The following is a 45,816-nucleotide window of genomic DNA, read 5'->3' as shown; positions in this document are numbered from 1 at the left end:
CTAGGGAGTAGGGTTTCATTTTTCTCTTTCTTATCACCTCTACTATTGTACCTAATCGTTAAGCAAAGTGCTGTATTCAGAAGTGCTACCTTTTAAAAGACATCGACCTGTAGGCAAAGAATCGGGAAAAACCAGTCATATTGAAAGACTTAATAATACTTTACGGCAGCGAATTTCTCGTTTGATTCGTACAACCTTGTCTTTCTCAAAAAAACTGCTTGCACCATATGGGGGCTATTTTTAACTTTGTACATCACTATAATTATTGCATAAGAAAACGATAAGCTGTTCTACATTTAAACTGTGTGTCAAAAATAAATAAAACTCTTGTGGGACGGGCTTCTAGCCTGTCCCTAATTTCCAATTTAAATGCGTAACAGCTTATCATTACTGTGTATGACTCCCAAAAAACTATCATCGCAATACCATACCAACATTTTCCTAACCTTAATACTACAAAGTTTTTATTTTTCCCCGCAATTTTAATCCGTATTACATCTAAAGTAAATCGGCAATCGAAATTTTCAATAATCTTAAAATCTCCCTTGAGATAAGACGCATCTAATCAAATATTTCCGCTAATTTCAAAGCATTAACTTGAGCTTGAGCTTTATGCAGCGACTCCTGCCATTCCCTTTCTGGATCGCTATCAGCAACAATCCCCGCACCCACTTGTCCCCAAACAACTCCCCCGGTCGTACCGTCACTTTTTGGTGCATATAAAAGGGTGCGAATCAAAATATTTAAATCCAGGTTGCCGCGCCAGTCCAAATAACCGCAGGAACCGTAAAATAAATTGCGCTTCACGGGTTCCAATTCTTCGATGATTTCCAGACAGCGCACTTTCGGACAACCTGTAATCGTACCGCCCGGAAATACCCCTCGAATTAAGTCGATCGCGTCGCAATCTCCTCTTAATGTACCGATAACATTACTGACAAGGTGCATCACGTGACTGTAGCGTTCAATGGTCAGAAATTCGTTAACTTTTACTGACCCCCATTCACACACTCTCCCGATATCGTTGCGTTCTAAGTCAACTAACATAATATGTTCGGCTCTTTCTTTGATATTCTCTATTAATTCCTGTGCTAACTTCTCATCTTGAATGCAGGTTAAAGCTCGCGGTCTCGTTCCCGCGATCGGTCTAGTATCCACTTTTTTTCCTAATAATTGAACCAGTCTTTCCGGCGAACAACTAACTATCGCCCCCCACGGAGTTTGCCAATAACTTGCAAAAGGCGAAGGATTGATACGTTGCAAAGCGCGGTAAATTGACCAACTACTGCAATCTGTACGGGCTTCAAACCGCAGAGATAAATTAGCCTGAAAAATATCGCCCGCATGAATATACTTCTGAGCTTTTCGCACTATTTCTTTATACTCACTCTGAGAGAGTTGAAAAATAGGAGTAGCGGAATTTTGTTGATAAGTTTCCGGTAAATTATTCTCGATTATTTCTCGATCGGTTTGCTCTACTTGATGCTGCATAACGTCGAGGTGAGAAGGTTGACTCGCAGCCAACCAGAGAATTTGCGTTTGACGGTCTAAAACCGCAAAAGATTCTGGTTCGTACCAACAGCTAACCGGGAAAGGAAGCGGATCGGTATTGAGTTGGGGCAGGTGTTCGATTTCCCATGCTAAATCATAACCCAGCCATCCCAACCAACCCCCACTAAAAGGAATTTCCGGCGGTACATTCACTGGTAAATTTTGCTTTTGAGAGTCCAAGAGAGCGCGCAAAAAAGGTAAAATTTCACCGACTGGCGGTGTCCATAGCTGAGATTGACCATCAATTATCCGGGGAGAACCTGCACAAATAGAATATCGTGCCAAGTTAGTAGAAGATGTAACTGGACTTTCTAGCAGAACCGCCATATCGCGGGGAAAACAATCCGATATTGAGCTTGCACTGTCGGGGGTTTTACCTAGAAATAAAGTTTGAAAAATCTCAGATCCGCTGCGCTGATTTAGGGGAAGCTTTCGCCAATGCCAAGGTTGTATTTGTTTCATAATAGATTGCACTAGGGTTAACACTTTCAGGATTTACGCAACGAGTCACTTGTGGCACTATCTGTAGTAGTAAGGTACACAGTTCGCACCCTACTAAAATCCATTAAAAGCGTTATATCAGCCATTACTTACAACTTTCCAAACATCTCGGTTTGCCTCTTTTTTGAGGCGTATCCAACCCCTAACGGAGTTAATGAGAAATAGAGTTTGGGTACTGTGCAAATCATCTAAAGTAATTAATTCTTCTCTAATTTTTCCCTCCTCTAAAAGTTTAGAACGAAACGTCCCCGGTAATAAACCGCACTTGAGGGGAGGTGTGATTAGACCTGCGGGTGTATCGATCGCGATATTGGCGATCGTGGATTCGGTGATAACTCCATCTTGATTCCACAGAAAGACATCCTGATATTCGGGCTGCGACTCCAAAGCCATTGTATAAGGCAATCGGTAAGTTGTCTTGTGGTAAAGAAATGGGTTTTGAGAATCGATCGGTTTGCGGGCAATTCCCACAGATGCACCGATTTTTAAGATACCGCTATCTAGTGTCTGAGCTTGTAATGTTATGTTTCCCTCACAAGATATTGTTAACCGTATTTTTTGTTTGACTGACCCGCAAGTCATACTTAATGCTTGTAAAGCTTTGCTTGCTTCTGTTAGTGATAGGGGAAAATTAAAATAATCAGCCGATCGCTCTAATCTTTGAAGATGTCTGTCTAGCAAAAAATAGCCGTTTTTGGGTTCCCATAAAAATGATTCCAGCAATTCAAAGTTGGGCTGTTGTTGAATCATATTTTTTTTAATATAATGTAAATTCGGTAACTAGACAATTTTTAGACCCGCGAAGATGCCTGTTCGTGTAATTATATAGGAAGATAACTTGAATTTATGTTGCCTAAATCCTTTATATTTCAATGGCGTCTTGCCATCGGGCTGTTAATATTAACCTCAGCGATCGCACCCCTAGCCCTCAACTACTACGTCAGGCTTGTTACCAGCAACTACCGCTACAGCGATATAGCTAACGTGCCGGCAGAACCCATCGCTATAGTTTTTGGGGCCGGAGTTTGGGAAGATGGCACTCCAAGCCCAATGTTAGCCGATCGAGTGCAAGCAGCCGTCGATTTGTACAAAGCGGGGCGAGTGGACCAACTTTTGATGACAGGAGACAATAGCAGCGTCGATTACAACGAAGTCCAAGCAATGCAGGAGTACGCGGAAGCACAGGGCGTACCGACTAATAATATCATTCTCGATTATGCCGGATTTAGCACCTATGAAAGTTGCTACCGGGCTAAAGAGATTTTTGGCATAACCCAGGCTGTTTTAGTTACCCAAAACTTTCACTTACCCCGCGCTGTTTATACCTGCCGCCAGTTGGGCGTAGAGGCGATCGGTTTAGGAACTCCGGATTGGGGCAAATTTCGCCAAAAGGGCATGATTCGCTACAGGTTCCGCGAATTTTTGGCCGTCCTCAAAGCGCTTTGGGAAGTGCGCGTTACCCGTCCAGAACCGACTTTTTTGGGACCGTTTGAAGGAATCAAAGAAAAGTTATGAGTGCTTTGTTGAAAACTTTAGTCCTTGCTTTAAGGACTAAAGTCTTCACTAAAAACGGGTTTTCTTACAACTAACCGGACATCATGTAAGTCCGGGAGTTGTAAGTTTTGAGTTAAACAAAACTTACAACACAACTCACAAATTATAACTCGCTCGTTGCGGTAGTGTTCCATAACTTACTCGCGTTTGGAAAGCCCCGCCAGGGACCAAGTTAGGCTCACCATCATTAAGCGACCTAGAGCCTTCAAACGTTCTTCGGCGTTATTTTCAACCGTTTGAGACAGAGTTTCAGACTTAAGATTTATCGAGAATTCTTCAGCGGTTTGTGCTGACTTTTCAAACTGAGGTTGTTCAGAAGATGTCTCAAGGCTGACTTGTGGCTGCTGATTTTTTTCTTCGGTCATTTTCTGAGTCACCTCCTGGAGTTATTGCATACATAACCCTTACTACAAATGTAATTTCTTTGTATCCGGGATTTGGGGAGTCAAGTTTTTCTTACCCGACAATCGCAGGTACCAACTGACTTAAAAGTTTTGATTTCAGTTATGAGCTATCTTAAATAGCACTTAGCCAATTTTCCTCAGAAAGGCGATTTATTCACCGATAGGTCGTCCTCCACCAATTTTTGGTAATAAACGGGATTTCTGAGCCTAAGTCCTGTTAAACTCAAAACTGATGCACTACTAGCGATGATGCACATCACTGAAGTGTTATATTTACTTAACAGTAATATTTCCGAGATTCTGATATTGTTAAAGATTAACAATTAATTTCGCTCGGATTTATATCAATCTGCAAGCAACCGTCTGGAAATTATTAACAAACTGAAGGTGTAGAGCCGATGGCAATTTATGTTGATACTGCAATTGTAGCGGAAGCCGCACGGGCCAGCAAGTTCGGATGGATAGCGGGAATTACTACTAATCCGACACTTTTGGCAAAAAGCGAGTTATCTCCTGAGCAAACCCTTAAACAACTGGCACAACTGATTCCTGGGGAAGTGTATTATCAGCTAATGGCATCTGATGTTGATGGCATGGTAGCAGAAGGAAAAGCTGCTTTTGAATTAATTGGACAGCAAACAGTGTTGAAAGTTCCAGCAACGGCTGCGGGTTTCCAAGCAGTAGCGCATTTGTCACCGTCCATTCCTTGCGCGGTGACGGCGATATACAGCGCATCACAAGCAGTTGTCTCAGCAGAAGCGGGGGCTAAATATGCGATCGCCTATGTGAATCGCGCCACCCGACTCCTAGGAGACGGTTTTGCCTTAGTGCGGGATATGGCAAATGTGTTGCACAGAACTAATACTGAGATTTTGGCAGCTAGCATTAAATCGCCGGAAGAAGCGGTAAAGACTTTGTTAGCTGGCGCCCATCATTTGACATTGCCTTTTGATGTATTGCAAGCGATGGCTGTTCATGAATTATCGCAGCAAACTGTTGATGAATTTGCCAAAAACGGGCGGGGAATTAGTTATTAGATTTTGCAATACAGAAAAATTCATGAATTCTGGAGGAAGTATCATTCGCTCGCTCAATTTATATGAGTTTGGCTATTTTGTCTACTCTTGGTAACATTTGTTGATAAATATGACTTTTATAAAGTCAAGGTTATGAATTTTATGAATTGACTTTGAAAGCTGCTTATTGAATGATATCAATCAACCGCACGGGAGATCCAAACTTGTACTCTTAAATGTCAGGGTTTATGACGATTACTCGCGTCTGAGTTGACTCAGCAGGCAATCAGGCGTTCGGCCTATCCGCCGATCCCTCCATCTCCGCCGACGGGCGGCTTGTGGCGTTTAATTCTTCTGACCCCAACCTCGCGCCTGGAGACACTAATAATACCATCGACACCTTTGTACACGACTTGTTAACCAACACCACCACCCGCGTCTCTGTTGGCTCAGCAGGCAATCCTGGGAACGGTTTTTCCTTCTACCCCTCCATCTCCGGTGACGGGCGGTTTGTGGCTTTTCAATCTGAGGCCTCCAACCTTGTGCCTGGAGACAGTAACGATAGCACCGACATCTTCGTGCGCGACTTATTAACCAATACCAGCACTCGCGTCTCTGTTGACTCTGCAGGCAATCAGGGGAACGACTGCTCCGGTCGTCTGTAGGACGGGCAATGCCCAGACTTCCACGTCGGAGTCGGGATGGGATTTCTCGATCGCCTCGACTCTTCAATCTAAAATCTAAAATCTAAAATAGTAGGACTATGGCATTCGCCAAATCTTAATAGTGCGATCGGGACTGCCGGTCACAAAAGTCTTGCTATCTCTGGCAATAGCAACAGAACTCACAAACTGACTGTGACCAGAAAGAGTGTTTCTTTCTTTTCCGGTCTTCAAATCCCAAACTATAATATCTCCGCCGCCGCTGATCAAAGTGCGACTGTCCGGGCTAAAGGCGATCGTCCTCACCGAGCTCGAATTCCCTTTAAAAGTGCGGGTGCGCTTCCCGTCTTGCACGTTCGACAAACGGATCGTATTGTCGGTGCTAGCGCTAGCCACAATTTTCCCGTTCGGGCTAAAAGCCACAGCATTAACCGGGCCCCCGTGACCTGTGATAATTCTTCTGACTTCTCCGGTACCGAGATTCCACAAACGCAGAGTCTTGTCCTGGCTGCCGCTAGCCAGAGTTTTACCGTCCCTGCTCAAAGCGATGGCGTTTACTCCTCCGGCGTGGCCGCTCAAAGTCCGCAACCTGCTGCCGGTTCTGACATTCCACAAGCGAATAGTTTTGTCATCGCTGCCGCTAGCCAGAGTTTGACCGTCCCTGCTAAAAGCGATCGCTTTGACGGCGGCTGTGTGAGCGGGAATCGTCCGCATCCGTCGCCCCCTCTTCAAATCCCAGAGGATCACATTCTTGTCGCCGCCGCCGCTGGCCAAAATCGAGCTGTCCGGGCTCACCGCCAGCGTGTTGACCGATTTTTGAGAATGCACCGAATTGAGAGTCCGCAACAGGCGTCCCGTCCTCACATTCCAAATTTTAATCGTCCCAAAGCTTGAGCTCACCAAAGTTTGACCGTCAGGGGACAGGGCGATCGCATTTACACTCCCGACATTATCCAAACTTCTTTGCAAAAAATGAGTGCTAGGTAAAGTAGAAAGGAGCCACACCGGGTTTGCCGGAAACACCCCGTAACGCAGCGAACCGTAAATTTGAGACGCGCCAATACTCACCATCAAAACAGCCGTGCCCGCCAGCAACTTCTTTTTCCAATCAAAAACATCTTTCTCGGTTTTGTTCAATCCCGAATTCAGAGGTCTGAGGCGGTTTACAGAAGTCTGCTTCTTGGCATCAGACGGCCCGGAAGTTGCGCGAAGTTTAGTTTGCCCCGTCGTCGGCAACTGAGTCGGCAACTGACTTTCCGCGCCATCTAGATTAATTTCCTCCAAGCACTGCAAAACCATCTGCGGACTTTGAGGTCGATTTCCCGGAAAAGGCGCCATCAGATAATCGATTACATTAGCCACTGCGTCGGAAACCTGAGGAGCTCCTTTGCGCCACATTAATCTGCCCGTGCGCGGGTTCTCTGGAAAGGCAGTCGGCGGCTTTCCAGTCAGCAAATAAACAAAAGTGCGCCCCAGAGCAAAAAAATCTGACTGCGGAACAGCCTTGCCATTAGTTTGTTCCGGCGGCGTGTAGCCCGGGGAAACAATACCAGTCACATTTTGCCCCTGGCCCACCTTAGCGAAATAAGTCGCCGACACTTCCCGAGCCGTCCCGAAGTCAATCAGCACTAACTGCCCGTTCGGCTTGCACATAATATTGTGCGGCTTGATATCGCGATGGAAATAGTTGAGGCGGTGAACTTGGTCTAAAATTTCCGACAGTTGTTTGAGCCAGTTTACAGCTTGTTCTTGACTAATCGGGCGGCCCCGGTGTTTCAGCCAATCTTGCAAATTGGCCCCAGCAATTTTCTCCATCACCAGACAGTGAAAAGACTCTGTGCTGTGAGCTGGCGTAAATGTAAAATAACCGTCGCGATCGACTTTTGGAATACCTGGATGTCTGAGCCTGACCAATACGTCGGCTTCTTGCTTAAACAGTTCTACAGCTTTGGGATGTTCTTTGAGCAGGACTTTGAGCACTCTTCGGGAGCCGTTGTCGTCCACTTCAAATGTTCTGCCAAAGCCGCCGCCTCCGAGAGGCGCGACTAACCGATATCGACCTTGCAACAAAAGTTCAGACCCGCAGTGGATACACACGGATTTGCCAGAGTTGGCTGGATCGGAGGGATTCGGGCATTTGGGATTGAGGCAATAACTCACAGAAGCCACATAACCCTGATTGAGGTTGCTCTATCAAGTTTTACTTTGACACTGCTATACAAAACTTGGCTAAACTTATCTAAGCTTCACCATTCAACTAGAAGTATTTTCTAGAGGGTCTGATTCCTGCTTCTGCCAAGAGAGTCGGCTCTTACTTGTCCACAGGCGTAAATTCGGGTGGAGCAGCACCCTATTTTTGAAGTTTGTACAACTATTTATTATTGTGGAAGCTTTTAGCCATTGTTTAACCATTATTTTCAACCAATTTAACGAATCGTGGTATCCCGCTCGACCTTTTTATAGGCTGGTCAGTTTTAAATCGACCGTCGTTTACTCTTCCAGAAAATTTTTCCTGCCTATTTTGGGCATTATTCTGAGAATTTTGCACAAAACTGCGCCTCTGTCAATATGCTTGTCATCAGCAGCTCGGAGGAAGTTTAATCAAGTATTAAGCGATTAGATTAACCTCTGTGCACTCTTGGTGAGTGAGATTTTTGATTCAGCTTGCGTTACTTGCCTTGACAAGATTACTCAAGCCGCATTAGAGGTCTCTTCTCTAAAATCGTTAATTCCGGTATGGCATACCGTATTTGATTAGTCCTCTTTATCTAGTTCGGTTTTTGTTCAAATACGAGTTTTCCTAGACGGCAACACCGTGTTTGTAGAACGACGTACTCAAAAATAAGAGTACGAGGTTTTACTTTGTCTAGTTAGACTCAATTTTCAACTTATGACGATCGTAGCACACCTAGTAAAAGACTCATGAGCACCCTTGATTGAAATCTTGCAGCGTCTCTGAAGTCAAGGGAGGCTTTATCTCGCTTGACTTCAGCATCCCGTGTTTTTGTATAACCGGGGGCACTGGGAGCTAACGATCGGGTTGAGGCCAAAGGTTTTGTTGTTTGTCACAGCCGATCGAGGTCACAAATCCCTGATCGCAGCACATAATGTACAAACAGAACAGAACTAATAACGAGAGAGCACCCACATTTCAATTGTACGATCGCAACCACCACTCTCGAAGAAAGAAGTGAGAGTAGGGGAGTGGGGGAATGGGGTTGTGAAAAAATCTGCCTTCAGCCTTCTTCCCTCTACCCTCTACCTTCAGCAGAAGAAAGCCTTTTAAACAAGTCCCTCAATTACCGGATGGAAGTAGAACGCCAGCGCCAAAACCGTATAAGCTGCCAACAGCAAAGTACCTTCTAGCCAGTTAGAATTGCCGTCAGAACTGATAGAATTGGCGATCAGCACCGACACCGCAACCGCTACAAGTTCAAACGGGTTAAAATTCAAATCCATCGGTTTGCCCAAGACAAAACCTGCCAAAACCAACACCGGGGCCACAAACAAAGCAATTTGCAAACTCGAACCCACGGCCACAGAAACCGACAAATCCATTTTATTTTTCATCGCCACCGTCACCGCCGTCGTATGTTCGGCAGCATTGCCAATAATCGGCACTAAAATCACCCCGGTAAACAGTGATGTCAGCCCCAAACGCGCCGTCGCTTCTTCCAGAGTACCCACCAACAGTTCCGACTCGACAGCTACCATCAGGGTACAGGCCAACAGCACCCCAATCCACAGCGGCAGATTGACTTTGTGGTCAGGACTGTCTGGTGCTAAGTTACTTTCGGCTAATTCTTCAAGCATTTCTATTTCTGCTACCCCTGCATCGTACAGATAACTGTGGGTTTTCATCGAAAACAGCAGCGTCAGCACGTAGACGACAATCAGCACTACAGCAACAGCGCTAGAGAGGTTCTGCATAGTTGCTGGAGGGATGCCAATAGAGGTGGCATTAACTGCAGTTGGCACCAAAATGGCAATCACGGCTAAGTTCATCGCTGAAGCATTCAACCGCGCGACTGTCGGCTGAAAATCTTGTTCTTTGTAGCGCAAGCCGCCCAGCAGCATCGCCAATCCCATCACCAGCAGCAGGTTGCTCATAATTGAACCGGTGATGCTGGCCTTGACAACATCTATTAGTCCGGCGTTGAGGGCGACAATGCCGATAATTAGTTCCGTGGCATTTCCGAAGGTAGCGTTCAGCAAACCCCCCAAATTGGCACCGAGGACGACGGCGATTTCTTCGGTGGCCGTCCCCATCCAGGCGGCTAGGGGGATGATGGCTAAAGCCGAAGTGATGAAGATTGTGGAGGATTCCCAGCCGAGAAAGTGTCCGGCGATGGAAACCGGGATAAATAACAGCAGACTGGAAATTATTGTATTTGTGTTTAGCATTTAGATTCTCAAAAGCTGCCAACCGTCAATCATAGCCTGCCACAATGTTTAACAAAGGGGGAGGGTTCGATATTTGGATGTGGGCTTAAAGCTGGGGGTGGGCGATCTTCTTCGAGGGCTTCGCCACTTACGGGCGATCGCTGCATTGCGGCTTTCACGGATGTGACAAACTAAGAGAGGGATTTCTTTAGCCGATCGGTTCAATGGATTTTTGTATTCGATTAGCTTCCTTAGAAGACATTCCTAAGCTGACAACTTTAATTCCTGGTTCTGCCAGAGCTTTGCAAGCAGGCTACTATAGTTCAGAGCAGATTGAAGGCGCACTGGGCACAGTTTTTGGGGTTGATACTCAACTGATTCTAGACCAAACATACTTTGTTGCTGAGAACAATCACCAAATTGTTGGTTGCGGTGGTTGGAGTAAGCGTAAAACGCTTTATGGAGGTGATTCAGGCAAAAATAATCCAGAAGACAGCCTGCTCAACCCAGACAGCGACTCGGCAAAGATTCGTGCATTCTTTGTTCATCCAGCATGGGCGCGTCGAGGAATTGGAAACCAGATTATGCGAGTATGCGAACAGGCTGCTGAGCGTGCTGGATTTAAGGAAGTTGAGATGATTGCGACGCTGGCGGGAGAGCCATTTTACACAAAATTTGACTATCAGGTGATTGAGCGGTTTGAAATTTCTCTCCCAAACAGTCAGTTCCTCCCCGTTGTCCGTATGTTTAAGAGCTTTGGGCGCAACCCGTAAAAAATGATGCCTAATAAAATCTGTTTCAGTTAAATGCGATCGTAAATCAATGAGATGACAAAGAAAGCAAATAATTATCAGCCATGTCAATAAAAGTAGGTTTTTTCAAAGTAGAAGTCGTCCCGCACGATCCAAATTGGCACAGCGCCTTTGAAACTGAGTCAAAACTGATTGCACTTGCACTTAGGGACAATGTGGTTGCTATACATCACATTGGTAGCACAGCCATTGCACAAATTCATGCAAAGCCGATAATCGATATGTTAGTTGAGGTTAAAGATATTATAAAAATCGATACACAGAGTTCAGAAATAGAGGCATTAGGTTATCAAGCAATGGGTGAGTTTGGGATATCCGGTCGTCGTTTTTTTCGCAAGGGTAATGAAGCAGGGATTAGAACACACCACATTCACACATTTGAAGTGGCTTCACCGCAAATAGAGCGCCACTTAGCGTTTCGAGATTATATGATTTCCCATCCTGAAAACGCGCAGCAATACAGCGAACTAAAGAGAAAACTTGCCCAAAAATACCCTGATAATATTCAAGGGTACATGGACGGAAAAGATGGTTTCATTAAAGCAATGGATCTGAATGCGGCTAATACCAATTTTTTATGAGGCCCCGTAGAATCCGATCCCCCCTAGCCCTCCGTGTCCGGGGGGGACAAGAGTCCGATCTTTCGTCCCCCGACTATCAGGGAGATGCGAGGGGGATCGAGATATGTGCCACTTCACATTAAATTGGTATTAGAGACTACTAAATAATTATAAAAAATGCAAATGTCCTGACAAAGAATTAGCACAACATTTTTCTTTAAATAAAAAGATAATTAAATCTAGATTGTCTGATTTGGCAGAGTCGGGTTTTCCTATCCATTTGACTAATACTGCTGTGAGTCAGGTGGAAGAAGTGACACGGAACTAGACAATGGGCTCAACTACTTATGATTCTAAGGGTAGAGAAAGGGTGAATACAGCCCCTTGACCGGGTTTACTATTGGCTGTAATACTGCCTCCATGCGCTTCAATAATGCGTCTGGCAATCGCTAGACCCAGACCAACCCCATTCTTACTAGAGCGGCTCGTGGTGTAAAACTGTTCAAAAATGCGAGGTAAATCGGTTTCAGGAATGCCGCTTCCCTGGTCTCGAATTGAAATCAGAGCCTGTTGCTTGTTGCCAGAGGCAGCAATGAAAATACAAGCATTGGGGGTAGAATACTTAATCGCATTGTCTAAGAGATTCAAAAAAGCCTGTAATAAGCGTTCCGAATCGCCCATAATCCGAAGGTCAGCAACATCAACTTCTACAGTCACGTTTTTAGCCTGCATACGAACTTCCATTGCTCTAATCGCACGGCTGATGACACTTTCTAAGGCAATGGCTTGGATTTCTAATAGCGTGACACCTGCTTCTAAGCGTCCTAAATCGAGCAAATCGTGAATCAAGCCCGAAAGTCGCTTCGTCTCCTCTTTAATGGTTTGAAAAAAGCGATCGCGCAACTCCGGCTCATCCACAGCGCCACGCTCCAGCGCATCAATGGTGACCTGAACATTACTCACAGGGGTCCGCAGTTCATGGGAAACATTCGCTAGGAAGGCTCTGCGTTCGTTGTCCAATGATTTCAACCGTTCACTCATACGATTCAGTTCCGTTGCGAGTTGGTCTAGTTCATTGCTTTGACGAATCACGAGTTTGTCATCAAACTGTCCTCTACCCACACGAATCGCAAAGTTTCGCATCACCTCAATGGGTTTAGAGAGACTCCGGGCTAATCGATCGCTGACCAAGGTACAGAGAAGAATGGTAATGCCAAGGGCGGCTAAAATTGTCCAGATCACCCTTACAAACTGTTTCTGAAACTGTTCTAAAGTAATCGAGATGCGTAATATCCCCAACATCTGACCGTTGCGAGTCATCGGTTTGACAATATAGAGGCGATCGTCCGTTGATAAAACCCCTTTAGCCATGCCCTGCACCGAATGACCGTGTAGTGCTTCTGAAACGCCAGGTATGAGCAGCCAATTGGTGATTTGTCGATCTGTTTGAGGGTTAGAGGTGGCTAGCAGCGAACCTTGGGCATCAAAGACACGGAGTGTGATATTGGCGGGTGCCCCATAGCGCCGAACAGTGGTCTGCACCCGTTGCGTATCTTTTTCTTCGAGGGCATCTGCAACGCTCTCGCTCAGTGCTGTTGCCCAGTTTTCTAAATCTGTCTGACGAGACTGCATGAAATAGGCATAAAACGTCCATAGGATGTAACCAGACATAAGCGAGGTTCCTAAGACGATCAGGAGTAGATAGGTAAACAAGAGCTTCGTGTGGATTGAATTCCACCGAAAAGATGCTAACCATCTGCTCGTGAAGGAGTCTTGGGCAAAAAGTTTCATCCGCTCAAACATGGCTGGTATAAATGGTGTATCCGTTGCAAGTGATCCTAACCTAGCGCCATTGGTCACGGATTGAGCCAACCGAGCTATCAAACCCTTGAAGGATGCCTTAACCGCTTTTAAGCAGTTTCTGGATGATGGCGACGCAGCAAAGCTTTAATCCGTGCGAGCAATTCCTGCGTATTGAAGGGTTTGGTCACATAATCATCTGCCCCTGCCTCTAAGCCCAACACTTTATCCATATCTTGGTCTTTAGCCGTTAGCATCAGTATAGGCACATTAGAAAAAGCCCGGATACGCCAACACACTTCCATCCCATCAACTTCTGGCATCATCAGATCGAGCAGAATGATATCGGGTACTTGCTTGTGGAATTGTTTGATCGCGCTGTGTCCATCTGGTGCTGTAGTGACCTCATAGCCTTCCTTTCTCAGTGAGTAAGCAAGGCTTTCACAGAGTGGGGCTTCGTCGTCTACCAACAAAAGATGCGGCATGAGTATAAATAGTTACATTTCATAGGGAGTATCTCAAAGGCAGGATTAACCGACATCTACCTTGAGAGGTAAATCGTCTTGGTTCCGCTCAGGTTTTGCTGCTTACAAATACTAGGCAGCAAAACGATGGACAGTTACGAGCGGTTATACCAATTTAATGTGAAGTTGCACATATCTCGATCCCCCTCGCATCTCCCTGATAGTCGGGGGACGAAAGATCGGACTCTTGTCCCCCCCCCGGACGCGGGGGGCTAGGGGGGATCGGATTCTACGGGGCCTCATAAAAAATTGGTATAAGTGGCGATAGTCTCATTAAATTTATGAGATTGGAAGTGGCAATTATTGATGTTAAGCCTAATATGACTGGAGCAACATAACCCATGAGTGATATCGGTCTCACACACATCGCACTGCCCGTTTCTGATGTCGATCGCACTATCGAATTCTACTCTAAGTATGCTGGAATGCAGGTCGTTCACCGCCGCATTGATGCAGAAACTGGTGTTGCTGTGGTCTGGCTTTCTGACCGCACTCGCCCTTTTGTAATTGTGCTAATTCAAACAGACTCCGTACATCCCGTTCTGTCTCCCTTTGCACACCTCGGAGTAGGTTGCAAAAGCCGCGAATACATGGATTCTCTCTGCGACAATGCACGTCAAGAAGGCGTACTGCTTGAAGAACCAAAAGATTCTGGATATCCGATCGGCTACTGGGCTTTTTTGCGAGACCCGGACGGTCATACGCTGGAACTATCATACGGGCAAGAAATCAGATTTACAGTGGAGAAAGCTACTTGATGAAGAGCTGCGGCAGTGCTTTATTTCTTAGGATGGAAATTAAGCGGGGAAATACATTAAAAAGCAATGGGGAAGGGCAATGACGCAAGTTGTAATTGTGGGATCGGGGCCAACTGGTGCGGCACTTGCCTTACTGCTGGTCAAACGAGGTATTGCCGTAACCTTGGTTGAGGCTGCAAAAGATTCCTACCGAGTGTTTCGCGGTGAAGCGTTAATGCCCAGCGGATTGGATGCGATCGCACAAATGGGCTTATCCACTATGCTAGAAGGCGTTCCACACCGACAAATTGATTCCTGGGAGTTCGTTGTGGGCGATCGGCAACTATTTCGAGTTGATGAGCCAATGGGGTCAAATCGGCCTTGTACGCTGGTATCGCAACCGCCTTTGCTAGAAACACTAATTTCAGAAGCTCAGTTGCATCCAGAGTTTGAATTTATCTCAGGTGTTCCCGTAAAAGATTTACTCTACAGCGACGATCGCATTGCGGGTGTAAAGCTAGGAGATGGGCGAGAGATTCCTGCTGCACTTGTGATTGGTACAGATGGTAGAAACTCGGTTGTACGACAACGTGCAGAATTAGAGTTAGTAAAACAGCAGAATAGTATAGATGTTCTGTGGTTTAAACTTGCCGCTCATCCTCGGTTTGTGGCGGATAATGTATTTTATTCAATCCTGAATGGCGGTAGCGGATTTAGTGTCTTTCATGGGGCAGAATCAGGAAAACTTCATCTGGCTTGGGTGCTATCTGCCGATGACAAAACCGATCGGAAACACACAGACTGGGCAGAAACTTTCGCATCGCTATCTCCTGCGTGGATGGCAGAACATTTCCGCAACTGTGCCGATACGATCGAATCTCCGATGCGATTATCTGTTGTGGTTGGTCGCTGTCCGCGTTGGCATCGACCAGGAATCATACTTTTGGGGGATGCTGCACATCCCATGTCTCCGGTTCGCGCTCAAGGAATTAACATGGCTTTGCGCGATGTAATTGTTGCCGCCAATCACCTTGTACCTTTACTGAAAGCAGGGGCTAATTCCCAGGATATTGACTTAGCATTATCGCGGATTCAGGCAGAACGCGAACCCGAAATTATTCGCGCCCAACAACTTCAAGCACAAGAAGCGTGGAAAGGCGAACAACTGCGAAAAAATGGATTATTGCGTTTATTAATGATGCAAACGGCTCCGTTTTTGGGTGAAAAAATTAAACAATTTTGGGTAAAAGGACAGTATGAATTGCGCCAAGGAGTAACAGAGGTAAAATTGGTTGTGTGAAAAGAGGAAATTCACAATTAGGAGAAAATTGTATGCGATCGACAACTATCAAAGGACCGATCGGCACTATTCACATCATCGAAGCCAGCCCCCCTGTCACCGCTGGGGAGTCGGAACTGCTGCCGGTGGTGTTCGTGCACGGTATGGCGGTTTCTGCGAACATCTGGGAGGCGCAGCTTGCCCGTGTCGCCCGTACCCGACGCGCGATCGCCCTTGATATGCGGGGACACGGTGATTCTGCACCGCCGGAGGACGGCAACTATGCGCCCGCCTCCTGTGCAGCGGATGTTTTGGCGGTACTGGATGGGCTGGGACTCGATCGAGTGGCGATCGTCGGGCACAGTTTCGGTGCTTGTATTGCCCTCGCCACAGCAGCCAGCGCACCGCACCGCATCGCGCAGTTGATTCTGGCAGATCCACCTGGAGATTTTACCAAGGTGCCTGCAGATGTGCGCGAGGAACGCATCGTTCCCTACCAGAGGGCTCTGGAGACGGAGGATTGGCGGGCTGCTGTCGAAACCAGCTTCAACGAGGCGCTGACAGGAAGCAGGGCCCAGACGCGCGATCGGATACTCGCTTGGTTGGCGGCGACTCCACGGGATTGTCTGCGTGGAATGTACCGCGGGATGTTTGCCTTTGAAGCTGTTGATGCTCTCGATCGCTACCTAGCAGCCCCCGGAACGCGGGCCCACGCCATTATTGCTCCCTCAAACACTTTTCCGTTCAGCCTCCACATCCTCCGTCCCACACTGACGACAAGTACGCTACCCGATACTGGACACTGGCTGATGCTGGATGCGCCGGAGGCCTTTGCTAGGGCGATCGATATCTGTTTGGAAGGTGTTTAATATAGATGAAAAAATCTGTTAGCTTTACCACAATTCATCGAGGGTGAAGTTGTGGGGGTTTTTGAGGATGAAGGCGTTGTTGTCTTTGATTAAGTCACCGCTACAGAGAATCGGTAAGCGTTCTTGATAAGCTTTAATCGCCAGGATATAATCTTTGTCGGCGAGTGAAGTTTGAATTTTCCGCAATTTGTCAGCTACCAGGCCGAGTAGAGTAATTTCGCCACTTAATTTGTCGGTGTTGGGGGTGTGAACTTGCATGACAATTCCCTGAATAATCGTGTTGGGAATGCTGGTAAGCAGTTCGCTTAAAATTTCAATTTGAGGGCGATTTTCTTCGTTTTCTAGCGTTTGGATTGCCTCGCGGATGCGGGCTGCATAATCTCCCAGGTTTTCCCGGTTAGGTAGCAAAATTTCAAATTCTTCTGCATCGGCTGTTGGTTTGTGCCAAAGTGTGGCATTATCTAAGAAAGGTTGGTCTTCATGCCAGCCGTGAGTTTGTAAGTAATTTCTCAGTTGATTGAGTTCGATTGTTTCGAGAGTTTGGCTATCTTTTACGGTGACTTTCATGGTTGAACTCCTTGGCTAATTCCCTCCATAATTGACTGAAGGGCGGCGACTGTAAATTGGTTGGTTCTGGGGATGGCGACGGTGACAGCGTTTGTGTTTTGTGTTTGTGGCTTTCCCCGCAGCGAGATCCAATATCCGCAGTTTCTGATGCAGAGTTCTGTTTCCGACTGGGTTAACCAGTCTTCGGGTGTTTCGGGGATTAAAACGACAACTAAAATTCGGGGAATGGCGAAGTTATCCATTCTTAAGTCGTCGTAGTTTTTGAGCTTGAGGGGGTAGCGGATGGAGTTATCATCTTGGATATCTCTTGATGTAGATTTTAACTGCAATTGTCAGCGAGGTGCTCTAATCGGGCCTGTCCCGCCTTTCGCAGCTACTCCCCAGTCTACGCTGTCATCGTCTACGAAGGGTTTGTAGAGGGAATAGTCGGCAACTGTGGTGACGGATTGCAGGTAGATGTTGCTGAATTGTTCTTTTTGTTGGTTGATGTCCACTTCAATAGTTTTCGATTATTAGAGTTGCTGACTTGCATTCCTGTTTCTTGATTAAAGGTTCCCAGATGCCTGCAAAATCTGCTTTATGTGTTCTCCTAAAACTTTTATTTCTTTTGCCTGAACAATGTATCCCAAGTGGATCATCAGCCTTGTCAGACTAATAGGTTGTTGACTCGTAGGTATTGTTTCAATTACGATTTCTCCCTGCGCGGTTATGCAAGGGCCACTAAAAAGTACACCAAGTAACACAACTCTAGACCCAACAACTGTCATTGATGACTTGGTGCTGTAAATTCCTTCATTTACAATCAACACAGGTGAGCCAGAAGAACCAGGGAAACAGGCTGCATCAATTACATTTGTGCTTCTTCCTTGAAAATCCACAGCCGGATGATTTGCAGTAGTTCCTCTTCTAATAAGCGGTAAATTGTTAACATCATCCCACAACCCGTTAGGATAGCCTATCATTAGCACTTCTTCCACTGCACTAAGTTCTTCAAGGTCAGCCTTAGATAAAATAGAACTATTGTCAATCGCGCAGTTAAATATAAATTTACCCTGTATTTCAGCTTTACTCCGTAGAGGTTGAAATAGCATTGCACATAAATCTACATCCTTGTCAGGATGAGGAATCCATTGGTTTTCAAAATCATCTAAATCCACAGGAAAGAAGTTGCCAGATGGCTTTGGTTCTTCTATAGTTTTATCTAACTCATGCAGTTGAAAACTCCCTGTTACAGCGCCAGCCACAACGTGCTTATTAGTTATTATTGCAGGTATATGTGTCTGCTCATCGACTAGAAAGTTGAAGAAAAAGCCAGTACCCGTGGCTTCCTCACCTGAAGACAATTGGACTGCTATCCGAACGGTACTGAAAAGGAGCTGTTCACTTATTGTTGTTGGTTTAATCATGTTAAAATTTTGACTGATTTTTCAGTGGCGTTCAGCTATCTTCATACTCTCCCATCTTATCATTACTCTTCAATTTCCACATCCACCGCTTCTAACTCAGCTTCCAACTGCTCAATCGTCGGCAAACATCCTTTCAGACCAAGCTGTTTCTAAGTCAACAACTAAATTGTCTATAACTTTTGCTCCCCATCCTCGCTGCTGTTGCCTGTGTAAAATATTTCGTCCAATCGGCCAGTAAAGCAACACTAATTCGCAGTTTACAGAAAGTACGGCCCGCACTTGATATTGCACAATACGTTCCTTAAGTTCTCGCAAAAAATCATGATAATCTTCAGCAATTGACGAACTATCCGCCAGAACCCACCCTCTGCCGATTTTCCCGAATCATCGCCTCTAACTTGGCACTCTCGGCAAATTGCCTCTCCAACTTCGCCGTCAAATGCAGCATCTTCTCCTCCAAACCCTCCTCCTCCTCCGCCTCCGCCCTCACATACCTCTCAGGAGTTAAAACATAACACTTACCGTTTTGCTTTTTTGTTGCCTTTTGACTCCGCACCAGTGTTACAACTCTTCTGGAAAGTACATTTGCAGCAAATCTGCCTCGCCATAACCCAACTGGCATAACTTCTTCAGAACTTAGGTAAAAAGCACCTAAAGTATGATGCGAAACTCGGGCAGAACTCTTATTCTATAAATCCATCGGGCATTAAACCGATATCCACAACCGCCAAGATTTATTGCCAAAAATTAAATCTTTCCGGCGAAAAGTTGCTATTTAATGAATAAGACTTTACAATTCAGCAAGGTAAATGAAACTCTCAACGAGCAGACCTGCAAGCACGAACCCGAAATGGGTCGCAAGTGCCAAAAAGCAGCAAAAGCTACCTTTTTTAACTCTTTCAACAGCAAAGCATTGGCAAAAAACCCAGGGATCGACGGTTGGCATCTTGGAACGAATGCTTTGCTCGCAATACTACAAATGTATCAAAACTTGTCAGCCAAATTTAGTCCTAACAGATGCCTAGCTGTAACTCTTGCTGCGTAAGGTTTCAGTTTCTAATTAGGCTGGTTTTATTGTCTTTAACTACTTGAGTGAGGATTTGCTCGCATGGTTTCGATTTCTACAACTCAATCCGATCGGCTACCTTTGTCTTCGCCAACCGTAACGGCTGCAACCCAAAGCACCGTGGCTGCAGCAACTGGGGTCTGCGTGACGGTTCACGGTCACTTTTACCAGCCACCCCGGGAAAACCCTTACCTGGACGCGATCGAACGCCAAGCCAGCGCCTCTCCCGCCCACGACTGGAACGAACGCATTGACATTGAGTGTTACCGCCCGAACGCCTTTGCCCGCATACTCAACGATCGCGGCGAAGTCACGGGGATCGTCAACAACTACGAGTATATGAGCTTCAACATCGGGCCGACCCTGATGAGCTGGCTCGAACGCTACGACACGGAAGTCTACCAGCGGATTCTGGAGGCCGATCGCAAAAGCTGTCAGCGGCTCAACGGTCACGGCAACGCGATCGCCCAAGTATACAATCACATCATCATGCCGCTGGCTAACGAGCGAGACAAATACACCCAAATTAGGTGGGGGATCGCAGATTTTCGCTCCCGGTTCGGTCGCGAGCCCGAAGGAATGTGGCTCGCCGAAACCGCCGTAGACTACGCCACCCTCGAAGTTTTAGTCGCTGAAGGCATCCGCTTCATTGTCTTAGCCCCCTCCCAAGCCGAACGCTGCCGCCCGCTAATCGGGCAAAACCACGGAGGAGAACCAGCCGAAAATTCCGAATGGCACGAAGTCGGCGGCGGTCAAATCGATCCGACTCGCCCGTACCGCTGCTATTTGAAACCAGAAATGCGGTTGATGGCTGACCACCAACTCTCGCCACTGAGCTCTCACCATTTTGGCCGCAGGCACTTCCAAAATTCGGACGCCCCACCTGCCAACACTCCCTACATTGATATCTTTTTCTACGACGGCCCGATCTCGCGGGATATGGGCTTCAATGACGTTCTCAGCAGCAGCCACCACTTGGCAGGGCGGTTGGGTCAAGCAGTACGGGGAGACCACCGACCGGCTCAATTAATCTGCGTGGCGACGGACGGCGAAACTTTCGGCCACCACAAAAGCAGTACGGAAAAATGCCTCGCTTACGCATTCACAGAAGAGTTTCCCCGCCGCGGCTGGACGGTGACGAATTTTGCTCATTATTTAAGTCAAAATCCCAGCGCTTGGGAAGTGGAACTCAAACCCGTGACGGCCTGGAGTTGCTCTCACGGGGTCGATCGCTGGCAAGATGATTGCGGCTGCGGCGGCGGTGGCGAGTGGAACCAAAAATGGCGCCGCCCTTTGCGGGATACTCTCAATTGGCTGCGCGATCGACTGATTCCGATTTACGAAGAAGCGGGGCGCAAGCTGTTGTGCGATCCCTGGAAGGCCAGAGATGAATATATTGAGGTCATCCGGGATCGATCGCCCACTAATGTTGACAGTTTCCTCGAACGCCATCAAGTGCGCCCCCTCGATGCCTCCGAACAGGTGGACGCCCTGCGACTGCTGGAAATGCAGCGCCACACCCTGTTAATGTTCACTAGCTGCGGCTGGTTTTTTGAAGAAATCTCGCGGCCAGAAGGCGTGCAAATTCTGCGCTACGCGGCCCGGGCGCTGGAATTGGCGGGCGAAGTTACCGGTGTCCAGCTAGAAAAGGATTTTGTCGATCGACTAGCCCTCGTACCCAGCAACGTTTACTGTTTCACAACAGGGGCAGAAGTTTACCGCCAACTGGTGGTGACAGCCCAAATTAGTCTCCGACAAGTGGCCGCCCACTACGCGATCAGTTCTCTGTTTGCCAAATATCCCCGCGAACAGCGAGTTTACTGCTATCAGGCCGACCAGCAAGATTTCCAAATTCAGCGCATGGGATCGATGACTCTGGCTGTGGGTCAATTGCAGTTAACCTCGGAAATTACGCGGGAAACAGAGATTTTTGTGTTTGCTGCGCTGCACCTCGGCGGCTGGGACTTCCACTGCTGCATTCAGCCTTTTGGCAGCCGCCGGTCTTACACTATGCTCAAAGAGCGGTTGTTTGGAGTTATGCAAGAAGCTTCGGCGTCCCACGCGATTCTGGAAATGGTGCGGCTGTTTGGGGATCAGTCCTTTAGCTTGCGGGATTTATTCGCTGAGGAACGCCACCGGATCGTGCAGTTGCTGAGTCAGGAAAATTTGACTCGCTTGGATCAGCTTTACACTCAGGTTTACCGCGAAAATTACGGGGTGATGATGGCGTTCCACCGAGACGAGTTGCCGGTGCCGGTAGAGTTGCAGGTGGCTGCTGAGGTGGCTTTAGGACACCGCTGTTTGACGGCGGCCAAGGCCCTAGAAGTGGAAACGGAGGACGTGGAAACGCTGCTGGCCGAAATTGAGGCGATCGCCACTGAAAGCGGCCATCTCCGCTGTCGGTTGAACGTTCCCGAAGTCAAGGAAATTTTGGAAAAGATGGTTTGGCGATCGCTTGAGGCGCTGCTGCAAGCAGGATCGGGCATGGAGGATCGCTCGCCTGTCAACTTAGAAGCTGATATCCGCACCATCGAGCGTTTGATTGCGGTGGGCGATCGGCTGAGTCTGGGTTTGTGTCTGGATCGCTCGCAGGAACTGTATTTCGATTCTCTGTACAGTCAAATTGTGCCTCTGTGTTTGGGCTGGCTGCAACTGCAAGATGCCTCGGCGGGCGACAGTGTGGTCGCTGCCGTTGCCTTGGGGATTGCAGGTTCCGGCGCCGGCTGGGACTTGTCTTCGATCCGGCAGTTGCTGGAGTTGGGTCAAACCTTGGCCGTTGATGTTGAGTGTTGGTTAAATCAGTTAAATTGATTGTTTTTCGATTAAACCAAATCAATTCTCGCCCTTGAAAATCCGCCCGATCGAGCTTTAAAAGCCGAGCGGGCCTGCGGGTTCAACCGAGAATGGATCGACATTTCGGCTGACGTGGCTCGTGGCTGGGGATCGAAGCACCGACAGGGAACCGCCAACTTTGTTTAAGTTTTCGCTCTACTTGTGGGAAGATAAGAAAACTGTCGGCAAAGCCTACAAGTGTTAAGCACCCCTAGGCTTTGCAGAGTTTTGAAGAGAGAACACTAAATATAAGTCTATGAAAGTTGGCGATCGCGTTTGCATTAAAAACTCTGTTGTTGTCTACCACCACCCTGAAAATCGCAGTCAACCATTTGATATTAAGGGTATGGAGGGAGAAGTCGTGGCGATCGTTCACGAATGGCACGGCCGACCTGTCAGTGCTAATTGGCCGATTCTAGTACAATTTGACAAAAAATTTCGAGCTCACCTGAAAGAGGATGAGGTCGAATTGATATCTTCGGAAGTCTAGCTGTCTCCAAAGTAGAAGCCCGAGGTCAAAGACAATATCAAATCCGGTCAGTCGATTTTAGATTTTAGATTTTAGATTTACTCCACAGATGAATCTGGAATCTTGAACTAAGGTCTAAAATTTTGCGCTGGTCGCGACTCCTGTCGGAAAGCAAGTATTCGTTTTTGGGCGGGAGTCATATAGCTGTTGTACAGTTTGTAGTGAGGACTTCAGTTTTTTCTGTAGCTTTTAGTCGATCTGCCGGGCTAAACTCCTTACTACAAACCATCTTTTTTATTTAACCCTTAATTTTTCGACCGTCCGCGGCTAAACCAACCGAAGATATTCAAATCTCCCTGCATTTTCTGCAATTCCTGCTGATGTTGCTTGGCTGTAGCGTAATACCACTGACAGTGAAGTTCTAGTTCTTGACGGTACTTAATTTCATCGTAAAACTCGCGGACAATTTGGTGTCTCTGAAAAATTTCGGCCGCGGGAGTCGGTTCTGGGGCAATGTTTTGCAACTCGTGGGGCAGCATGATTGTTTGGGGGGCGAGTGTGGCTTAATATTTGCTGTATTGACTTTAAGCTAGCACACTGAATCAATTTTGGATTTAGGAAGTGACTTCACGGTTGAGACTACTTAAATTCTTCCACCCAAAATCCCAAATCTAAAATTCTGTTAAAGCCATCCCCGCAGGCGATAAACGATTAAGCCGATGTATTCTTTCAAAGCTTTAGTTGACTGGTTTAACTCATAGGTATCCGGCAATAAATTCAAGGCGACTGCTTGCCAATTTCTTTCGGATGCTGCGATATCCTGCTGCGTTATCTGGAAGTCTGTGGGTGCGGGAATTGCTTTTATTCCTTGACGCTGGAAAATTAATAGCGATCGAGTCATGTGCATCGCCGATGTCACTAGCAAAACCGGCCCTTTTATGCCTTTAGCATTTAAAATTTTCCCCACGTTGACAGCATTTTGATAAGTGTTGTGTGAATCAGGGTCTTGCAGAATTGCTGATGCCGGTACACCCATTGTTTGGGCAATTTCTGCCATGTCTGCCGATTCGGGAGCCCCGCCACCTTTCCAATCTACTCTACCGCCGCTGAGAATTAGCAAGGAAGCTTTGCCTTGCCGGTAAAGTCGGGAACCGTAGATTATTCGATCGCCCGCTTCCGCTAATTCTACCCAAGGACGGGGAGTTAAAGCTGCTTTGACACCGCCACCCAAGACGATAATCGCTTCAGCTTGGGGGAGTTCGGCGGTTGGTAAGTTTTGCCATTCGAGCGATCGAACTAACGATTTTGAAACCCAACCGCTACTTCCGAGGAGTAAAATAATTAGAGCCGCAGCAATTGGCGCTGCAGCCCATTTGGGACGCTTCCAAAGTGTGATTAAAGCCGCCATCATTAACAGGCAACTCAACCCCAAAGGATAAATAAACAGCGGCAGGAGTTTCGAGAGAAATACAAACATTAAGCAAATAATTCAAATTGCTTGTTAGCGGTAATGGGTAATTGGAAATGAACGATCGTTAGTCGCTAATCTGTAATTAGTAATTTAAGTGGCGGGAGAGGTTAATTTTTAGTATAGAGTGGTGAATTATGAACTCTTTAACTTAAAGCTTACAACTCAATACTCAAAACTATTTTCGGTGCTAGCGACGATCCTCTGGTCCAGATAACCAGCCAAAAAATGTAGCAGCATCACCCCTAGAGGTTTTGCTATATTTATGGGCGTCCCTTTGCACTACTTCTTTATTGACGATAGCATCCGAGGTTTTGTCCTTGGAATTCATATTCGGGTTGAGTAGTAATTCGTTGTGCCACCAAGCGACAATTAAACCTGCTGCCACGCCACCGATGACACCAAGGCCCAGACTCAGGGGCAGCGTACATCCTACTAAGCGAAACCCAACGGTAAACAACACAAACCATATCAGCGCGGGGCTAAACCCCTTGGAGTCTCCGGTAAATTTTGGCATGAGCTGTAAGTTTTGTTTTTAATAATACAGAAAGATATTGACAATATTAGCAGACAATCAAATTGCCAAGGGTGATCGCTCTGCAACTACTCCCCACAAATCACGTTTAATTGTACCTCTAACTCTTGCGCGGTATCTACAATCGTTACAGAAATTTGCTCTAATTCTGTAAAAGGTTCAAAAGCTGCTTGCTGCGAACTCAATAGTTCGGGTGTCGCGTCGGCAATATCGCCCCTGCGCTGTTGCAGTCGTTCTCGCAATACTTCAATTGGTGCGGTGCAGTAAATGATTTGCAGGGGCAACCCGTGGGATTGAGCCTGATTAATTGCATCGGTTCTCGATTTTTGGCGATCGAACTTTGCATCTAAAATTACATTCCAACCTCGGTCAGCCAGCACTATCCCCAACTCTAACAATCTACCATAAGTCTGTGCGGTCATTTTATCAGAATACAAATCTTGCCCGCCGCGTTCATTTAAAGGAATTTCGCCTAAATGTTTGCGAACCGCATCCGAGCGAATGTGAATTGCCCCAGTCTGGCGAGCCAAATATCGAGCTGCCGTACTTTTGCCAGAACCCGACAAACCCGACATCAAAGTTAACTTTCCCGGGTATGGTTTTGTGTATTGCCAAGCCAGTTTATAGTAATGAGCTGCTGTCTGTGAAATCTCTGCTTTTTGGGCAGTTGAAATAGCGGCATCGTCCAACATTAACGAAGTTACTTTCGCTCTAACATAAGCTTGACGGCTCAAATACAAAGGCAATAGTTGCAGTCCTTCCCAATCCCCTGTTTGTTCGGTGTAAGTATTGAGAAAAGCATTGCCTAAGTCTCTGCGCCCCCGCGATTCCAAATCCATTACTGTAAAAGCCACATCGTACATGACATCAACAAAGCGGAAAGGCTCGTTAAATTCAATGCAGTCGAACAGTAATATTTTATCTTTCCATAATGCTATATTCCGCAAGTGCAAATCTCCGTGGCACTCGCGAATTTTATTATCGGCAATCCGCAGATTAAATAACTCTTGATTTTCAGCAAAAAACGCATTAGTATAATTTTTTGTTTCCTCATATTGTGTCTGAGTCTGCGGCCCGCCGATATATTTTTGGGAAATCAGGTAATTGTTTTCTATTGCTGTACGAATCTGACTGACTTCGCCAAATGTGCGAATGTAGCTGTTACTAATTGCCGTGCTGTGAAACTTGGCAACTTCCCGCCCTAAGTCTGCCATAATTTGCTCTGTTAACAGTCCCCGCTCCAACAAACTAAGCAACAGCGAATCTTGAGGAAACTCCTGCATTCTCAGTGCGTATTCTACAGCAACTTCAGCCGGAGTTATAGCAGGTAAGTTGCTGCCAAATCGAAAAGAATCCCCAATTTGAATAATGGGCAAAACTTCTAGATAAATTTCCGGTGCAGTGCGTCGGTTCAGCAGCAATTCTTCGTTGCAGAAATGCTGCCGTTTCTCCAAGGTTGAATAGTCTAAAAAGCCAAAATTGACTTGTTTCTTGATTTTGTAAGTATAATCTCCTGTCAGCAAAACAAAGGAAGCGTGAGTCTGAATTAGCTGCACTGGTTCTGTCACCCCGTGCGGGTAAAACCCGGGCTGCAACATTTGCTGAATCAGAGGTGGGACACAAGTATCAGTCATATCGATTTTAGATTTGGGATTTTGGATTAGATCGATTTGGGCTTGAAGATTTAGATAAAGATAACTTAAAGAAAATAGATGTTGAGTTAAAGTCGATTTATTATAAAGTTGATAATTAGTGTAAACCAAAAATTACTGATGACAGAAAACAATCAAGATTCCCGTTCCGTGGATGTGTTTGGCGTAGGCAATGCCCTGGTAGACATCCTAGCATTGGTGGAAGATGAGTTTGTACTCGGCCACGGGCTGAATCGCGGCGGGATGACGCTGATGAATTCGGAAACGCAGGGGGGGATTTTGCACGCTTTAGAGCACAATTCGCTGCAAATGCGATCGGGAGGTTCGGCGGCAAATACGATGATTGGTTTGGCTCAAAGCGGCGGTAAAGCGTATTATTCGGGGAAGGTTGCTAAGGATACTAACGGGGAATTTTATCGGCAAGATTTGCTGGCGGCGGGGATTGATTTTAACGTGCATCCTGCTGCTGAGTCGAAGGATCCCACGGGTACTTGTGTTGTGCTGACTACGCCGGATGCGGAACGCACGATGTGTACTAATTTGGGTGTTTCTACTACTCTGGCGGCGACTGATATTGATGTCGATCGCCTGAGTCACTGCAAGTACAGTTATGTTGAGGGTTATCTTTGGGATGCTCCCGAGCCGAGAAAGGCTAGCATTGAGACGATGGAACAGTCTAAGCGTCTGGGTGTGAAGGTGGCTTTTACTTTTTCGGATGGCTTTTTAGTCGATCGCTTTGCTGATGATTTTCACAAGGTGGTTTCGGAATATTGCGATGTAATTTTTTGCAATGCTGATGAAGTTCGGAGCTTTTTTAAGGAAGAATCTTTGGAAGAGTGCGCTCGGAAAATGAGCGAGATTTCGGATTTGGCTTTTATCACTAATGGAGATAAAGGCTGCATGGTGGTGGAGAACAAACAGATTGTCGATGTGGCGGGATTTCCGGTAAAGGCGATCGATACTGTGGGTGCTGGGGATGCTTTTGCGGGCGGTGTTTTGTTTGGAATTACTAATGGTTTGAGCTCTACAAAAGCGGCTCGTTGGGGCAATTATTTGGCTTCTAGGGTAGTGCAGATTCACGGGCCGCGGCTTGAGGGTTCTCAGGCTCATCTGTTGAGTGAGGTGATTTCTGGTTAGCAATTGAAATGAAATGGGCGATCGCACTTTTTGTCATAAAGGGCGATCGCTCTTTTTTTAACCGCAGATAAAGGCAGATGAACGGGGATGAAGGCAGATGGAGCAAGGGCGATGGTGTTAAAATCTGTGAAAGCTTAATTAACCGCACTTGAAATGCTAACAACTACATCGTTCACGGAGATAGTAAATAGGGCTTGAATCACCAATCAATTGCTCTCCTGATTGCCCATAACTTATTCAGCCAGACCTATTTTAGCTGTTTTTTTTTGCGCCTGACAACCTTTTGTGGGTCAGACAATCCATAGAGTGTTTACTTTTCCAACTTATTAAACAAGCCCTAAGTAGGTGTAAGGTGTACCGTGCGCTTTCTACAGATAGAGTTAGCACGTAATTCCTAAACTTTATTTCATCAGATAGGGAGGTTCAGATGACCCAAATAAATCCCGATCGCACTACTGGTACAATTGCGATCGACGTTTGCGCTCAATCAAACGGGCAGTATGTTTGTCAGATTTCATCGTCTCTAAGCGATTGCCCTGATGATACCATGAATTTTTACGGAGAAACGAAAGAACACGCGATCGCGATCGCTCTAGAACATTTAGCCGAAGAGTATCGCGAGAAAGCAGAAGAGTCTCAGAATATAGATTCGCTCGCCGTGGAAATTTCCGATTCTGAAGAATCAACTAATAAATATTATCATGTGATTGTACACTACGAAGAAATTGCGGAAGCAGAATCTAAGTTTGAGGCAGTACACAATACAATGATGGGAAATACGATAGTTGAGAATGCCAGAATTGCAGCCATTAAGATTTCTCCAGATATTGAAATCCAGCCGTTAGAGCACTCGGGATATTGAGCGATCGGGACTTACGCGCAGAGACTATATGTAGGGTGCGTAGTGCGAACCTTACCCCTACGCATCAACGATCGAAACGTGAGTTTGAGGCAATCGACTAGAAGCGATCGCATAATTTCAAATACCCATTAATCCAGGTTTCGGAGGCAAATACGGACCGAATACCCCACCTACTACACCTATTGTTTGTGGTATCTTTCTGCTGTCTCCTTCCAAAAGAGTTTCTCCCTTCACATTTAATTTAGACGAACCCGAACCATCTAGCATCATTACTTTATTAGCTCCAAAATTTTTGAGAGTATCACCAGCATTATTTTGAGTGGATTTGTCAGAAGTAAACAGTAAAACACTCTCATTAATCCCATCAGAATCATGAAGATCGCCAACACCGATGAATGTTCTTCCCTGTTCCGTATTCCGTGATGCTCCATACTCTATAGGATCGTAGCTGACCAGAATATTTTTGGCTGAAGATGAATCGAAAGTGTTACTATTGTAGTCTTTGATAGTTGCCCGATCGGAGAACAACTCTAACATGAGTAGACTGTCTGCTTCCTCTTGAGTTTTAGCACCAGTGCTTGCTCTTTGCCCATCAATTTTTAGAGGGTGAATAACTTGAGCGCTGGTATCCCAGAACCAGCCTCCAAACCAAAAATTGTTCACAGTATCCAAAGGTCCTTGATCGAAGTATTGACCGTTGGTAACAGAGAAAGCCCGCGAATTTGCTCTTGAAAAATCCGACCATGCCTCATCAATAGTTTGAGTCTTAAACTCAGGACTGTTGCCCTGCTCAGTAATTTCTCCATGAAGGAACTTGACGGAGGCTCCTTTGCTTAGATCTACAACTTGTACGTAGTCAGAGCCTCTGCGATAAAAATCAATACCTATTGCACTAGGCAAAGTCTCGAAGCCATTGGGAATAGTTCGCGGTTTTTCAGGTTTTGTACCGCCTTCAGTGTTGCCGCTGTTGCTATTTTCTCCCGGCTTGCTGTCGCCAGGATTGGATGGTTTACCAGGCTCTTGGTAAGCAGTCGCCTTGTTGCCATTCCAGTAAATGTGACCGTTCTCAAAGTATTGAATCTTGTTACCGTTACCCCCATCGATCTCTCCGCTCTTGGGAACTCCCAACCTACCATCCAATCCGCCTGTTTTCAAGTATTCTTGGCGGATCGCACCGTAAATTGGAAAAGTTCCTTTGGAACTGCTGACGATCGAGCCACGCTCAAATAGTTGATAGCTGACATTACCTGAATAGTTGGTAACATCTGAAGTAGGTTTGCCGATCGTACTTTGATACTTGTCGTAAACCGGATAGAATTTGCCAGCAATATTGTGACCGTTGATAGAGGTTGAATTAGGTAACTGTTGCTCTGGCTTTTCGATCGAATTGTCACCGCCATCAGATGCCGCTACTTCTACAGGAACCTCTATTTTTTGACCTTCAGAAATTAGGTTGGGATTGGAAATGTTGTTGTGTTTGGCAATGAATTTGTAGTAATCGGGAGCAGCGCTGCCCATTGTTTCTCTGGCAATTTCGCTGAGACTATCTCCGGCTTGAATCGTGTAAGGTTGCCACTCATAAGATTTGCCGTTAAATCGATCGGCAGTAGCTCGTTCCATTGGCTTCACGAGCCCTTCGTAACCCCAAGTTTCAGGTGTTGCGAATTCTGCGCGAGTGCTCGATTGCGGTGCAGTTTCCTTCGCTAACTGCACGGCTTTATCTAAATTCAACAATCCAAAACCTGTTTTCCGATCCCAACCCGGTAAATTGACATCGATCGCACTTTGTTCGAGAATATTTATGATTTGGCGATCGCTCAATTTAGGATTGTTTTCCCAGACAACAGACGCCATCCCAGTCGCTTTCGCTGCTGCAAAAGAAGTTCCCGTCAGCGCATCTAAATCGTTCTCCCCCTCCGCAACTACAGCATCCAAACCATAGCCGTAACTGGAATAGGACGATCGGCGCACTCCTTCAAAAGCCCCAACTGTCATAATATTGTCAAACTCCTGAGAAGCTTGACCCAAAACCGACATCACACCGCCGTCGTTGCCAGCAGCAACCACCACCAGCACTCCATTCTGACGAGCATATTCTAAAGCCGCCCGTTCTCTGGGCGTCAACTCGTAGCGCGTTGTCACGCTGCCGTCGCCATTAACTTGAGTTAAGTCTAGGCTGAGGTTGACAATCGCATTCCGCTGCCCCTGTGCCTTGACTTCATGTACAAAATCTGTCAGCGACAAGTCCCACTGCCCGGAACCGCTGGCACGTCCCAGCCAAACAGGAGCGCGATGGTTAATACCGTCAATCCCAATATTATTACCCGCGCGAGCGCCAATCAAACTCCAAACAGCCGTGCCGTGTTCGTTGTCTGCCTCAGATGACACTAAAGGATTGTTGTCATTGTCAATGCGATCGCGCCCCAGTGTCGCTTTAGAATAATCGAGATCGGGATTGTTGACAGCAAACCCAGTATCGATAATCCCAATCAAAGGCAGGCTGGGCTTCTCTGGTGCCACAGGCGGTTCCGGCTCAGCGGGCGGTTGAGTGTCAGTCGGTAACTGGGTATCATCAACAGGCGTTGTTGGCTCTACAGGCGGTGTTGGCCCTACAGGTGGCGTTGGGGCTACAGGCGGTGTTGGCTCTACAGGTGGCGTTGGGGCTACAGGCGGTTTTTGCTCTACAGGGGGCGTTGGGGCTACAGGTGGCGGTGGAGCCACAGGCGGTGTTGGCTCTACAGGCGGTGTTGGCTCCGCAGGTGGCGGTGGAGCCACAGGCGGTGTTGGCTCTACAGGCGGTGTTGGCTCCGCAGGTGGCGGTGAGGCTACAGGCGGTGTTGGCTCCGCAGGTGGCGGTGAGGCTACAGGCGGTGTTGGCTCCGCAGGTGGCAGTGGGGCTACAGGCGGTGTTGGTGCAGGTGTTGGTGCAGGTGTTGGCGCAGGTGCAGGTGTTGGCGCAGGTGCGGGTGGAGGCGGTTCTGTATCCGCAGGCGGTTTGCGCTCATCAGGCAGTTTTGAGGTGACATAATCGATCAATTTCTTACCGCCTTCAGATTTAGTCCAATCCTTAGCCGGAGGGATAACTTCTTTCACCTCCACCGCTTTTCCAGTCGCACCCGTCAAACGGAAAATCACATCATCGTAGTCGTAATCTGATAGGGGAGTAATCGATCGATCCTCGATCGAAAATGCCTTACCATCGCCAGTAATATCTGCCACCTGACCCAACAGCCAAGCATCATCTTCGTCACTGCTAGATAGCGAAAATAGCGGACGCTTGTTGCCGCCAATCTCCGGTTTATCAAATACTTCCTTAACCGTCCCATCCGGCACCAGCATCACAGCAAATGCTTCTCCAGGATTCATCGCAAACTTTTTCACACCTTTGTAGGAGCCGGTGTTCAGATTTACCTTTCCTAAAGTGCCTCTAAATTGAGGATCAGTGCCTTCTGTAATATCAGAAATCACGACGTGACCCAACACCGATTTACTCAGAGCCCTTCTGGCAGCTTCCTTGATAAACTCCTCAGAGCCTGGAGTAAATTTCTCCATACCCTGCAAACTAAATATGGCTAATTGTCCTTTGAATCCGCCGCCATCATACAGGAAATCAAAGCCTACTTCACCAGTGCGATCGGGTGTAAAAAAACCGGAGTCAACCTTCAAACCCGTGAGCGGGTCAACTTTTTCACTTACGGGCAGACTAATCTGATAGTTTGTGTCGGAGGAGATGGGAGAAACTTTGAGTGTATAGTCTCCTGCGCCCAAATTCTCGGTACTGAGAGTTCCGGGATTTTTGCCGCTAGTTGAGATTGTTTCGATCGGCTTTCCTTGGCTGTCGAGCAGTTCCATTTTAATCCCGCCGCTAAAACCTTCAGCCAAGACTTGGAAACTGCCCGCAGCAGGACGATTGAAACGATAAATGTCTGTGGGATCGATCTTACCAACGAAGTCGATATGGAAATAGTTATCCTTGAGACTGCCGAGTTGAATGTTAGACATTTTGCACCCTGCCAACAAACTTACTTGTATTTTAATCAGTCGGCATAATTGAGCGATCGAGTTTCAATACATCTGGGCTGCTTCCCAGATCCGGTCTCTCCCCTCAACACAGATATCCGCCAATTCAAAAACCTACAATTGTAAGCTGCTACCTATCTCTCGGAAATTAAGTCTTACTTTTTTCGCTGCAAGCAAACTTTACAGACATTACTTTGTAGGCAGGATATAGTATTAGTTTTGGTTAAAGATTTTTTGAAAGAAAGCTCGTTACTACCTCCTATCCGTTGAGGGTACTTTATGTGTGCAAAATTGACAAGCAATCTGAACGATTACTAGCTTGGCGAATTTAGATGTCAGTCAATGAGACAGGACTTACGCACAGCCTCTAAATATAGTGTTTTGTAGGGCAATCCCCCCGCTGATGAAGAGTCCATACATCTGGATAAGGCGCGTAAGTCCTGCTTTATGTGTTGTGGAAAGGGGCGAAGATCCCGTTTTTTGAGTTTCTTAAAGAGGGGCTTTGTTTGTGTAGTAGTGCCTTCAAGCGCCGGCTTTTAACTGCCGAGTTTCAGCCGCCGATTTTATGGACTTCAACTACTAGAATAAATGCCTCTTTCTTGCAGTTGCTGCATAAAAAACTCTTCCAAAGTAGGCTTAGCCAAATTCATCCCAATTAGCTGCCCTCCCGTACCGCTCAGACTAGAAAGAAACTCCTTCGGATCGCCCTGCAAATGACCGTACCACAAATCATTATCAACTTCCATATCCGGTATCCATTTTTTCAGGATATTCAAGTGACCGCCCCTACCTTCAACCCGGTAAGTTTCAGTATTACCTAGGATTTCGTCGATCGCACCAATGCAGATTAACTCACCCTTTGCCAAAATAGCCACTCGATCGCAAATCTTCTCCACATCAGACAATATATGCGAATTAAAAAAAATTGTTTTTCCTTGATTTTTCAGGGATAAAATTATCTCCCGCATCTGATAGCGTCCCATCGGATCTAAACCCGACATCGGCTCATCTAAAAATACCACATCTGGATTGTTAATCAAAGCTTGAGCCATGCCGATCCGTTGCAGCATTCCCTTAGAATACTGGCGCAACTGTTTTTTAATTGCCGCCGATTGAGATAGCCCAACTAAGTCTAGCAAATTCGGAATTCTTTGCCGCTGAATTGAGGGGGGAATTTGAAATAACCCCGCCGCAAATTGCAAGAATTCCCAGCCGGTGAGATAATCGTAAAAATAGGGATTTTCAGGCAAATAGCCGACTCGCTGCTTCACAGTGCGATCGCCCAAAGGCCTCCCCAACAGCAGCGCCCGCCCAGAAGTGGGGCGCACTATACCCAGCAAAGTTTTCAGCAGCGTAGTTTTCCCCGCTCCATTTTGCCCTAACAACCCAAAAGTTTCCCCCTCAGAGACAGTCAGAGTACAATTTTTGAGCGATTCAACTTTTTCATTCATCCAAAAGCCGGTACGGTAGAACTTCCCCAGATTAAATGTTTCCACCACAGGGGTAGCTCCGTGCATCTCGGTGGGATTTTGCGCATCTACAAGAGGTTCCATTTTTGTTACAGAAATAACTAGCACCTGATTATATTCTATTGCATAAGTTAAGTAATAATCGCTCTTTTTAATGTTAAACTAATATTAGCTGTACTTAAATTTTTCTGAATATGGATCGTTCAAAAATTATTGCTATTATCACTGGGGTGATTTCTCTAATTTTAGCAGTTGCCTACCTGCTGCTCGTCACCATCCTCGACTTCCGAGGCGAAATGGTACCCGCACCTCAAAGTCAGTTGCCACTCTCCATGCCAATTCAGCAATTGGCTAATGCTAATCTGACTTTACCAGCACTGAGGATTTATCCTCAATTGTGACACAAATAATATAATTTAAATTCCGCAATTTCGCCCATAAATTATGTACAGAAAACTACGGGCGAAATGCTGATATTTGTAGGGTGCGCAATGCGCACCTTACCACTATTTAGTCCGCCCAGGACGTTCCGGGAAGCTCAGTCGAGCCACCGACGAAAGTTTGACTCTTGAGCGGTTTCAACCGCCGAGTTTTCTCACTCAATTAATACACGTGAATGGCTTTCATCATGTGATATGCAACTAGCAACTGCGTCAAAGCTAGCGGGTAACTTTGCAAAACTTCACCAGTTGTACCGATCAGTTTGCCAATTTCCGGGTTGCCTTGGGCGGAGCAAAATCCCCGCAGGTGGGGCAACTCACTGCACAAAAGCATTTCTAGTTCGTTTACTTGCTCGCTGGTAGCGTGGGAGTCTACTTCCAAAACGTCAACAGGTTTGCCCATATCCCGATCGAGTCCCAAGCGAATTGCAGGTTGAAAACTATCGCTGCCTCGACCTAAAATTTCAGTAAAATCAGGGTGAGGAATTGTCGGTCTGAGCACTAAACGGACGCTCAAATTGGATTCATTGTCAGCTTCTGGCGGGTAAAAACTAACTACAACGTCGGCCGATTTGCGCTGAGGACGAATGAAGTCTTCAGAGTCCGGTTCCCGTTTTTTTATTTCTGCAAGCACCTGTTCTTCAGTATAACCGCGCTTCATGATATCGCGCTTAACTTTCCACTGAGTGCGCAACTCTTCTGGGGGAGCGAGATACACTTTTACGTCGTAAGAATCGCGGATTGTTCGGGTTGCGTAACCCAGCAAACCTTCAACTATGACAAATTTGCTGGGCTTGATGTATTCCGGCGGGTCGAATGTACCTGTGGTGTGGTTGTATATGGGTTTGAGAATTGCTTGTCCGGTACGCAGCAGGCTGAGGTGCTGCTGCATGATGTCGAGGTAATTGCAGTCGGGATGCAATGCTGTAATTCCGATTTCGGCCCGCTGCTTTCTGTCGTAGCGATGATAGTCGTCAGTGCAAATCACAGTGACATTTTCTGGCCCCAATACTTGGGCAATTCCCCGCGTCAGGGTGGTTTTGCCCGCTGCGCTGTCTCCGACAATACCGAGAATAATTGGTCGATCGCTCATTGTTTTTACCCGGACGCACAATAGCAAATTTTGTTATCAAGCTTAAATCTTATCAAAATTATGTTCCATCCGATCGCTCGGTTTGATTTGATCTCCCCGGAGTCTATCCGAGGTGTAAAATTATTGTAAAATTTCTTAATAAAATTAAACAAATCATACTCAGGGAACATCTCATTGAACGATCGCAATTACCCAATTCTCAATTCCCTGTTTGCCCAATTCCCAATGCCTCATTACCAGTCATCCTTTCGTTTGTTGTTGTAAGTTTCCCAATCATCGTATTGCGGCTGTTGATACAATGCTTCTGGTTCTATTTCTGATTCTAATTCGGCTGACATTTCTAATTCTGGTTCCGATTCCTGCTGATAAATATTTAGAGGTTCGACAACCCGGGCGATCGCATCTTTGACAAATGCTTTGACAAACTCGTCTTTACGATTTAACTGAAACTGCCTTTGCACGACTTCGGCGATGCCGCCGTCGCCCCAATCTTGGTCGTGGCGGAAATATTCAATAAAACTTTTACCAGCAATTCGGGTTAAATAAGCGGCACTGACCGCTTGAATTGCTTTGCCCAGTACAAACCCCGCTACGCTTAACTGCAGCGCCCTTGACACTACTTGAATTACACCTTCAACTATTCCCAAACTTGCTAGGGTTTTTGCTAGAGACAATGCCAATTCTTTGGCGCGATCGATATTTAATTCGCAGCCGTAAATCTTGGCAATTTCTACTACCATTTGAGCGTTAACTGCTGCTGTCGCTAACAAATCCACGACTGGCAAAGGGGTTACGGCAATTACTCCGGCTCCGATCCACTGAAATCGCTCTACTGCCTTATCAGCTTGCCGCCTTCTTTGAGCATCAATTAACTTGCGCGCTTGGTCTCCCAAGTGCTGAGATTGCAGCAAAATATTATCCGCAATTAAGTCTTCGCCTTCAGCTCGCAAAATCGCAGCGACGCGCCGAATTAATGGCATAATATCCGGGTCTGGCTGAAAAATTGTGCCGTCTTCTAGTACAACTTTTTGCGGATTGGCGCTAATTGCTACTACATCCATTGCTGATACAAAACCTTTGACTCGCTGCCGCAGCCGATCGAGAATTTCATCTCTGTCGGTGTCGGGATAAAGGTCAACTTTATTAAAAACTACGATCGACCTTTTGCCAATTTCCGCCAAAGTCCGCAGCGGTTCGTACTCGGATTTTCGCAAATCGCCGTCCAAAACAAATAAGATCAAATCTGCCCTCGCCGCCAACTGCCTCGCCAATTCCTCTCTGTAAGTTCCCGCAACTCCCGCTTCCAAGATGCCTGGGGTATCGGTAATTGCTAATTCTCGATCTATTCCTTTCAATTTCAGAGTGTAAGTTTCGCCAACTTCCGTAGTTCCCATCGGCGCGCCCACTTGTCCCGCCATCCGCCCCACCAGCGCATTAACAGCGGAAGTTTTGCCCGCAGAACCTGTGCCGAAAACAACTACTCGAACGCTGCCGCGAGCCATGCTAGCTTCAATTTCGCGAGCTCTCAACAGCAAAGCTTGCCGCGCTACTTCATCTTGAATGCGATCGACTTGTTGCCGAATTGCTTTGAGATTTTCCGAAGCTGCTTCACTTTTGACAACAGGAACCTTCGGAGTAATCGGCCGTTTTCCCTTAACTTTCGGAGGGCGTTGCAGCAGCCTAAAATAGTAAACCAGCGCAAAAATTAGGGTTCCCAAAAGTACAATTATCAGGAAAATCAACAAATTAGCCAGCAGCGGAGAAGCAGACCACGCAACTTGACTGTAAAGCCCTGTTAAGGAACTCACCAGCCCAATAATCAACCCCAGGGCGAGGCAGAAAGCAGCAATTAAGGTTAACAGGCGCGGCAAAGGCATGAGGGGAGTGGCAAATAAAAGGGTTATGCTTTGATTTTTACATTACGCCGATAGTCATCAGTCATTGCAAATCTAAAATCTCAAATCTAAAATGCCGAAGTGCCCGTTAGCGTTAGCGAAGCGATCCGAAGGAAAGCCCTCGAAGAGGATCGTACTGCGTGAACCCGCAAATCCCGATTATGTCGCACTGCAGGCGCGATTTACGGCGTTGTAGCACCAGCAGGACGGACAAGTGCGATCGTCCTCTTGCTGCAATTGTAGCTTGCACGATAACTCAGCTACAGCTTATCACCCGCCGGAACCGTAGGCTGGTTTATTTGCATCTACCTACTTATTTATTCGGTGATTTATTTGATCGCGAGTCTAGCAATACTTTTTTATTAACAAACAAATATAACATTAAGTACAGATCAACCCGGTTTTGTAACACCAGTGCCTCCTGGAAGCTCTGAAAGTAGAAAGGAGAAACCGGGTTTCTGAGGCAAGCTAAGAGCATCCTAATTTACAAAAATTATCACATTAAATATCACTGTGGTACTCTCAAATCAGCCACGAGTTAAGTTAGACTGAATTGTTAGTGCGTGAATAATTCACAGGTTAGCATCTATGCATCTCAAACATCTGAATCAGCCTTCACAAGAACTCTCTACCTCTTGCGAGCATAACATCAAAGAGACCCAGGCACTTAAGCCCAATTATTTCGCTAATATAGCCCATTCCTTGGGCAACCTCAGTATTCGTGACAAAATCAGCAGTGGTTACGCACTGGCTCTTTGTGTTGCGATTGGGGGAACGACTATCGGGATGTTGGTGGGCACTCATTACTATCGCAGAACTAACAATCAAGTACACATCGATCGAGAAACTCAGCTTTTAAATAAGTTGCAGGTGGCGTTACTGCGAATGCAAAACAGCCAAGACGGGCTGAGTTACTGGATCGAAAAGCCGCAAATTTTTGACAGCAAATACGAACAGCTACAAAACAATCTTTACAATTTGAAGGGGTTGCTATCTGAAGTCAAAAATTATAAATATCTGGAAGACATAGAAGGTCTAGAAAATTTTAGAAAGACTTGCGATTCGCTATTATCTAATTATTTGTATCGACTAGAAATAGTTAACAAAAAAATTATTCAACTGCCAAATAACCCCGCTCAACAAAGTATTAAACGTAAGTTGCTGTTGAATTTCGATCGAGATAAAATTGGGTTGCAACTAGATAGGGCGGTCAATGATATAGCAAAAATTATCGATCGCGCCCAAGAGCAAGAAGATGCAGGGCAGGAGGCTATGCTGCGAGCCCAGGCGCTGCGGGTGCAAATAATTTTGGGTAGCATGGCACTGTCGATCGTCGTTGCAGCAGTGCTGGCGGGCTTCACCAGTCGGGCGATCGCCAAACCCCTCGCCACTGTCACTAAAATCGCTCAGCAAGTGACTGAAGAATCTAATTTTCAGTTGCAAGTACCAGTTACCAGCACCGATGAAGTGGGAGTATTAGCAGCTTCGCTGAATCAACTGATTCAGAAAGTAAATCACTTGCTAGAAGAATTGAAATCTGAACAACAAACCCAGATACTTCAAAACGAGAAAATGGCAAGTTTGGGGCGGATGTTAGCCGGTGTTGCTCATGAAGTTAACAACCCAATCAATTTTATTTATGCCAATATCGACCCAGCGAGACATTATGTTGAAGATATTTTAGATTTGCTCAAAACTTACGAAACAGAAATCCCCAAACCGCCTGCCGCAGTTATCGCGAAAGGCGAAGAAATAGACATCGATTTTCTCAAAGAAGATTTGAGCAAAATATTTGACTCCATGCAACTAGGCGCTGAAAGAGCAAAAGCTATTATTTTAAGTTTGAAAGATTTTTCTCGCCTCGATGATGCAGCCCCTCATCCCGTCGATTTACACGCCTGCATAGACAGCAGTTTGCTCATTCTCAACAGCCGCATCAAACAGGGCATCGAAGTGGTGCGAGATTACGGCAATATTCCGACTGTTGCAGGTTATATGGGTTTGCTTTACCAGGTATTTGTTAACCTTCTCAACAATGCACTAGATGCTGTGGAAGAGAAAGCAAAAAGTGAGAAATCCAGCTCAGCAGAGGCAAAAAAACAATCGGCTTCGGAGTCCATGAAACAGGAAGCACCGAGTTTTTCGCCGAGAATTGTGATTGCTACAGAATACTTGGACGACGACTCAGTGGTAGTGCGGATTTCAGATAACGGTATGGGAATAGCGCCAGAGAGTCAAGAAAAAATGTTTGAAACATTTTTTACTACTAAACCGAGAGGTGTAGGTACTGGTTTGGGATTGGCCATTGGTCGCGAAATTATCGTTAAGAAACATGGGGGGACAATAAATTTTTGGTCTGAGGTAGGAACGGGGACGGAATTTTCGATCGCCCTGCCGATTAAGCATGAGGATTCAATGCCAAATCCGCAGGTAAAACTTCCAAGCCCTAGCGAATTTAATTCCCTCTGCAACGGTAACGCACCAACCAAGTCAGAGGAGAGAGGAACTGTAAAAAATTAAAAATTATCATTTTTTATAGCAGTTAAAAAAAAGCATCCAACTGCAAGGATACGCTCCAAACTCTGATGTCAGAATTCATTCCCAATCTCAAATCTAAAATGGTATGAGATTGCTTACTGACTGGCTGTTGCTACGCGACTCGCTGAGTGATAATACCCAACTCAAAACTATTTTTAGTAATCTTTAAAAACAGGATTTGCTATAATTTAAAGTTGAGCAATCACTGTACGGAGCGAAATTATGGGACTATTTGACCAAATTTTGAGCGCGATCGACAATCCCAACCAACAAGCAAGTCCCAATCAGTTGGGCAACATTCTCGGTGCGGTAGAGCAGTTGAGCGGCAACCAGGGCGTCGATGCGGGCACGACTCAGCTAGCAATGTCGGTTTTGGGCGGATACGTGCGATCGGCATTACAAGACGTGCGATCGCAGTCAGGAGACGCACAAGCTCAACAACTTGTCAACCAATTTAGCGGCACAAATCCCAATCCCCAAGCGGTACAGAGTTTGTTCGGAGCCGGCCAACTAACGCAAATAGTGGCCGATATCGCCCAAAGAACCGGTTTAAATAACGCCACAGTGCAGGCGATGATACCTGTTTTGGTGCCGCTCATACTGAATTTGCTACAAACCGGCGGCAACGCCCAAAATCCAGCCCAAGGTGGAAATCCCGTTTTGAATACGTTTTTAGATTCAGATGGAGACGGCGACGTAGATATTACTGACGCCATGTCGATGGCAGGCCGCTTTTTGAATCAGCGCAGTTAATTTGGGAATTTTTTAACCGCAGATATCAGCGGATGGACACAGATGAACGCAGATCGGATTTTATCTGCGTTCATCTGCGGTTAAAAAAATTCCTACTTTAACCCAAACCCAAATCAGTCACAGCACCGACACTGCTAGAAGAAACCAACTTAGCGTATTTAGCCAAAACGCCCTTAGTATAGCGAGGTTTAGGAGGCTGCCAAAGAGCGCGCCGCTGCTCCAATTCTGCATCAGAAACATTGAGCTGCAACAAGCGATTTTGAGCATCAATTGTAATCGAATCACCCTCTTGTACCAGAGCAATTGTCCCGCCAACTTGCGCTTCGGGTGCAACGTGACCGACAACCATGCCGTAAGTTCCGCCAGAGAAGCGCCCGTCAGTAATTAACCCCACAGAATCGCCCAAACCGGCGCCAATAATTGCCGAAGTTGGTGCTAACATTTCGCGCATTCCCGGCCCGCCTTTGGGTCCTTCGTAGCGGATGATAATCACATCTCCGGCTTGAATTTTGCCCGCTAAAACTGCATCCAAACAATCTTCTTCAGATTCAAATACCCGCGCCGGGCCGGTAATTAGCGGTTTCTTAACGCCACTAATTTTAGCAACGGCTCCTTCGGTTGCCAGATTTCCTCTCAAAATTGCTAAATGTCCTTGGGCGTAAAGCGGGTTGTTCCAAGAACGGATGACATCTTGGTCGGTGCGGGGTTCGGCTGGAATATCTGCCAACACTTCAGCAACAGTTTGACCGGTAATTGTCAGCGCGTCTGGGTGCAGTAAACCCTTTTCTAGCAACATTTTCATTACTTGGGGAATGCCGCCGGCTTTGTGCAAATCGGTTGCTACATATTTGCCGCTGGGTTTGAGGTCGCACAGCACCGGCACTTTCGCTCTAATAGTTTCAAAATCGTCGAGGGTCAGTTCAACGCCGATCGCATTGGAAATGGCTAATAAATGCAGCACAGCATTGGTTGAACCGCCGATCGCCATAATTACGGCGATCGCATTTTCAAAGGCCTTGCGAGTCAAAATTTGGCTCGGTAACAACTGTTTGCGGATCGCTTCCACGACAACTTTTGCAGATTCGGCAGCGCTGTCAGCTTTTTCGGCATCCTCAGCAGCCATTGTCGAAGAATAAGGCAAACTCATGCCCATTGCTTCAAAAGCACTCGACATCGTATTTGCTGTGAACATTCCGCCGCAGGAACCTGCACCCGGACAAGCTTTCTCTTCCACTGCTTTGAGTTCTGTTTCGTCAATTTTGCCCGCGCTGAATTGACCGACTGCTTCAAAAGCGCTGACAACGGTTAAATCCTGTCCGTTGTGGTGTCCTGGTTTGATCGTGCCGCCGTAAACAAAAATAGCAGGAATGTTCATGCGGGCGATCGCAATCATCGCCCCCGGCATATTTTTATCGCAACCGCCGACAGCCAGCAACCCGTCCATACTTTGGCCGTTGCAAACAGTTTCGATGGAATCCGCAATCACATCTCTCGACACCAGAGAATATTTCATCCCTTGAGTTCCCATCGAGATTCCGTCGCTGATAGTAATCGTACCGAACATCTGTGGCATCGCGCCGGCTTCCCTTGCACCCGCAATAGCCCGCAAAGCGAGGTCGTTCAATCCCATATTGCAGGGCGTAATCGTGCTGTACCCGTTGGCAATCCCCACAATCGGCTTAGTGAAATCGCCGTCACCAAAACCGACTGCCCGCAGCATTGCTCGGTTGGGCGCGCGCTGCACGCCCCCAGTCACAGCTTGGCTTCTCAAATTTTCAGGCATTTTAAAATTTCCTTTGTCTGTTGACAGTTGACCGTTGACAGTTGACAGTTGACAGTTGCCAGTTGCCAACTGCCAGCTCGCCCAAAAACGAATACAAGTTTCCGATAATCGTCGTGGTGAGCCCATAATTTTAGACCAAAGTTCCGGCTCCCAGATGAATCTGTGGAGCAAATCTAAAATCTAAAATCTAAAATCGACTGACTCAGTGCCGAGCGCCGAGAGTTTTACCCTATTGTTGATTTTCTCAGAAGCTTTGATATTTGTCAGACCTTTTAGGAGGCAGTGGCACAGCAGTGTCCCGAAAGCAGTGCAAAGATTCTACAGATAGTACAGCGTGCAGAGTGAATACCGTAGTTATCTGGGATGATGTGGTAACACCCATCACTCTAACGTTTAAAAAAAATTGCGAGGCGAATGACATGGAGGCCGATCGAATTCTGAGGCAATATGCGGCCGGAGAAAGAAATTTTCGAGAGATTAACCTCGTCGGGGCCGACTTAAAAGGGGTAAACCTCAGCGAGGCTAACTTTACCAGAGCGAATTTCCAAGACGCAAACCTCAAAGGCGCTAACCTGACGGGAGCGAACTTGCGTGAGGTGAAATTGGCAGGGGTGGATATGACGGAAGCCAACCTCAGCGAAGCAAATCTCATCGGTACCGATTTGAGCCGCGCCAATCTCAGCGGGGCTAACCTGATGGGAGCCAACCTGCGCGGCTCAATGGCAAGAGAAGTCAACATGACCAAGGCTAATTTGACCGAAGCTAACTTGACAGAAGCCAACTTTACCGAAGCGAATTTGTTTGCGGCCAACTTAACCGACGCTAGCATGATTCGCATTAATTTGATGAAGGCAAATTTGAGTTGGTCAACTCTCAAAGCGGTAAACCTGACAAATGCCATCCTCAGCGAGTCGCTTTTAGAAAGAGCTAACCTGAATCAGGCAATTCTCAGCGGGGCGATGGTGAGCGGGGCCAACTTGGCTGGTGCAGACTTGCGCCAAGTAACGATGGTGGGAGCTAATCTGAGCGAAGCTAATCTGAGCAATGCTAATTTGAGAGTTGCTAATGTGAGTTGGTCAACCCTGGCAAGAGCTAATTTGAGCGGAGCTAACTTGTACCGGGCCAAGCTGTGCTGGTCTAATTTTAGCGGGGCTGTTTTGGTGGAAGCGGTTTTGATTGACGCTAATCTCAATCGAACTAACTTCCGCGATGCAGATTTGAGGCGGGCAATTATGCCCGACGGCACGACTAATGATTCTTAAAATTTGATTGTTGACTGTTAACTGTTAACTGTTAACTGTTGACTGTTGACTGTTAACTGTTGACTAATGACTAATGACTAATGACTATCACTGAATTATTGATGTTGGGTGCGGCGGGAATTTTTGCCGGAATTCTAGCTGGATTTTTGGGTATCGGCGGCGGTACGGTGCTCGTGCCTTTGTTGGTGGCTCTCAATTACGCCCCGGTACAAGCGGTTGCTACTAGCGGTTTGTCGATCGTCATTACAGCTATTTCTGGCAGCATCCAGAATTGGCGCATGGGCTACCTCAGCTTGAGCCAAGTCGCAGGCATCGGATTTCCAGCCGTCATCACAGCACAAATCGGTGCTTATTTGGCGGGGATATTTCCGCCTTATTTGCTGTTACTTACTTTTGGGTTGTTGCTGTGGCTGAATATTTATTTGATTGAAGTTCGCAAGCGCCTGACAGCTAAGAAGAAAGCGGAACTAGAACAAGGGGAACTGGGAGGACAAGCGGGACAAGGAGAAAATGCTCAATTACCAATTACCAATCACGAATTACCCAATAATTCAAATATTTTATTCCATCCAACTTTTGCTAAAATTGCTACCGGCAGTGCGGCGGGTTTATTAGCGGGTTTGTTCGGCGTAGGCGGCGGCGTAATTATGGTTCCCCTGCAAATTTTGCTGTTAGGAGAAAGCATTAAAACCGCAATTCAAACCAGCTTGGGCGTCATCGTCATCACGGCAATTTCTGCGACGGCGGGACACGCGGCGCGCGGGAATGTTTTGTGGGTTGTGGGGTTAATTCTTGGCGGCGGCGGTTTGTTGGGCGCGCAGGTGAGCACGCGGTTTTTGCCGAGATTGCCCGATCGTATTGTTAGTTTAGCTTTTCGATCGCTCTTGGCAATCTTATCGATTTATGTTTTCTGGCAAGCTTGGCAAAAATTTAGTAACGGGTAATGGGTAATTGGTAAGGTGCGCGACCCGGCGCACCCTACGAAAGAATGCGGGAAGATGCCCGCGCTGCACCCTAGGAAAAACGAATAAGTAAGACTAATTTGCTGATAGTTTCTTCACGGCGCGAGTCAGACGCTGCAAATAAGGCTTGACAATTTCTTGATTTTGCCTCTGCAACTCGGAAACTTGCTGCTGCAAATGCTGAATCTCGGTTTGCAACATCCCTGCATCTATTGTGGGTCGATCGAGCAAATCCTGCAATTGCTTCAGAGAACCTTGGATTTCATTCAAGTCTACTTCGTTCGATCGCTCCTGTAACTGAGCCGTAATAGTTTTAACTTCAGTTAACTTTTCGCCCATCAATAAAAATCGGACGTTGACATTTTCCCAATCATGCTCTCTCAGGGCGCTAGTTTCCAAAATGCGGAGTTTTTGCTGCAAATCGGAGAGGATCGTGTAGAGTTCCTGAGAATCTGCAGGCAGCGCCTGGGCTTGGCGTTCGAGGGAGGCTACGGCAGCTTGTACCTCGGCGATGGCCCCGGATTCCAAGCCCTGGAGTTTCTGCTGCAAGTCAGAGACGGCGGTGTAGAGTTCCGCAGGTTCTCCAGGTAGTATCTGAACTTGCTGCGCTCGACGTTCTACTGCGGCCTGTACGTCCGCAATCGCAGAATTTGCCTTTTGTTGCATTTGTTGCTCGAAACGCTGGCGATTGGCGAGATTCAGCGAGAGTGCTGCGGTTAAAGGGGCGGCAGCGTAGACAATTTGGCCCGACAATCCTGCAGCAATCGTGCCAATCGCTGAACCAGCAACAGAGGCGTATTCTACCAATTCTAGCCAGTCCGGCTGGTTCGGGGCACTTCTCAAAGCTGGGAATGATGCTTTTTCAATCTTCTGCATAGCCTTTTAGTCGTAGTCGGATAGATGGCGATACGGACATGATAAAAGCGATCGGCCAATAAATCAGGGCTATTTGTCA

At 46.7% G+C, this 45,816-nt stretch carries 41 protein-coding genes and 1 pseudogene; 19 read left to right on the top strand and 23 right to left on the bottom strand.

What is annotated here, in order from left to right; all coding sequences use genetic code 11:
* Positions 1–97: 97 nt before the first annotated feature.
* Positions 98–284, top strand: a pseudogene (locus tag QUA23_RS16110) (IS1 family transposase); the annotation flags it as partial.
* A 277-nt stretch (positions 285–561) separates the two neighbouring features.
* Here the strand turns inward: QUA23_RS16110 and QUA23_RS16105 are convergent.
* On the bottom strand, positions 562–2,013 hold the full coding sequence (locus tag QUA23_RS16105) for an anthranilate synthase component I (protein ID WP_333077248.1): 1,452 nt from the start codon (positions 2,011–2,013) through the stop codon (positions 562–564).
* Positions 2,014–2,130: 117 nt separating this feature from the next.
* A complete protein-coding gene (locus tag QUA23_RS16100) occupies positions 2,131–2,802 on the bottom strand; it encodes an aminotransferase class IV (protein ID WP_333077247.1) in 672 nt (223 codons plus the stop codon).
* A 96-nt stretch (positions 2,803–2,898) separates the two neighbouring features.
* Between QUA23_RS16100 and QUA23_RS16095 the strand changes: the two genes are divergently transcribed.
* A complete protein-coding gene (locus tag QUA23_RS16095) occupies positions 2,899–3,567 on the top strand; it encodes an ElyC/SanA/YdcF family protein (protein WP_333077246.1) in 669 nt (222 codons plus the stop codon).
* Positions 3,568–3,743: 176 nt separating this feature from the next.
* On the opposite strand, the gene QUA23_RS16090 is transcribed toward QUA23_RS16095, so the two are convergent.
* On the bottom strand, positions 3,744–3,971 hold the full coding sequence (locus QUA23_RS16090) for a hypothetical protein (RefSeq protein WP_333077245.1): 228 nt from the start codon (positions 3,969–3,971) through the stop codon (positions 3,744–3,746).
* Between the two features lie 437 nt (positions 3,972–4,408).
* On the opposite strand from QUA23_RS16090, the gene QUA23_RS16085 reads away from it, so the two are divergent.
* Together QUA23_RS16085 and QUA23_RS16080 are read left to right on the top strand one after the other, a co-directional pair.
* Positions 4,409–5,047: a transaldolase family protein gene (locus QUA23_RS16085; RefSeq protein ID WP_333077243.1), complete on the top strand. Its 639-nt coding sequence runs from the start codon at positions 4,409–4,411 to the stop codon at positions 5,045–5,047.
* A 317-nt stretch (positions 5,048–5,364) separates the two neighbouring features.
* A complete protein-coding gene (locus QUA23_RS16080) occupies positions 5,365–5,691 on the top strand; it encodes a hypothetical protein (protein ID WP_333077242.1) in 327 nt (108 codons plus the stop codon).
* Positions 5,692–5,787: 96 nt separating this feature from the next.
* Here QUA23_RS16080 and QUA23_RS16075 read toward each other — a convergent pair whose 3' ends face one another.
* On the bottom strand, positions 5,788–7,857 hold the full coding sequence (locus tag QUA23_RS16075; RefSeq protein WP_333077241.1) for a serine/threonine-protein kinase: 2,070 nt from the start codon (positions 7,855–7,857) through the stop codon (positions 5,788–5,790).
* Positions 7,858–8,970: 1,113 nt separating this feature from the next.
* Entirely contained in the window at positions 8,971–10,092 is a 1,122-nt protein-coding gene (cax, locus tag QUA23_RS16070; protein WP_333040146.1) for a calcium/proton exchanger, read from the bottom strand.
* A gap of 281 nt (positions 10,093–10,373) precedes the next feature.
* Between cax and QUA23_RS16065 the strand changes: the two genes are divergently transcribed.
* Positions 10,374–10,844: a GNAT family N-acetyltransferase gene (locus QUA23_RS16065; RefSeq protein WP_333077240.1), complete on the top strand. Its 471-nt coding sequence runs from the start codon at positions 10,374–10,376 to the stop codon at positions 10,842–10,844.
* Between the two features lie 83 nt (positions 10,845–10,927).
* Positions 10,928–11,464 (top strand): GrpB family protein, encoded by a 537-nt coding sequence (locus tag QUA23_RS16060; protein WP_333077239.1) that lies wholly within the window; start codon positions 10,928–10,930, stop codon positions 11,462–11,464.
* A gap of 324 nt (positions 11,465–11,788) precedes the next feature.
* Here QUA23_RS16060 and QUA23_RS16055 read toward each other — a convergent pair whose 3' ends face one another.
* Complete coding sequence (locus tag QUA23_RS16055) at positions 11,789–13,114, bottom strand: ATP-binding protein (RefSeq protein WP_333077237.1); 1,326 nt, start codon at positions 13,112–13,114, stop codon at positions 11,789–11,791.
* Between the two features lie 239 nt (positions 13,115–13,353).
* A complete protein-coding gene (locus tag QUA23_RS16050) occupies positions 13,354–13,728 on the bottom strand; it encodes a response regulator (RefSeq protein ID WP_333077236.1) in 375 nt (124 codons plus the stop codon).
* Between the two features lie 380 nt (positions 13,729–14,108).
* Between QUA23_RS16050 and QUA23_RS16045 the strand changes: the two genes are divergently transcribed.
* From QUA23_RS16045 to QUA23_RS16035, 3 genes are all read left to right on the top strand, one after another.
* The gene (locus QUA23_RS16045; RefSeq protein WP_333077235.1) at positions 14,109–14,525 is read left to right on the top strand and encodes a VOC family protein; all 417 of its coding nucleotides are present in this window, start codon (positions 14,109–14,111) and stop codon (positions 14,523–14,525) included.
* Between the two features lie 79 nt (positions 14,526–14,604).
* Positions 14,605–15,804, top strand: a complete 1,200-nt coding sequence (locus QUA23_RS16040) for an FAD-dependent monooxygenase (RefSeq protein WP_333077234.1) — start codon at positions 14,605–14,607, stop codon at positions 15,802–15,804.
* 32 nt (positions 15,805–15,836) lie between these two features.
* Complete coding sequence (locus QUA23_RS16035) at positions 15,837–16,652, top strand: alpha/beta hydrolase (RefSeq protein WP_333077232.1); 816 nt, start codon at positions 15,837–15,839, stop codon at positions 16,650–16,652.
* A gap of 24 nt (positions 16,653–16,676) precedes the next feature.
* Here QUA23_RS16035 and QUA23_RS16030 read toward each other — a convergent pair whose 3' ends face one another.
* The 6 genes from QUA23_RS16030 to QUA23_RS16005 all read right to left on the bottom strand — a co-directional run bounded on the left by QUA23_RS16030 (position 16,677) and on the right by QUA23_RS16005 (position 19,247).
* On the bottom strand, positions 16,677–17,219 hold the full coding sequence (locus QUA23_RS16030; RefSeq protein ID WP_333077231.1) for a hypothetical protein: 543 nt from the start codon (positions 17,217–17,219) through the stop codon (positions 16,677–16,679).
* Entirely contained in the window at positions 17,216–17,548 is a 333-nt protein-coding gene (locus tag QUA23_RS16025) for a DUF4365 domain-containing protein (RefSeq protein ID WP_333077229.1), read from the bottom strand. Before QUA23_RS16025 ends, QUA23_RS16030 begins: the two co-directional genes overlap by 4 nt.
* 3 nt (positions 17,549–17,551) lie before the next feature.
* On the bottom strand, positions 17,552–17,713 hold the full coding sequence (locus QUA23_RS16020; RefSeq protein WP_333077228.1) for a hypothetical protein: 162 nt from the start codon (positions 17,711–17,713) through the stop codon (positions 17,552–17,554).
* A 51-nt stretch (positions 17,714–17,764) separates the two neighbouring features.
* The gene (locus tag QUA23_RS16015; protein WP_333077227.1) at positions 17,765–18,625 is read right to left on the bottom strand and encodes a serine protease; all 861 of its coding nucleotides are present in this window, start codon (positions 18,623–18,625) and stop codon (positions 17,765–17,767) included.
* 111 nt (positions 18,626–18,736) lie between these two features.
* Positions 18,737–18,940, bottom strand: coding sequence for a DUF1016 N-terminal domain-containing protein (locus QUA23_RS16010; protein WP_333077226.1), 204 nt, complete (start codon positions 18,938–18,940; stop codon positions 18,737–18,739).
* A gap of 31 nt (positions 18,941–18,971) precedes the next feature.
* Positions 18,972–19,247 carry a hypothetical protein gene (locus QUA23_RS16005; protein WP_333077225.1) on the bottom strand — a complete coding sequence of 92 codons (276 nt, stop codon included), beginning with the start codon at positions 19,245–19,247 and terminating at the stop codon, positions 18,972–18,974.
* A 156-nt stretch (positions 19,248–19,403) separates the two neighbouring features.
* Between QUA23_RS16005 and QUA23_RS16000 the strand changes: the two genes are divergently transcribed.
* From QUA23_RS16000 to QUA23_RS15990, 3 genes are all read left to right on the top strand, one after another.
* Complete coding sequence (locus QUA23_RS16000; protein WP_333077224.1) at positions 19,404–19,670, top strand: hypothetical protein; 267 nt, start codon at positions 19,404–19,406, stop codon at positions 19,668–19,670.
* 63 nt (positions 19,671–19,733) lie between these two features.
* The gene (locus tag QUA23_RS15995; protein ID WP_333077223.1) at positions 19,734–22,502 is read left to right on the top strand and encodes a DUF3536 domain-containing protein; all 2,769 of its coding nucleotides are present in this window, start codon (positions 19,734–19,736) and stop codon (positions 22,500–22,502) included.
* A gap of 277 nt (positions 22,503–22,779) precedes the next feature.
* On the top strand, positions 22,780–23,013 hold the full coding sequence (locus QUA23_RS15990) for a ferredoxin-thioredoxin reductase variable chain (RefSeq protein ID WP_006635793.1): 234 nt from the start codon (positions 22,780–22,782) through the stop codon (positions 23,011–23,013).
* Between the two features lie 284 nt (positions 23,014–23,297).
* On the opposite strand, the gene QUA23_RS15985 is transcribed toward QUA23_RS15990, so the two are convergent.
* The 4 genes from QUA23_RS15985 to QUA23_RS15970 all read right to left on the bottom strand — a co-directional run bounded on the left by QUA23_RS15985 (position 23,298) and on the right by QUA23_RS15970 (position 26,629).
* Entirely contained in the window at positions 23,298–23,531 is a 234-nt protein-coding gene (locus QUA23_RS15985) for a hypothetical protein (RefSeq protein WP_172186607.1), read from the bottom strand.
* A 143-nt stretch (positions 23,532–23,674) separates the two neighbouring features.
* Positions 23,675–24,469, bottom strand: coding sequence for a YdcF family protein (locus tag QUA23_RS15980; protein WP_333077222.1), 795 nt, complete (start codon positions 24,467–24,469; stop codon positions 23,675–23,677).
* A 181-nt stretch (positions 24,470–24,650) separates the two neighbouring features.
* On the bottom strand, positions 24,651–24,977 hold the full coding sequence (locus QUA23_RS15975; protein ID WP_333077221.1) for a hypothetical protein: 327 nt from the start codon (positions 24,975–24,977) through the stop codon (positions 24,651–24,653).
* Between the two features lie 86 nt (positions 24,978–25,063).
* Positions 25,064–26,629: an AAA family ATPase gene (locus QUA23_RS15970; protein ID WP_333077220.1), complete on the bottom strand. Its 1,566-nt coding sequence runs from the start codon at positions 26,627–26,629 to the stop codon at positions 25,064–25,066.
* A gap of 138 nt (positions 26,630–26,767) precedes the next feature.
* On the opposite strand from QUA23_RS15970, the gene QUA23_RS15965 reads away from it, so the two are divergent.
* Positions 26,768–27,784 (top strand): adenosine kinase, encoded by a 1,017-nt coding sequence (locus QUA23_RS15965; RefSeq protein WP_333077219.1) that lies wholly within the window; start codon positions 26,768–26,770, stop codon positions 27,782–27,784.
* Positions 27,785–28,211: 427 nt separating this feature from the next.
* On the top strand, positions 28,212–28,646 hold the full coding sequence (locus QUA23_RS15960; RefSeq protein WP_333077217.1) for a hypothetical protein: 435 nt from the start codon (positions 28,212–28,214) through the stop codon (positions 28,644–28,646).
* Between the two features lie 117 nt (positions 28,647–28,763).
* On the opposite strand, the gene QUA23_RS15955 is transcribed toward QUA23_RS15960, so the two are convergent.
* Positions 28,764–32,648 (bottom strand): S8 family serine peptidase, encoded by a 3,885-nt coding sequence (locus QUA23_RS15955; protein WP_333077216.1) that lies wholly within the window; start codon positions 32,646–32,648, stop codon positions 28,764–28,766.
* 590 nt (positions 32,649–33,238) lie between these two features.
* Positions 33,239–34,219 carry an ABC transporter ATP-binding protein gene (locus QUA23_RS15950; protein WP_333110424.1) on the bottom strand — a complete coding sequence of 327 codons (981 nt, stop codon included), beginning with the start codon at positions 34,217–34,219 and terminating at the stop codon, positions 33,239–33,241.
* Positions 34,220–34,329: 110 nt separating this feature from the next.
* On the opposite strand from QUA23_RS15950, the gene QUA23_RS15945 reads away from it, so the two are divergent.
* Positions 34,330–34,536: a hypothetical protein gene (locus QUA23_RS15945; RefSeq protein ID WP_333068190.1), complete on the top strand. Its 207-nt coding sequence runs from the start codon at positions 34,330–34,332 to the stop codon at positions 34,534–34,536.
* A gap of 202 nt (positions 34,537–34,738) precedes the next feature.
* On the opposite strand, the gene QUA23_RS15940 is transcribed toward QUA23_RS15945, so the two are convergent.
* Together QUA23_RS15940 and QUA23_RS15935 are read right to left on the bottom strand one after the other, a co-directional pair.
* Complete coding sequence (locus tag QUA23_RS15940; RefSeq protein WP_333077213.1) at positions 34,739–35,668, bottom strand: phosphoribulokinase; 930 nt, start codon at positions 35,666–35,668, stop codon at positions 34,739–34,741.
* Between the two features lie 233 nt (positions 35,669–35,901).
* Positions 35,902–37,545 (bottom strand): GTP-binding protein, encoded by a 1,644-nt coding sequence (locus tag QUA23_RS15935; protein WP_333077211.1) that lies wholly within the window; start codon positions 37,543–37,545, stop codon positions 35,902–35,904.
* Positions 37,546–38,151: 606 nt separating this feature from the next.
* On the opposite strand from QUA23_RS15935, the gene QUA23_RS15930 reads away from it, so the two are divergent.
* Positions 38,152–40,083: an ATP-binding protein gene (locus QUA23_RS15930; protein ID WP_333077210.1), complete on the top strand. Its 1,932-nt coding sequence runs from the start codon at positions 38,152–38,154 to the stop codon at positions 40,081–40,083.
* 240 nt (positions 40,084–40,323) lie between these two features.
* Positions 40,324–40,854: a hypothetical protein gene (locus QUA23_RS15925; protein ID WP_333077209.1), complete on the top strand. Its 531-nt coding sequence runs from the start codon at positions 40,324–40,326 to the stop codon at positions 40,852–40,854.
* A gap of 97 nt (positions 40,855–40,951) precedes the next feature.
* Here QUA23_RS15925 and ilvD read toward each other — a convergent pair whose 3' ends face one another.
* The gene (gene ilvD / locus QUA23_RS15920) at positions 40,952–42,637 is read right to left on the bottom strand and encodes a dihydroxy-acid dehydratase (protein ID WP_333077250.1); all 1,686 of its coding nucleotides are present in this window, start codon (positions 42,635–42,637) and stop codon (positions 40,952–40,954) included.
* Positions 42,638–43,056: 419 nt separating this feature from the next.
* Between ilvD and QUA23_RS15915 the strand changes: the two genes are divergently transcribed.
* Positions 43,057–43,899, top strand: a complete 843-nt coding sequence (locus tag QUA23_RS15915) for a pentapeptide repeat-containing protein (RefSeq protein ID WP_333077249.1) — start codon at positions 43,057–43,059, stop codon at positions 43,897–43,899.
* Positions 43,900–43,979: 80 nt separating this feature from the next.
* A complete protein-coding gene (locus tag QUA23_RS15910; RefSeq protein WP_333077208.1) occupies positions 43,980–44,843 on the top strand; it encodes a sulfite exporter TauE/SafE family protein in 864 nt (287 codons plus the stop codon).
* A 93-nt stretch (positions 44,844–44,936) separates the two neighbouring features.
* Here QUA23_RS15910 and QUA23_RS15905 read toward each other — a convergent pair whose 3' ends face one another.
* A complete protein-coding gene (locus QUA23_RS15905; protein ID WP_333077207.1) occupies positions 44,937–45,737 on the bottom strand; it encodes a hypothetical protein in 801 nt (266 codons plus the stop codon).
* Positions 45,738–45,816: the final 79 nt, after the last annotated feature.

The organism is Microcoleus sp. Pol1C5, from assembly GCF_036701115.1.
Taxonomy (GTDB): Bacteria; Cyanobacteriota; Cyanobacteriia; order Cyanobacteriales; family Microcoleaceae; genus Microcoleus.
Note: the sequence above shows the minus strand (reverse complement) of the source record. Positions and strands in the feature narration are given on the sequence as shown.

Bases quoted from the DNA above. Each gene is read 5' to 3' on its own strand.
- QUA23_RS16105 (WP_333077248.1), bottom strand. From the start codon at position 2,013: ATGAAACAAATACAACCTTGGCATTGGCGAAAGCTTCCCCTAAATCAG.
- QUA23_RS16100 (WP_333077247.1), bottom strand. From the start codon at position 2,802: ATGATTCAACAACAGCCCAACTTTGAATTGCTGGAATCATTTTTATGG.
- QUA23_RS16095 (WP_333077246.1), top strand. From the start codon at position 2,899: ATGTTGCCTAAATCCTTTATATTTCAATGGCGTCTTGCCATCGGGCTG.
- QUA23_RS16090 (WP_333077245.1), bottom strand. From the start codon at position 3,971: ATGACCGAAGAAAAAAATCAGCAGCCACAAGTCAGCCTTGAGACATCT.
- QUA23_RS16085 (WP_333077243.1), top strand. From the start codon at position 4,409: ATGGCAATTTATGTTGATACTGCAATTGTAGCGGAAGCCGCACGGGCC.
- cax (WP_333040146.1), bottom strand. From the start codon at position 10,092: ATGCTAAACACAAATACAATAATTTCCAGTCTGCTGTTATTTATCCCG.
- QUA23_RS16060 (WP_333077239.1), top strand. From the start codon at position 10,928: ATGTCAATAAAAGTAGGTTTTTTCAAAGTAGAAGTCGTCCCGCACGAT.
- QUA23_RS16055 (WP_333077237.1), bottom strand. From the start codon at position 13,114: ATGTCTGGTTACATCCTATGGACGTTTTATGCCTATTTCATGCAGTCT.
- QUA23_RS16050 (WP_333077236.1), bottom strand. From the start codon at position 13,728: ATGCCGCATCTTTTGTTGGTAGACGACGAAGCCCCACTCTGTGAAAGC.
- QUA23_RS16045 (WP_333077235.1), top strand. From the start codon at position 14,109: ATGAGTGATATCGGTCTCACACACATCGCACTGCCCGTTTCTGATGTC.
- QUA23_RS16040 (WP_333077234.1), top strand. From the start codon at position 14,605: ATGACGCAAGTTGTAATTGTGGGATCGGGGCCAACTGGTGCGGCACTT.
- QUA23_RS16035 (WP_333077232.1), top strand. From the start codon at position 15,837: ATGCGATCGACAACTATCAAAGGACCGATCGGCACTATTCACATCATC.
- QUA23_RS16030 (WP_333077231.1), bottom strand. From the start codon at position 17,219: ATGAAAGTCACCGTAAAAGATAGCCAAACTCTCGAAACAATCGAACTC.
- QUA23_RS16015 (WP_333077227.1), bottom strand. From the start codon at position 18,625: ATGATTAAACCAACAACAATAAGTGAACAGCTCCTTTTCAGTACCGTT.
- QUA23_RS16005 (WP_333077225.1), bottom strand. From the start codon at position 19,247: ATGCCAGTTGGGTTATGGCGAGGCAGATTTGCTGCAAATGTACTTTCC.
- QUA23_RS16000 (WP_333077224.1), top strand. From the start codon at position 19,404: ATGAATAAGACTTTACAATTCAGCAAGGTAAATGAAACTCTCAACGAG.
- QUA23_RS15995 (WP_333077223.1), top strand. From the start codon at position 19,734: ATGGTTTCGATTTCTACAACTCAATCCGATCGGCTACCTTTGTCTTCG.
- QUA23_RS15990 (WP_006635793.1), top strand. From the start codon at position 22,780: ATGAAAGTTGGCGATCGCGTTTGCATTAAAAACTCTGTTGTTGTCTAC.
- QUA23_RS15985 (WP_172186607.1), bottom strand. From the start codon at position 23,531: ATGCTGCCCCACGAGTTGCAAAACATTGCCCCAGAACCGACTCCCGCG.
- QUA23_RS15980 (WP_333077222.1), bottom strand. From the start codon at position 24,469: ATGTTTGTATTTCTCTCGAAACTCCTGCCGCTGTTTATTTATCCTTTG.
- QUA23_RS15975 (WP_333077221.1), bottom strand. From the start codon at position 24,977: ATGCCAAAATTTACCGGAGACTCCAAGGGGTTTAGCCCCGCGCTGATA.
- QUA23_RS15970 (WP_333077220.1), bottom strand. From the start codon at position 26,629: ATGACTGATACTTGTGTCCCACCTCTGATTCAGCAAATGTTGCAGCCC.
- QUA23_RS15965 (WP_333077219.1), top strand. From the start codon at position 26,768: ATGACAGAAAACAATCAAGATTCCCGTTCCGTGGATGTGTTTGGCGTA.
- QUA23_RS15960 (WP_333077217.1), top strand. From the start codon at position 28,212: ATGACCCAAATAAATCCCGATCGCACTACTGGTACAATTGCGATCGAC.
- QUA23_RS15955 (WP_333077216.1), bottom strand. From the start codon at position 32,648: ATGTCTAACATTCAACTCGGCAGTCTCAAGGATAACTATTTCCATATC.
- QUA23_RS15950 (WP_333110424.1), bottom strand. From the start codon at position 34,219: ATGGAACCTCTTGTAGATGCGCAAAATCCCACCGAGATGCACGGAGCT.
- QUA23_RS15945 (WP_333068190.1), top strand. From the start codon at position 34,330: ATGGATCGTTCAAAAATTATTGCTATTATCACTGGGGTGATTTCTCTA.
- QUA23_RS15940 (WP_333077213.1), bottom strand. From the start codon at position 35,668: ATGAGCGATCGACCAATTATTCTCGGTATTGTCGGAGACAGCGCAGCG.
- QUA23_RS15935 (WP_333077211.1), bottom strand. From the start codon at position 37,545: ATGCCTTTGCCGCGCCTGTTAACCTTAATTGCTGCTTTCTGCCTCGCC.
- QUA23_RS15930 (WP_333077210.1), top strand. From the start codon at position 38,152: ATGCATCTCAAACATCTGAATCAGCCTTCACAAGAACTCTCTACCTCT.
- QUA23_RS15925 (WP_333077209.1), top strand. From the start codon at position 40,324: ATGGGACTATTTGACCAAATTTTGAGCGCGATCGACAATCCCAACCAA.
- ilvD (WP_333077250.1), bottom strand. From the start codon at position 42,637: ATGCCTGAAAATTTGAGAAGCCAAGCTGTGACTGGGGGCGTGCAGCGC.
- QUA23_RS15915 (WP_333077249.1), top strand. From the start codon at position 43,057: ATGGAGGCCGATCGAATTCTGAGGCAATATGCGGCCGGAGAAAGAAAT.
- QUA23_RS15910 (WP_333077208.1), top strand. From the start codon at position 43,980: ATGACTATCACTGAATTATTGATGTTGGGTGCGGCGGGAATTTTTGCC.
- QUA23_RS15905 (WP_333077207.1), bottom strand. From the start codon at position 45,737: ATGCAGAAGATTGAAAAAGCATCATTCCCAGCTTTGAGAAGTGCCCCG.